A 57,671-nucleotide genomic window follows, 5' to 3' on the forward strand; every position below is an offset into this window, starting at 1 on the left:
AAGCTCGCAGCGGCTAAAAACCAAGAAATGAGCGGGTGATCGGGCGGGTTTTGATCGATTTGCCGCTTTCAAAATCGGCAAGGGCTGAAGTCGGTCAAAAAACAGGCGGCTTTTTCAGACCTTCCTTAGATAGTCTTGAGTCTTCTCTTATAGCCCAGGGTATATACATGCTTTGGGCTTTTAATTGTTCAATCTCCTTCTAATTAATTTAAAAAGTTTCAATTCTAACCAATTGAAGCATTGTTTTTCCCTTTTTCCCTTTTTCCCTTTTTCCCTTTTTCCCTTTTTCCCTTTTTCCCTTCTTCCCTTCCGCCTCGCAAATTTTTTTGTCTGCTTCCTGCATCCACTTACCCGGATCGCTCTTGGATCGGCCGAGTACGTTTAATCATCGTGGAAAGAGGATAGATAAAATTCCTACTATAAATGCCCGCTTCTGGCCGGTGCCGTAATTCAGTGACCGCTTGACGTATACCCTAACCTGACACCCCGAAACGCAGCGAAAATCTGTCTGGATAGGGTTGGTTATCCAATAATTTGGCATCTGTCTGACTGCCTTTAGGATCTCAGCTATACACAATTTGCTGGGAGGTAGCATGCACGGACAACGCATTGGTTACATACGGGTCAGTACGCTCGATCAGAACCCGGATCGTCAACTGGAAGGCGTTCAGGTAAGCAAGGTGTTCATCGACAAAGCTTCCGGCAAAGACACCCAGCGTCCGCAGCTTGAAGCGTTGCTCAGTTACGTTCGTGAGGGCGACACTTTGGTCGTGCATAGCATGGACCGGTTAGCCCGTAACCTCGATGACTTGCGGCGCATGGTGCATCACCTCACCGGGCGGGGAGTGCGCATTGAGTTCGTGAAGGAATCGATGGCGTTTACTGGGGAAGATTCGCCAATGGCTAACCTGCTGCTATCGGTCATGGGGGCTTTCGCGGAATTCGAGCGGGCACTGATTCGTGAGCGGCAGCTAGAGGGTATTTCCCTGGCGAAACTGCGCGGCGTCTATCGAGGGAGGAAAAAAGCGCTGAGCGACAGCAGGATCCAAGAGCTGAGGCACCGCGTTGAAGCCCGTGAGCCAAAAGCTGCTCTGGCACGCGAGTTCGGCATCAGCCGAGCCACCCTCTATGAGTATCTGCGGGCTCCGGCGTAGCGAATACAACCTTATCCCTGGTAGGGAAAAGCTTCCCATCCAGGGGAAGAGCTTCAAACCCCCTCCATCTCAATGCCATTCTCGTCCAGCCAGCTCTTAAGCTGGGCGTAAATGGGTGTGGCGCGTTTTAGGTACAGGCCAACGCATAGAACCGTATAGAAACGTATAGCGGTTTAAATCAATCATTTTCCTGCAGCGTTTAGAGGCATCACCGCAGCTTGCGCTTGCGTGCGCCAGACAGTTTCGCTGCATACCATGCCCTTTCGAGATGCGCCGCCGACAGACCTCAATTACGTTGAACACTCTATCTAGTTCAAGACGTGGCTGGCGGCAGGTAAGAACTCCGCTCCCTCATGAGTTCGGGAAATTTTCTGATGCCACAGACACTTTTAACAAATGTTCAGGTGGCGACTTGATCAGACATAGCAGTGATTCGAGCACAGAACGTATTAGCGACTCTTTGTTCTCTGGCTGTTGCAGGCACTCATATAAAAGACCGCTGATAGCGCTTTGAAATAGCGCCTCGACCATTTCAAGATTTATGTCTGGAGAAATTTCTCCATTTCTAGAAGCGGACTCGAGGATGACTGCAATTTGCCGCATGAACTGCTTGCGGAGCCGTGTTAAGCCGTTCCAAATGATTCCGCATTCGCCTGTAGGTCCTTGAAGGAACATGATGCTCGAGAGCTTTCGAGCCGTGTCGTCGCCAATCGTATTCAGCAGAACGCGCGCCAGCCACGTCCATGCGTTGTCAAGGCAGGCATTGCGAGGCACCGGCTGTCGAAGCGGAATCGACAACTCGTCGAACAGCGCGTTCAAGATGGCGTGCTTGTCCTTGAAATGCCAATAGACCGCACCGCGTGTGACGCCCGCCATCTTGGCCACCGTCGCCAACGCGGCGTTATCGACCCCCTCATCCCAGAACACTTCATTGGCAGCCATGAGAATCTTGCGTCGGGTCAGCTCCGCTTCAGCGGCGGTTCGTCTGGCCATGCTTTCGCCTCTCAGGATGTATGCGTGGCGCGCCGACCGATCGCCCGCTCGACGCTCTGCTGGCAGCGACGCAGCGCCTGCTGAAATGGCTCACGTCGAGTCACTAGTCGCGCTGTCGGTCCGACGATTGCGATCGAGTACCGACCCAAATAGGTTTCCAGCGTGATCGCAAACGAGCTGAGTCCTTCAATCAGCTCGCCATGCTCTTCGGCAACGGCGCCCTCAGCGATCTGGCCGAGCTGCTCAAGCAGCGTAATCCGGTCAGGCGTGCATGGAGTTACGATCGGCAACGGGTCGGGCAGCAGCTGTTGCAGCCACTCATCGGCCAGGACCGCCAGCAGCGCCTTGCCGCTCGCAGTCGCGTAGGCCGGCGCCTTGATACCAATGGGAAACACGACACGTAGCTCACGCTCGGCCACGACGCGGTCGACCACGTAGGCTTTCGCGCCGACCAGCGTGCTGACGCAAACCGACTCGCCCAACTGCTCAGAGAGCTCAAGCATGTAGGGCTTGAGCAACGTGATGATGTCCGTCTGGGTCTGGCTGATCAACTGCCCGAGTGCCGGCCCCAGGCGGAAGCCGCCACTGGGGCCAAGGGTCTCGACCAGGTACTCGGCCTCCAGCGCGGTGATGATGCGCTGCACCGTGGAGCGGGGCAGGTCGACGATCTGCGCGATGGCGGCCAGGCTCAGTCCCTGGGGGTTGTCGCCCAGGGCCCGCATGATCGCTCCTGCGCGGGCGATTACCTGAATACCGTTGTGCCGGCCGGCTTCAGCGGCCTGGTCTGTCTGTGTCATGGCGTCCTCTTAATGTAATGCGCCCACTTGGGTTGGGGGCATTTTCCAGCAGCCTCGCAAGAGTGAACAGGCATTCTTTAACGCTGCGGACCGGAGTTGCCAGTGCTTTGTTCAGGCCTGTTACATATTCCGAACTGTCTCTACTGAATCGCATAGTGATACACTGGACTGCTATATGGTACAGACTTTGTGCATTTGAGGGAGAGGCAACAGGTGAATCACCGAAAAGCTAAATCGCGCGTATGGCATTCCATTCCGCTGGCGGCACTGCTGCTGGCCGGCTGCGTGGAGTCGGACAAGGCGCAAACCGCAGCGCCGCCGCCGGAAGTGGGGGTCTATCGGGTCGAGGCACAGGCGTTGACGCTGACCACCGATCTGCCTGGGCGCACCAGCGCCTACCGCATCGCCGAGGTCAGGCCGCAGGTAACCGGTATCCTCCAGCAGCGCCTGTTCACCGAAGGCACGGAAGTCAAGAAGGGCCAGCAGCTGTACCAAATCGATCCGCGCACCTACGAGGCGCGACTGGCGCGCGCCGAGGCCAACCTGACCACTGCCGAGAACCTAGCCCAGCGCTATGAACGGTTGCTTAAGACCAGCGCGGTTAGCCGCCAGCAATACGATGACGCCATGGCTGCGTGGAAGCAGGCTCAGGCCGAGGTGCAGGTCGCGCGCATTGACGTGCAGTACACCAAGGTGCTGGCGCCGATCTCCGGGCGCATCGGCCGTTCGGCCGTCACCGAGGGCGCGCTGGTCACCAATGGCCAGGTGCAGGAGCTGGCGACCGTTACCCAGCTCGATCCGATCTACGTCGACGTCAACCAGCCAATCACCAACCTGCTCGGCCTGCGTCGCGCATTGGAATCAGGTCGCCTGCAAAGTTCTGGAGATAACCAGGCCGACGTCAGTCTGACGCTGGACGATGGTAGCGCCTACCGGCTGCCGGGCACCCTGAAGTTCTCCGAGGTCAGTGTCGACCCGACCACCGGCTCGGTGACCCTGCGCGCCGAGTTCCCCAACCCGGACCGCAAGTTGTTGCCGGGCATGTTCGTGCATGCGCTGCTCAAGGAAGGCACCCAGCAGGATGCGCTGCTGGTGCCGCAGCAGGCTGTGAGCCGCGATACACGCGGCGTTCCCAGCGTCTGGGTGGTCAAGCAGGACAACAGCGTCGAGAAGCGCGAAGTCGAGACCCTGCGCACCGTCGGTAATGCTTGGCTGATCGGCAAGGGCCTCGCCGACGGCGAACGTGTGATCACCGAAGGCACCCAGCACGCCCGCAGTGGCGTCACGGTAAAGCCGGTGGAGGCCAGCAACGTCCATCTGGTTTCCGAGTTTGGCGAGCCCACTGCCGCCACGGCCCACTGAGGAGCTAGACGTTCATGTCCCGTTTTTTCATCGACCGGCCGATCTTCGCCTGGGTGCTGGCCATTGTCGCCATGCTCGCCGGCGCGTTGTCGCTGGTGAAGATGCCCATCAGCCAGTATCCCAACATCGCCGCCCCGGCCGTCGCCATCGCTGTGTCCTATCCCGGCGCCTCGGCGCAGACCGTGCAGGACACCGTGGTGCAGGTGATCGAGCAGCAACTCAGCGGCCTCGACGGCTTCCGCTACATGTCCGCCGAAAGCGCCTCCGACGGCAGCATGACCATCATCGTGACCTTCGAGCAGGGCACCGACCCGGATATCGCCCAGGTCCAGGTGCAGAACAAACTGCAGCTGGCTACACCCAGGCTGCCTGAGGAAGTGCAGCGCCAAGGGCTGCGCGTGGTGAAGTACCAGCAGAACTTCTTCCTGATCATCGGGCTGGCGGACAGCACCGGCAAGATGAGCAACTTCGACCTCGGCAACGTGATCGCTTCGCAGTTGCAGGACCCGATTTCGCGCATCGACGGCGTGGGTGACTACATGTTGTTCGGCTCACCCAATGCCATGCGCATCTGGCTTGATCCGGCCAAGCTCAACAGTTACCAGCTGACTCCAGGCGATGTTGCCGACGCTATCCGCGAGCAGAACGTACAGGTCTCCTCCGGCCAGCTCGGCGGTTTGCCGACCCGCACCGGTGTGCAGCTCAACGCCACGGTGCTGGGTAAGACTCGCATGACCACTCCTGCCGAATTCGAGGAGATCCTGGTCAAGGTCAAAACCGACGGCTCGCAGATCCGCGTCAAGGACGTGGCTGAGGTCGCGCTGGGTGCCGACAACTTCTCTATCTCGAGTACCCATAACGGCAAGCCTTCGGCCGGCCTGGCCCTGCGTCTGGCCTCCGGCGGTAACCTGCTTGAAACCGTAGAAGCCGTGAAGGCCGAGATGGAGAAGCAGAAAGTCTATCTGCCCGAAGGCATCGAGGTGATCTATCCCTACGACACCACGCCAGTGGTGGAGGCCTCGATCAGTTCGGTGATCCACACCATCATCGAAGCGGTGGTGCTGGTCTTTTTGGTGATGTACCTGTTCCTGCAGAACTTCCGCGCCACGCTGATTCCGACCCTGGCGGTGCCGGTGGTGCTGCTCGGCGCCTTCGCGCTGCTGCCCTACTTCGGCATCAGTATCAACGTGCTGACCATGTACGCCATGGTATTGGCCATCGGCCTGCTGGTGGACGACGCCATCGTGGTGGTGGAAAACGTCGAGCGCCTGATGCATGAGGAAGGGCTGACACCACTGGAAGCCACGCGCAAATCCATGGGGCAGATCCAGGGTGCGCTGGTGGGTATCGGCTTGGTGCTCTCGGCAGTGTTCGTGCCCATGGCCTTCTTTGGCGGCTCGGCAGGCATCATCTACAAGCAGTTCGCCGTGACGATCGTGCTCTGCATGAGCCTCTCGGTACTGGTGGCACTGATCTTCACCCCGGCGCTGTGCGCCACCCTCCTGAAGAAGCCCAAGGGCGATGCCCATCACGAGAAAAAAGGCTTCTTCGGCTGGTTCAACCGCATCTTCGACCGCGGCACCAACCGCTTCGAGCGCGGCGTGGGCGGCATGCTCAAGCATCGCGGCCGCTACCTGCTGGCGTTCGTGCTGATCACCGCCGGCACTGGCTACCTGTTCACCCAGATTCCCAAGGCGTTCCTGCCCAACGAGGACCAGGGGTTGATGATGGTGGAGGTGCGGATGCCGGTGAACTCGTCCGCCGAGCGCACCGAAGCGGTCCTCACCCAGGTGCAGGACTACCTGAAGAGCGAGGAAGACGAGCTGATCGAGCACGTGCTGAACGTCAACGGCTTCAACTTCGCCGGCCGCGGGCAGAACTCGGGCCTCAGCCTGGTCATGCTCAAGGACTGGGACCAGCGCTCGGCCGAGGGCCAAGACGTGTTCAGCATCGCCGAGCGCGCCAACGCCCACTTCGCTCAGGTCAAGGACGCCACCGTCATGGCCTTCGTGCCGCCGGCGATCCTGGAAATGGGTAACGCCATGGGCTTCAACCTGTATCTGCAGGACAACGCCGGCCTCGGCCACGAAGCATTGATGGACGCACGCAACCAGTTCTTGCAGTTGACCAACGAGCATCCGCATCTGCGTGCGGTGCGCCCCAACGGCAAGGACGACGAGCCGCAGTTCCAGGTCAATATCAATGACGAGAAAGCCCGCGCCCTGCAGGTCAGCATCGCCTCGATCAACGAAACCATGAGCGCGGCCTGGGGTTCGATGTACGTCAACGACTTCATCGACCAGGGCCGGGTCAAGCGTGTCTACATCCAGGGCCAAGACGATTCGCGCATCTCGCCGGAAGACTTCGGCAAGTGGTACGTGCGCAATACCCTCGGTGAGATGGTGCCCTTCTCGGCCTTCGCCACCGGCGAGTGGGTGTTTGGCTCGCCGAAGCTGGAACGCTACGGCGGCATCTCTTCGCTGGCAATCCTCGGCGAGCCGGCACCCGGCTACAGCACCGGCGACGCCATGGTCGCCATCGCCGAGATTATGAAGGAACTGCCCCCCGGCATTGGCCTGAGCTACACCGGCCTGTCCTACGAGGAAATCCAGACCGGTGACCAGGCGCCCATGCTTTATGCGCTGACTGTGCTAATCGTGTTCCTCTGCCTGGCTGCACTTTATGAAAGCTGGTCGGTACCGGTGTCGGTGATGATGGTGGTTCCGCTGGGCATTCTCGGCGCGGTACTTGCCACGCTAATGCGTGAACTGAACGCCGACGTCTACTTCCAGATTGGCCTGATGACCACGGTCGGCCTGTCGGCGAAGAACGCCATCCTCATCGTCGAGTTCGCCAAGGATTTGTATGAGAAGGAAGGCATGCCGCTGGTCGATGCTGCCGTTCATGCGGCCAGGCTGCGGCTGCGACCGATCGTCATGACTTCCTTGGCCTTTACCTTCGGTGTATTGCCCATGGCTCTGGCCAGTGGCGCCGGTGCCGGCAGCCAGCACTCGGTCGCTACCGGCGTGGTCGGCGGGATGATCACCGCCACGGTGCTCGCGGTGTTCTTCGTGCCGCTGTTCTATGTGGTGGTGGTCAAGTTGTTCGAAGGCCGCAAGAAGGCTCAGGCCGATGGCGAAGGAGAATCCGCATGAGACTCAAGCATCTGACCGTCGCGATGACGCTGGCGCTGTCCGGCTGCAGCCTGATTCCGGACTACCAGCGCCCGGACATGCCGGTGCAGGCGCAGTGGCCGGAAGGCGCGGCCTATGATCAGGGCGTGTCGGCGAGCACCACTGCCACGGAGCTGGGTTGGCGGCAGTTCTTCGTCGATCCGACCCTGCAACGCCTGATCGGCCTCTCGCTGGAAAACAACCGCGACCTGCGTCAGGCGGCGCTCAACGTCGAAGCCTACCGCGCGCAATACCGCATCAGCCGCTCCGACCTGTTCCCCAGCATCGGCATCGACGGCAGCGGCCAGCGCCAGCGTCTGCCGGCCGACCTGGCGAACACCGGCGAGGCGGGTATCGCCAGCCAGTACGGTGTAACGCTTGGCGTCAGTGCCTACGAGCTGGACTTCTTCGGTCGCCTGCGCAGCCTGGAGGAAGGCGCGCTGGCGCGCTACCTGGCAACCGAGGAGGCGCAACGCAGCGTGCAGATCGGGCTGGTCAGCGAGGTCGCGATGGCCTACCTGACCTGGCGCACCGATCAGGGCCTGCTGGAGCTGACCCACGACACGCTCTACAGCTATGGCAAAAGCCTGAGCCTGGTGCAGGCCGCCCACGACGTTGGCACGGCATCGGCATTGGATGTGCGTCAGGCCCGCAGCCTGGTGGAGCAGGCGCGCGTGCAGTTCGCCCGCTATTCGCGCCTGGTCGCGCAGGATGCCAACCTGCTGCGCCTGTTGCTCGGCACCGAGCTGCCGGCCGATATCACGGATGAACCCGGCAGTGATCGCATGTTCGCAGAATTGCCGGTGGGCATGCCGGCCGACCTGCTGCTACGCCGCCCGGATATCATCGCAGCCGAGTTTCGCCTGCATGCGGCCAACGCCAACATTGGCGCAGCACGCGCGGCGTTCTTCCCGAGCATCCGCCTGACAGCCGCCGCCGGCACCCTGAGCGGTGAGCTAGACGGCCTGTTCGAGGGCGGTTCGGGCACCTGGAGTTTCATGCCACAGATCAACATCCCGATCTTCACCGCCGGCCGGCTCAAGGCCAACCTCGATTACGCCGAGGTGCAGAAGGACATCAACATCGCCGAGTACGAACAGACCATCCAGACCGCATTCCGCGAAGTCGCCGATGGCCTGGCCGCACGCGGCACCTTCGAAGAACAGCTGCAGGCCCAGGCCGACCTGACCACTACCACCCAGGAATACCTGGAACTGGCGCAGCAGCGCTATGACGAGGGTGTCGACAACTACTTGGCCGTGCTCGATGCGCAACGCGAACTGTTCTCTGCCCAGCAACAGCTGCTCAGCGACCGACTGCTGCAGCTCAACAGCGAGGTGCAGCTGTTCCGAGCGCTCGGCGGCGGATGGACGGAGAACATCGCGCACCGCGACGAGTCCGCGCAATAAAAAGGCGGTCGGCGTTACGCCGGCCGCTATGACAACGTTTGATTGTTTTGGAAAGCCAGAGGAGAGAAAGCATGAAAATCCGCTTCGCACTGTCGTTGGCAATCGCACTTCTTACCGGCACAGCCACCGCTGGCGCCGCCGAGTTTTCCGGCGCGCTGGGCATGACCGGTCAAGGTGACATGAGCTACCGCGCCGGCCTGGCGTTCGACTGGGACAAGACCTGGCTGAACAGCGGTACCGGCCAGCTAACCGGCTATTGGGACGCCGCCTATACCTACTGGGAGGGCGGTGACGACTACAGCGGTGCGCACTCGCTGTCCTTCGCCCCGGTGTTCGTCTATGAGTTCAGCGGCTTCAAATACACGCCCTTCTTCGAAGCCGGGATTGGCGTGGCATTCTTCTCCAAGACCGATGTCGGCGAGCAGCAATTGGGGTCCTCGTTCAACTTCGAAGACCGCATCGGCGCCGGCCTGAAGCTGCCGCACGAGCAAAAGGTCGGCATACGCGCCATCCATTATTCCAATGCCGGCATCAAACAGCCGAACGACGGAATCGAATCCTACTCATTGTTCTACAACAAAGCCTTCTGATATCTGGGGCTTCTGCGCCGGACGGAGTCGCAACGTGGTAATCACCTTGCCGCAATTGTCCCTTATACCTAGTACGTTGTGTCGCAGCGATTTCGTCTGCGCGCTGCCCTCTGTGTTGTTCCCCCGCAATTACTGATCATTCGTGACCTGTCGCACCGCAGCAAACTGCTGGTGAGCTCGTCTACAACTTAGAGGCGGTAACCTGATGGACTACGGAATATCGTCCAGTCGCAATTGGCAGCACATCAATGAGATCCGAACTCAGAAAAATGCCTGCCGCATGGTGCCGGCGGTGGAAGGGCGCTATCCGGCCAAGAGCGGGCGTTAAGGTTAGGAAAGTAAATCTGGCCCCTTTTGCCTTTTCCCACAGCCCCACGCTTTCTCGGATATGTAACGACAACTACTAATGCAGGCGAGCTTCCGCTGCTGGCAGAATGCTATGGTGTGTGTGCAAAGGAACCACAAACAGATGCTCTGAAAAGGAGTTCAGCATGAGTCCCAAGCTCTATCTCGTTCTGGTGCTGCTGGCGCTGGGTGCTTACCTTTTCTGGCTGACCCGTGAGCAACTGGCTGCGATGCAGACCAAGAAAAAGGCGATCGCCTACGGCAAGGCGGTGATGGCCGCCGTTGAAACGCATTACGTTGAGCTGAAAGACAAGTCGGTTTTGCTGGTCGAAGATAAGGGATATCAGGTCGTCGACGACTCGAAGTGGAAAGCTGAGCTCGACAAGTTCATCACTATGGTCGTCCGCCCGAAGGTCGAGGGTTTCATCAGAACCCGGGCCGATCAGGCTGTCTTCCACCAATTCGCCACGACCATGCTTCTCCAACTGTTGGACGGCGATGTGTTCCCCCGTCAGTTCCCAGTCGAAGAGTATGCAGCCGGCGCGATCCAGCCGGCCGGCGAGGCTGAAAAGTTGTTGATCCCGGCCCGCTGGCTTTTCTCGATAGTGTTCGTCGCCGTCGCGGTCTACACCGCCATCCACCAAGGCTGGCTGGGGGGCTTGCTGATGCTGGTTGCCGGCTTGGTGTTCAACCCGCTGACACACCAGAAAATGGTACAGAAAGCACCGTGGTACGACCGATACAATCTCGGAATTTGGGCGATTCTGGGCATCGTGTTACTGGCCAACATCTCCTACTTCCAGCATGCCCAGGCGGTCTACGACGAGAGCCAGGCCCTCCTTGCCGAACAGCAAAAGCAGCGGGCGATTGAGCAGCAGAGAGTTGCCGAGCAGCGTCGCGTGGATACCGAACAGAAAAGGCTGGCGGTAGAGGCTCAAGCCGCCAATGAGTTCGCGGCGAAGCGCTTAGAGGTCCTCGAAAACCTAAGTCGGGCTATCCAAGAAGAGCGATTTTCGGACGCGAAAGCGATCCTGGACAAGTACAGCGCGGTTTCTGATTCTGATCTGGTCGCGCTCAAGGGTGAATACGAACTGAAAAAGGAATTCTTCGAAACCAAGGAGGCCGCTGCCAAGGCCGAGCGGAAGCGCCAGGAGAACTACACCGCTCGCATCCGAGACTACGCGATCGACGAGTACACTTCGGCACAGTATCCGAAGCTCACGGCCAAATATCGAAGCCGGCTAACGGAGATTAAAAACTTCCGCCGCACAGCGGCTGAGCGCGTGATTGACAGCGGCAAATGCGACTACGTCGAGAATGTCCAGCTCAGCGACGAAAGCACGCTGCGATCACTCAAGTTCTTCATTGACTGCGCCAACGAGAACCGGATCTACCTGACCGAGGCTGACCTTAAGAGCGGTGCCGAGGTGCGTACACAGGCAGAAAACTCTTGGGACGAAGGTGAGGCCATTGTTGCGTGTAGGGACATGACGAAACGGAGCGCGACCATTCCGAGCTCGGTCAACTTCCACAGTTTCACTGGTACCAGTGCAACGACCGCCAAGACCACCGGGAACGTCCAGGTGCTTTTAAACTTTGATGCCAAGAACGTTTTTGGTACGGAGATCGGCTACACGGCGAGGTGCATCTTTGAGCCGCGTAAGCAGGGCAGCATCGAGATTTTCTTACGCGAATAACGCTGAGCGGCGAGTGTGCGGGCATTGCAAATGCATTCGGGGGTGACGACGCGCCGCCGTTATGAGCGCTGCTGCCCGGCCGCTTCTGGCCGACAATCGGCATCAGTAGGACCCCCTGTATGAGTACCTGCTGGCTTCGGCGTAGGGGGTACAGTCTGTCCCTGGTAGGGAAAAGCTTCCCAGCCAGAGGAGGAGTTCAGGTCCGGCACCGTGCCAGGGCACGCCTGGCTAGCGTAGGAAGAGTTTCCAGCTCCTGAAAGGCTGGCTGGCCAGGTCGAGGATCAATGGCTTGTTCAATTTCTACGGCGTTCATGTGGGCGGTTCCGGTCATTGCTGCCAAGGCTGCATCTGGGGCCACCATCCATGCAAAGAGGCGGCGGTGGTCGGAATCGATTGGAAGGCAGGCTCATGTGTAGACTTTAAGATGCGGCTGTCTGCAAGGAGACGGGCTTAGGTATATGTGCTTTATGAGCAGGGAGCACAGTGAGCACAGGGACAGCGCAGGAGTGGTGGGGCTTGTAGCGGTTCCCTATGCCGGCTTCCAGTAGGGAGCCGAGGGAGTAATTCCTTCTCTTATGTTCCCGGCGTTCCCTGTGCCGACCCGCTGGAGGAAGCAAGCGCAGACCCCATGAATACGGGCTGATCCCGCTGTTCCCTGCGTTCCCCCACCAAAATAGAACACTGCAACTAGCCAACATGCTCCAAGCGTGCCGGATCAATCCAATAGAGCCCTGGATTGCTGCCGTCCGGGAGCCGCTTCCTGTGCTGCAGCTTGCCTGGCTCCTTCTTGATGATCGCCCCCACAGAGTCCAGTGTGCGCAGCACACGAGTCAGCTCGAAGTCTTGGGTGGCATCCTGAAGGCCGCCGCGAGTGAATAGGTAGATGCGTCCGCTGGCGGTGCGCTCCCAATAGCCCGCGCGGTCACGAACAGCTTCTGCACCTACGGCTGTGGACTGAAAGCGGCTGCCGCCGTGGCGGTCGATGAAATCGGCGATGGCGCGCAGGATCTGCCGATCCTCGCTGGGACCTTCCCCACGCCCGGCCTGCCAGCTTTCAAAGAGCTCCACCATGCTGTTGGTCCCTTCGCCCTCGGTTAGCGGTAGCAAACCGTAGGTTGTGGCGAGCTCCAGCGCCAGAGCGAGGATCGCAAAATTCCTTGCTACGCGAGCAGCCTGGCTGGAGGTCGGGTGAAAGCGCTTCTGGATCGTATCCAGCAGGTCTGGCAGCTTTTCCGTATCGCCATGCTCGATCAGTCGCCGTACGAATGCTGGACCGGCGTGGCCATAGTGAACCCCGCTGGCCTTCTGGCGTGCATCGGACAGAGCCTGTCCACTGAGGTGATTGTGGAGGTTGTCCCAAGCACCGTAAGTTCGCCCTGCCGAAACCGTTACCAGACGAACTTCCTGACCGGCGCGGACAGGCTTTCCCGCCTCGCGCATCTTGGTTTCGAGCGTTATCTCACCACTCGACAGCAATATCGCTAGCCACCGGCGGATCTTGCGTGCAGCGCCGGTGGGCTCAGCACGCTGTTTCCCGACTCCATCCACGATGGCATATACCACCTCGCCCACGATGGCCGGATTGGCCTGTCCCAGCTCGTCGAGCGGCACAAGGCAATCGTTTCGCAGAGCAGATAGACCCTCCAAGCCGCTGCCTGAAGCAGCCCACTTCCGCATGAATTTGTTTCCGTGCCCCCAGACCGAAGCGGCACACATCACGATGGTGGTTTTTCCGTTGGAACTGTCCCAGAGCAGGTGAAAGCCGCACCCTGAGTAAACTCGTAGAGGCGCTAGCAGCGTGCCCGCAAGTGACGCGCCAATGCCCAACTGAAAAAGTGGATTGCCCGGCAGGATTGCGCTGATGGACTGCTGCCAGCCTTCTAGTGTGCCGGCTTTGCCGTACTCACCATTCGACGAGCTTTCGGACTGAAAAATCGCATCACCCGTGCCGACGCTTTCGAGCGGGGTGACGAAAAGCTTATCGCCGAGCCAACCCGTTGTTGCGGTGGAGATGACCCGGCTCTGCGGGTGCTGGCTGGCGATGTAACTCACGATTTCTCGTTGTTGAGAGTGGTCGATTTTGAGCCCCCGATTGAACAGGGTAGAAACGATCCGCTCCGGCCGGCCAGCAAGAAGCTCGGAGGGCAAGGCCCACGAAAGCTCTTTGCCATCCAAATTAGTAAAACGGAGCAACCGGCCGTAACCTTCGCTGCACGTTGAGTTGCGGGTAATCGCGTCCACATGCAACGGGCCGCACAGCCATTCGTGGCGGGCGGTTTCTTCACCCTCTTCTGTCCTGGTGCTGTAGTGCATCCAGACACCTGGATAGAACCGCTGTCCGTTATAGGTGATCTCAGTGTCGTGCACGCTGTAGCCGTTTTTTGGAATAGCGATTTTTGTAGCTGCCGGGGCCAGCGGGGTGACGTTAATAGTCGCGCAGGATCGTGTCTTGGGCTGTTTCTCTGAGGCGTTCATACCGTATTCCTCATTTTTCGCGCGCAAGGGAGCCCGCAAAGCCATAAATGACTGGCTTCGATAGAAAAAAGATTGGGACGGCCCTCTAGACCGCAGTGGCTCGATTAGAGGGCGAGGCGGGCGTCAGGCTTCGAGCGTGAGGAAGTGTTCCACGTCCCTGCGCAACCACAAAAGGCGCCGCCCAAAGTGGCGTGGTTGCGGAAAACCGGGGTTCTGTCGCATACGCCAGAGGGTCGTGCTGCTGCAGCGCAGCAGCTGACAGAGCTCGGCGCTAGTCAGGAAGATTTCGTGTGGCATGGCAGGTGCTCCTCGTGATGTGTAGAAACACTGTGCCGTTCTGTGAAAGCTTTTTGGGCTGGAATTCGACCACATTGTTGTAGGTTTAGGATTTCGCCACGATAGCTCAGAGAAGCGCCTCAATTTGTCGAACGAGGGATAGCGTCGGGGGATGTGTTGAGCAAAGTGTTGAGCAGAAACGAAAAAGGCCCACCTTGCGGTGAGCCTAAGTCGTTGATTTCTATGGTGCCGGCACCAGGAGTCGAACCCGGGACCTACTGATTACAAGTCAGTTGCTCTACCAGCTGAGCTATACCGGCATTTGAGGGTCGCCATTATATCCATTGCGCGCGGCGAGTAAACCGTTTGGTTACGGTGACTTGCAGTGGCTTATTCAGGCCGCTTCACATTCTGCGCGGGCGCGTCGAGTTCGGCGAGCAAGAGCAGGTTGCGCGGCGTCAGTTGGCTGGGGCAGAAGGTGCCCAGGCGAACGCGGTAGCCCTGTTCTTCCAGCAGTAATGCTCGGTCGAGCAACAGCCAGAGTTCGAGCGGGCGGCGGAACAGGCCGCGCACCAGTTCCAGGTTGCGAACTTCGGCTAGGCGCTGCCAGCCTGTGCGCTCCAGTGCCGGCCAGTCCTCGTCACCGGGCGCGGGTAGTTGCTTGAGCGTGGCGAGGTCGTGGCAGTAGTCGGCGAAGTCTTTCTTCAGCCAGGCGCCGGGCAGCGACGGGGTCGGCAGATATTCGTCCAGCTGGCGCAGGCGGCGCTGCAGGGTATCGAAGCCCAAGCGCCAGGCCATGGACTGGTCGCGGTTGCGCCGTTCGCGTGCGCCCGCGGTGACGGTTTCGCTCAAGGGCAAACCGAGGTCATCGCGCGTGAGCTGCAAGGACGAAGCTCTGGCTGCCTGTGACAGTGGGATGTACTGCTCATCGGTGATGCGGTTGTAGCAGCAGGGTGCCACCGCAAGCTGACGGCATTGTTTGGCGACGGCCAGTTGCAGCAGGCGAACATGCAGGTCGCCGCAGGCATGCAGGGCGACTGGCGTATGCGTGGCGTGCAGCTGGTCCCCTGCATCGGACGCCAGCACATCCTGGCAGCGGTGCGTCGCCTCGACGCCGAGTCGTTCGCTCAGCTGGTCGCCGGCGTTGACCAGCGCTTCGTCCCACTCAAGGCAGGTCAGTGCCGCGCCGTATCTGGCCAGATGCCGGCCGAGATGACCTTTACCGGAGCACCAGTCGAGCCAGTGCCGCGGCGTTTCGCGAAAGTGCAGGCGCGCGCCGAACGCCTGGATCTGCAGCGATTTGCGTCCCGGTATGTCGAGGTTCTGGCGATGAGTCACAGCCGGCGGCTCGCTTGCGGGCAGTTCGTCGATCTGGCTCAGCTCGCAGGCAATCGCAGCCAGCTGCGGGAAAGGTGCCGGTGCGGCGAGTTCGCCTGGCTGGTTGTGCGCGGCTTCGGCGTCGGCCAGGGAGCGTGCTCGCAGCCAGGCGGCGAGTTCCGGATAGTTGTTTTCCCACGGCAGGCTTCGGCTAACGAATGGGCGTGGGCGCCAGAGAGCCTGGTGCTCGCTCAGGAAACGGTCGAGTGCCTGGAAGCGTTCGAGCAGAGAAGGGGAGGCTGTCATCGGCGGGCAGGCGTTCGGGCGGGAGCCGATTGTAGCGGGATGCCGCGGTAGGAAGCACAACGCCCGTCGAGGGACGGGCGTTGCAGTTGCAGTTACTGGCCGTAGACCTGTTCCGGAAGCCAGGTAACGATTCCGGGCCACATGTAGGCCACCACCAGCATGCCGATCTGGATCAGGATGAACGGCAGCACGCCCTTGTACATCACACTGGTCGGTACGCTGCGGGGTGTGACGCCGCGCAGGTAGAACAGCGAGAAGCCGAAGGGAGGGGTGAGGAACGAGGTCTGCAGGTTGATGGCGAACATCACGCCGAGCCAGACCGGGTCCAGGCCCATGGCCAGCAGGATCGGGCCGACGATGGGCACCACCACGAAGATGATCTCGATGAAATCGAGAATGAAGCCCAGCAGGAAGATGACCAGCATCACCACCAGGAAGGCGCCGAGCACACCGCCAGGCAGCGAATGCAGGGCATCTTCGATCAGCGCTTCACCGCCAAAGCCGCGGAATACCAGGGAGAACAGCGACGCACCGATGAGGATGAGGAACACCATGGAGGTGATTTCGGTGGTGCCGAAGGCTACCTGCTTGAGCTGGGCGAAATTCAGCTGGCCCTTGGCGATCGACAGCAAGGTCGCGCCCAGGGCACCGATCGCCGCAGCCTCGGTCGGTGTGGCGTAACCAGCGAGAATCGAGCCGAGCACTGCGGTGATCAGCGCCAGTGGTGGCAGCAGCGCACCGATCAGCTTGCCCCATTCGATCGGCCCCAGTTCTTCCTGCGGCAAGGCGGGCAGCTTCTTCGGCTGGAAGATCGCTACCGCGATGAGGTAGAGGATGTACATGCCGACCAGCACCAGGCCCGGGATCAGCGCGCCGACGAACAGGTCGCCGACCGACACGGTCTTCGGCGAGAAGATGCCCATCTTCAGCTGTGCCTGCTGGAAAGCGCTGGACATCACATCGCCGAGCAGGACCAGGATGATCGAGGGTGGAATGATCTGACCGAGGGTGCCGGTGGCGGCGAGGGTGCCGGTAGCGATCGCCGGGTCGTAGCCGCGACGCAGCATCGTCGGCAGTGCCAGCAGGCCCATGGTGACCACGGTGGCGCCGACGATACCGGTACTGGCCGCAAGCAGCGCGCCGACCACGCAGACCGAAATCGCCAGGCCGCCACGCATGGTGCCGAACAGCCGCGACATCGATTCCAGCAGGTCTTCGGCGACGCGCGATTTCTCCAGCATCACCCCCATGAAGACGAACAGCGGTACCGCCAGCATCGTCTGGTTGTTCATGATGCCGAAGATGCGGTTCGGCAACGCGTGCAGATAACCCACGTCGAACGAGCCGGTGACCACGCCGATGCCGGCGAACAGGAGTGCCATGCCGCCAAGGGTGAAGGCGACCGGGTACCCGGACATCAGGGCGAAGCAGATGCTGATGAACAGCAGGATGGCCATGATCTCACCCATGCTTCACCTCCTGCTCTGCTTCAGGCAAACGACCGGCCAAGCGGTAGCCGGCCTTGATCAGGTCGGAAAGGCCCTGCAGGGCTAGGCTGCCGACCAGCAGCAGGATGATGCTCTTCTGCAGGTAGACGAACTTCAGCCCGCCCGACTCGTTGGAACCTTCGTGAGTTGCCCAGGAACTGGTGACGTAGTCCCAGCTGTTCCAGCCGAGGAACAGGCAGACCGGTAGCAGAAAAAGCAGGTGGCCAAGACCATCGACGACGGTCTGCCTGCGACTGCTGAACTTCTGATAGAAGATGTCGACGCGAACGTGGCCGTTGCGCTGCAGGGTCCAGGCGGCGGCGCCCATGAACACCAGTGCATGGCCGTACATCACTGCTTCCTGCAGGGCGATGGCGCCGATGCCGAAACCGTAGCGCAGGACCACCACGACGGCGGTACCGATGACGAGAAACAGGGTGATCCAGGCACAGAGCTGGCCGAGGCGCATGTTGAACGCATCGATGAGACCAGCCACGCGCAGCAGGGGCGGGGGGCTCTGGGACATTTGTAGTCCTTCTTAGGAGACGCAAGGTTGGCGGGAGAGGGCGATTCTTGCAGTACTGGCGTCTTGCAGCAATCGGCCTACGACTTTTAGCTTATGCGCTAGGCTTGAGGCGCCGGAGGCTCTAATGTTAGTCGAGCCCGGAGTGGCGGATGCATTTCCGGCGCAGGTTTCGCCGTACGAGTCAGCGGTCAGCCTGACTCAGGGACTCGAAACGGAACGAAAGGCGCAAGGCGGTCCGGCAAAAAGCGTAGCCTTGCCGTTGCGCAATAAGAACAAATAACAAGGAGTAACCTCATGAAACGTCGTGACATTCTCACCGCCGCTGGCGTAGGCCTGGCGGCAACCGCTCTGGCTGGCTGCAATGACAAGAGCGAGAAGCCGGCAGCGGGCGAAAGCAAGCAGGCCAGCGAACAGCAGACATTCAACTGGAAGATGGTCACCTCCTGGCCGAAGAACTTCCCTGGCGTAGGCGTCGGTGCCGAGCGCTTCGCCAATCTGGTCAACGAAATGAGCGGTGGCCGGCTGAAGGTCAAGGTCTATGCCGCCGGCGAGCTGGTCCCGGCGCTGGAAGTGTTCGACGCGGTATCGCGCGGCACCGCCGAAATGGGTCATGGCGCACCTTACTACTGGAAAGGCAAGGTCCCGGCCGCGCAGTTCTTCTGCGCCCTGCCGTTCGGCCCGAACGCGCAGGAAATGAATGCCTGGCTGCATCGTGGCGGCGGCATGCAGCTGTGGGAAGAGGTCTACAAGCCCTACGGCGTACTGCCGATGGCCTGTGGTGCCACCGGCGTGCAGACCGCCGGCTGGTTCAACAAGGAAATCAATTCGGTCGACGACTTCAAGGGTCTGAAGATGCGTACCCCGGGCCTGGGCGGCGAAGTGCTGACCAAGATGGGCGGTACCGTGGTGAACATGCCGGCTGGCGAGATCTTCACCGCCCTGCAGACCGGCGCGATCGACGCCACCGAGTGGATCGGCCCGTACAACGATCTGGCCCTGGGCCTGCACAAGGCTTCCAAGTACTACTACACCCCGGGCTGGCAGGAGCCGAACGTCACCTTCGAGCTGGACGTCAATCTCAAGGCCTGGGAAACCCTGCCGGATGATCTGAAGGCCATCGTTCGTGCCGCGGCGCGTGACGTCAACGGCGACATGCTCGATGACTACAACGCCAAGAACATGGAAGCGCTGGAGCAACTGCGCGAGCAGGGCGTCGAAGTACGCCGCCTGCCGGACGAAGTGCTGTCCCGCCTGAAGGAAGTGGCGGCTGAAGTGGTCGACGCCTCCGCCAACGCCGATCCGGTGGCGGCCAAGGTGTGGGAGCAGCAGAGTGCCTATCTCAAGCGGTTGTATGAATACGCCGAGCTGAACGAGAAGGACATCTACAACATCCGCGGCTGATAGCTACCCCGGATGCGAAAACGCCACACCGGCAACGGTGTGGCGTTTTTTTTGCGCCCGAGCTTCGCGCGATGGAGGCGCTGTCAGCCTTCCAGCGTCGCGTTCAGGCTGATGCGAGCGTTGAGTACCTTGGATACCGGGCAGCCTTCCTTCGCCTGATTGGCGATCTGCTGGAACTGCGCGTCATCCGCGCCTTGAATCCGCGCCTTTAGGGTGAGATCGATAGCCGTGATGCTGAAGCCTTCGCCATCCTTGTCGAGTGTGACCTCGGCGCGGGTTTCGATGCGTTCGGCGGTCAGCCCGGCCTGGCCCAGCATCATCGACAGCGCCATCGAGAAGCAGCCGGCATGGGCCGCGCCGATCAGCTCTTCCGGATTGGTCCCCGGCGTGTCTTCGAAGCGAGTGTTGAAGCCGTAGGGGTTGTCCTTCAGTGCACCGCTCTGAGTGCTGATGGTGCCCTTGCCGTCTTTCAGGCCGCCTTGCCAGACGGCGGAAGCGCTCTTCTTCATGAACTGACCTCGAATGAATGCGTGAATGGGTTCAGCGTGCCGCTATTGAAGCTGTTCGGCCGCGAGGATCGCGCTGGCCAGCTCCATGTCGGTGGCTTCCAGCTGCGGCTGCTCGCTGCGCAGTTGCTGCAGCATGGCTTCCAGATACGGGCCGCGGATCTCGCCGTTGCTGGCCACGAAGCTGCCTGCATCCTCGCGCGCAGGTATCACCAGCTTGTCGTCCTTGAAGGTCATGTAGGTGGATGCTGTGGTCGCACCCGAGGAGAGAATGTCGCGGACCAGGCCATCGGCCACGGCGCTGCCAACCGGCACCAACGCCAGGGTGAACGCTGCGAAAAGTGTCTTGCGCATGAGCGGAAACCTCCTTGCTATCGTTCTTCTGAGAGTGCGATGGGCGAAGGAGAGTTCCGGTTGCCGCTAGTCGCGCCCGTCGATCAGGCGCCGGATGCGGGCGGCGAGGATGTCGATGCTGAACGGTTTGGCGAGGATATCCATGCCGGGTGCGAGGAAGTCGTTACGCATCTCGTCGTCCGGTACGTAGCCGGTGATGAACAGCACCTTCAGTTCGGGGCGGTGCTGTCGCGCGCTTTCCACCAGCTGCCGTCCGTTCAGGCCGGGCAGGCCGAAATCGGTGACCAGCAGATCGAGGCGCTGATCGCCGTGCAGGTAGGGCAGCGCGCCATTCGCATCGACCGCTTCCAGCACCTGGTAGCCCAGCTCCTGCAGCACCTCCACGACGAGCATGCGCACGGCGGCCTCGTCCTCCACCACCAGCACGATCTCCCCGTTCGTCGCGCTGGGCACCTCCGTCGATTGCGACGCTGCAGGCGGTAGCTCGTCCTGGGCCTCGTTGCGCGGCAGGTAGAGGATGACCTGAGTGCCTTCGCCCAGCGTGCTGTCGATGCGCACGTGACCACCGGTCTGCTTGGCGAAGCCGTAGACCATCGACAGGCCTAGGCCGGTGCCCTGGCCGATCGGTTTGGTGGTGAAGAATGGATCGAATGCCTTGGCGATGGTCTGAGCCGACATGCCGGAGCCGTTGTCGGTGACGCTCAGCACCACGTAGTCGCCCGGTTCGGGGGCGTCCGGCTGGCGCTGTTGGATCCGTACATTGCGCGTGTTCACCCCGAGGCGTCCGCCATCGGGCATGGCATCCCGGGCATTGATCACCAGGTTGAGCAGGGCGTTTTCCAGTTGGTGGCCGTCGGTGTAAGCGAGCCAGGCATCTGCCTGCAGCTCGACTTCCAGACGGATGTGCTCGCCCATGGTGCGACGCAGCATGTCCTCCATCGACACCACCAGCAGGTTCACGTCAACCGGTTTGGGGTCCAGCGACTGGCGACGGGCGAAGGCCAGCAGGCGATGGGTCAGCGCCGCGGCACGGTTGGCCGAGGTGGTTGCGGCGTCGATGTAGCGGTCGAGATCGCCGGTAGTGCCGCCGGCGACACGCCGCTGGATCAGGTCGAGCGCGCCGAGCACGCCGGTCAGCATGTTGTTGAAGTCGTGCGCCAGGCCGCCGGTGAGTTGCCCGATGGCTTCCATCTTCTGCGCGTGGCGCAGCGCTTCTTCGGCGCGCTCGCGCTCGGCCATCTCGATGTGCAGGCGGCTGTTGATCGCCGCCAGCTCGCGGGTACGTTCGGCAACCCGGCGCTCGAGGCTGTCGTTGAGCTCGCGCAGCGCCTCTTCGGCGGCAACCTGGGCAGTGACGTCAGTATTGGTGCCGAACCAGTGGGTAACCTGGCCGAAGTCGTCGCGAATCGGCAATGCGCGGGAGAGGAACCAGCGGTACTTGCCGTCCTTGCCGCGCAACGGAAAGGTTTCTTCCCAGATCGAGCCGATGGCAAAGGCGCGCTTCATCGAGGCGCTGACCCGCTCATGATGGTCCGGGTGGTTCACCGTGCGCCAGCCAAGGGCGCGCATGGCTTCGTCGGTGGTGCCGGTGTAGTCGTACCAGCGCTTGTTGTACCAGTAGATGTGGCCGCTCGGGTCGGCCATCCAGGCGAACTGGCTCATGTTGTCGGCGAGGGTGCGGAACTGCTCTTCGCTCTCCCGCAATGCGCGTTCGGCGCGCATGCGCTCATCGGCGGTCCAGGCGCGGTCGGCGACTTCGCGGATGAACGAGATGTCGTCGTCGAGCCAGGCGCGCGGCTGCTCTTCGAGCAGCATCATCACGGCGGAAATGCGGCCCTGCTCGAACAGCGGGACGCAGACGATGCTGCGGATCTGGCTTTCGGCGAAGTTCTCCGCATGGCTGGCAGTGCGGGCGTCGTGCAGCACGTCTTCGATCACGACCAGTTCGTTTTCCTGCAGATCGTAGAAGAAGTCCCCGTAATCGGCGAAATGCACCACTTCGCTGCTGCTGTCCGAACTGCCGTCGCTCCAGTAGCGCTCGATGGTGGCGCTCTGGCTCGGTGCATCGACGCTGGCGAACAGCACGCGGGAAACACCTATGGTGCGGCCGATCACGCTCACCGCGGCATGCGCAATGGTCTGGCTGTCGTGCTGCTCGCGCAGCAGGTCGCCCAGTTCGATCAGCGCGGTCTGACGCTGTTCGGCCTGCTGGCGATCCTTGATCTGCTCTTCGAGCATCTCGTTCATGCGCAGCATGCGTTCGGCAGCGTTGCGTTCGGCGGTGATGTTGCGCGCGGTACCGAGGATGCGCACCTTGCCGCTGGAATCGACGAGCCGGCGGCCACGATTGGCGAGCCAGACGAACTCGCCGATGCGGGTATCGAAGATGCGGTAGTCGAGCTGGAACTCGCCGTCGCCACGTCCCGCCAGGGTCTCGCCCAGCGCCTTGAGCAGCACGCTGCGGTCGTCCGGATGGATCCGCGCAAGAATCTCGTGCACACCCAGCCCCGGCTCATCCGGCGCCAGCCCGGCCATGGCCTTGAGTTGTGCGTCCCAGTGCAGCGAATGATGGCTGTCGCGGTATTCCCAGACGCCGATCGAGGCGATCTCGTTGGCGAGGCTGATGCGCTGCTCGGCTTCGCGCAGGGCCTTGCTGGCCCGCATGCGCTCGGCCGCGGCACGGATGCGCTCCAGCACCTCGCGCGCCAGGCCTATGTCATCCAGGCTCCAGGGCAGCGGCTGGCTGCGGACGAACATGAGCAGCGCGGGCTGGGTGCCGGACTCGACACCTGGCAGCTCGGTGAACAGGACCGAGCGGGCGGCCAGATGTTGCAGCAGCGAGTCACTGCCTGACGTGTCTTCCTCGAGCACGACCAGGTTTTCGTCAGGCAGGCGGTCGATGAAACCGGCGGCGTCCGCTTCCAGGCTATGACGCCCCATCCGGCTCGGAGCATCCGCAGCCAGCCATTCCTGTTTCACGGCCAGCGTGCCGTCCTTCACGGTCCCCCAGGCGATGCAGTCACAGTGCGTAAGCCGGGCCAGGCGCTCGTCAAGTACGCAGCAGACATCGACCTGCTCGCTGCAAGCCTGCAGGCAATCGCTCAGTTCGAGAAGAAAGGCCTGCAATGCCTGGTGCTGGGTGCGCTCACTGATGTCGCTGAAGGTGCAGATGGCGCCCTGCAGCTCGCCGTCGCGGTAGATCGGCGCGACCCGGTATTCCACCGGCAGGCTGCTGCCGTTGACGCGGAAGAACAGTTCGTGCTCGACGTGGCGTGGTTCGCCGGTCGTGGCGGTGTGCTGGATCGGGCAGTCCTGCACCGGGTAGGGGCTGCCGTCCGGATGGCTGTGATGGATCACATGGTGCAGCTGGCGGCCTAGCACTTCCTCGCGGCTGGCGAAGCCCAGCAGGTTGAGGAAGGCATCGTTGCACAGGGTGACCATGCCGCCGCGGTCGATGGAGTAGAAACCTTCGTTGGCCGAATCCAGCAACAGGCGGGTGAAGGCTTCGCTCTCCAGCCGCTGCATCTCCGAGCGCCGGCGGCTGTCGACGTCCTGGGCCACGCAGACCCAGTGCAGCAATTGTCCGTCGGCATCGTAGATCGGTGCAGCGCTGACCTGGAACCAGCGCGACTGGCCATCGATGTCGCGCAGGCGCAGTTCGAGCTTGAACGGTAGTTGGCGTTGCAGCGCGGCCTGCCATTGTTCGGCCGTACGCTGGCGATCGTTCGCGGAGACCGCGACAAGCCAGCCGTCGCCACGTGATTGCTGCTCGTCCAGGCCGGTGAATTCGCACCAGTAGCTGTTGCAATAGCTCAGGCTGCCATCGGCATCGCATTGCCAGACCACCTGTGGACTGAGGTCGACCAGCGTGCGGTAGCGCTCCTCCATTTCCCGGGCGAAGCTCTGCTGCAGCCGCGCTTCGGTCAAATCGCGGAGGATTTTGACGAAGCCCTGCGGCTTGCCGTCGTGCAAAAGCGGGGTAAGCACTCCACTGGCCCAGAAGCGGGAGCCGTCCTTGCGCTGGTGCCAGCGTTCATCGATGGCGCTGCCTTTCTCACGTGCCGTGCGCATTTCCTGCTCAGGGGCGTGTTGTGCGCAATCCTCTTCGGTGAAGATGCGGGCGAGCGGCTGGCCAGTCATCTCTTTGGCAGTCCAGCCGAGCATGCGTTGCGCACCGCTGTTCCAGCTGGTGATGAACCCGCGCGGGTCGGTGGCGAGAATGGCGTAGTCCTGGGCACTGTCGATGATCTGGCGGCTGCGCGCGTCTTCGCCGCGCAAGCGCCGCAGTTCCAGCAGCGCCATGACCTGGCGTGCCACTGCCTGCAGTTGCGCACCCTGACGTGGCGAGAGCTCGCGTGGCTGGCGGTCGCAGACGCACAGCGTACCCAGCGGCAGGCCGTCGTCGTCGCGCAGGATCGCCGCGGCATAGAAGCGAGCGGGCTCGCCTGCGGCGAGACATGGCATTTCCACGGGCGCGCTGAACTCGCCGCTTTGCCTGGTGATCAGCGGCTCGGATTGCAGGATCGCGCGGGCACAAAGCGAGCGCGCGAGCGGAACGGGTTCGCGCTGGAGCGCGAATGCGCCCTTGCAGTACTGGTACTGGTCATCGATGAAATGGATCGCCGCCGCCGGACAGGCACAGAGGTCCGCAGCCATGGCGGCAAGCTCATCCAGCTCCGCGTCGCACGAGGCGTCGAGCGCGGCATAACGAGCCAATGCGATCAGCCGTTCAGCTTCATTCCAGGTCGCTGTGATGGCGCTGTGTTCGGCGTTCAAGGTGTCCTGCTCGGCTATCCATGGCACTGAGTAATTCAGACGGGTCTGTCAGTCGACCACCCTTCAGCGGCGGGTGTGTCGAGCGGTCAGCAAAAGACTACGCCGAGCCTGCTTGGTTCAGGCAGCAGGCGACGAAACTCCCGACGAACGGAACGCCGCGCGGGTGCCCGCACCGGGTCGTCAGCGTTGCGCTAACGCGCCGCGTCCAGCGCCCTGAGGAGCGCGGCATCGCGCTGGTAGATGTCCGGGCGATAGCGCAGCTGGCCGGTGTCGTCGACGGCCGCGGTCCAGTAGGCCATCAGGATCGGCGTGCGGCGCGCCAGGCGGTACTCGTGGGTCTTGCCGGTCTGCAGCAGTCTGGCGACAGTCTCGCGCTCGTCTTCGTCTAGTAGCAGATCGACCAGCTGCAGCGCCCCTTCGACGCGCACGCAGCCGGAGCTGAGGGCACGCTCGCTGAGATCGAACAGCGGCTTGCTCGGCGTATCGTGCAGGTACACCGAGAACGGGTTGGCGAAGCGGATCGCCACCTGTCCGAGCGGATTGGCCGGGCCTGCCTCCTGGCGCAGCATGATGTTGCGCGGTGCATGCCAGTCGATGCTGGCCGGGTCCAGGTCGTTGCCCTGGGCATCGAGCACGCGCATCCCGTGACGCGCGAGGTAGCCGGCGTCCTCGCGGATCAACGGCAGCTTGTCCTGCTGCAGGATGGTCGGAGGTACGGTCCAGGTGGGGTTGAGCGTGAGTCGGGTGATCTGCGATTTCAGCGGCGGCGTCTGCCGCGCCTGGCGGCCGACCTGGGTGCGTGTCTGCCAGAACGGGCAGCTGTCGCGGTAGTAGATCAGCCGTGCGCCGGCGATATCCACCAGCAGCGATTGCGGCTCGAGGTCACGGCTGATCCAGCGCAGGCGCTCCAGATTGATACGCACCTGATCGAGACGGCTGGCCGGGCTGACGTTCAATGCAGCCAGAGTGCCGGCGCCGATCACGCCGTCGGCTTCCAGACCATGTCGCGTCTGAAAGCGGCGCACCGCCTCGACCAGCTCGTCGTCGTAGCGCGGCTCCAGCGCCGCCGTACTGGCGGCGCCGGCGAGCAGCATTTCGCGCAGCAGCGGCACACGTTCATCGCTCATTCCGGGTCGCAGCGTCGTGCCGTCCGGCAATGGCCGCCAGGCGGGCAGCGGTGCCAGGCGCAACCGCGCATAGGCGGCGCGCAAGTCGCGGTACAGCGCAAGGGCCGGGCGGGCGCGCTCGAAGGCCTGCGGCAGATCGGTAAGGCCCTGCACGGCGATCTGCAGCAATTGCCGGCTATCGTCGCGCTCCGCGGCGTCGGGGCTGCGCCAGATCGGCTCGACATCGGCCTGGCGCAGGCGACCACGGGCCAGATGGTGCAGCGCTTCCAGATAGGCGTGGCTGGTGAGGATGTCAGCGCATTCGCGATGCAGCGGCGCGGTCGACGACTGATAGAGCTGCTCGCGTATGCGCGCCGGCTGATATTGCGCCGGGTCCAGACCGTCATCGGCCAGTTGCGCGAGGTGCTGCAGCAGGCCGTCGAGCGTCGCATAGGAATTCCACACCGGCTGGTGATGCACGGCTGCATAGAATGCCGACAGGCGCTGCAGCGCCTCTGGTTCCAGCCTGTCCGGCATCGCCGTGCAGCGCTCTGGCAGGTTCGTCAGCGCGGTTTCGAGCGGCGTCGGCGTTGCGACGAGCGGCTCTGCCGAGGCCGCGAGCGGGGCGAGGCAAAGCCAGACGGCAAGACGAAATGCACATTTTTTGAACAATTTATCGCTCCAGGCCATTCCCGTGGCTGCTAGACTGCGCGCCTGTAGGGCCGCCGTTCCGGTGTCTGCCGGCATTCTTTCGGGCCCATAAAAACATATCCTGCCGGGCATTGGGCGCACGTTCGTCCCGTCCGGCTTCGTTGCGCTGCTGCTGTGTTCGGCAGCGAGTATGCGGCGCCGGCCAGACAGGAAGTCGTCAGGCCGGGCCCGACGAGGTTGCTTGCTCGATGATGTCCATGCTTCGACGTGCCTGCCTGGCGGCGGGACTTTTCGTTCTCGCTTCGCCTGTCTGGGCGGCCGGTGCAACCTATCAGCCGATGGTCGACAGCCTGGCCCGATTGGCGCCCACGCTCGATCGCGAGGTTCTAACCCACGCCGTCGCGGCCATGCAATGCGCCGTCAACAACGGTGCAAGTGCTGCCCAGCGTCTGGCGGTGATTGATTTCTCGCTGCCCTCCAGCAAGCGACGGCTGTGGATCTTCGATCTGGAAAAGGAGGAGCTGTTGCTCGAGGACCTGGTCGCCCATGGCCAGAAGTCCGGCGACAACCACGCCACGCAGTTCTCCAATACGGTTGGCAGTCACCAGTCCAGCATCGGCCTTTTCCGCACCGCCGAAAGCTACAGCGGCAAGCATGGCTACTCGCTGCGCATGGACGGGCTGGAGCCGGGAATCAATGACCGCGCCCGCGAGCGCGCCATCGTCATCCACCCGGCGGCTTACTTGAATCCTTCCTGGATCGCCACCCAGGGCCGCATCGGCCGCAGCCAGGGCTGCCCGGCGGTACGGCCTGAGGTGGCGCGGATGGTGGTCGATAGCCTCAAGGGCGGCCAGTTCATGTTCTCCTGGTACCCCGACCAGCAATGGCTGCAATCCTCGGCGTATCTCAATTGCAAGCCCAACCAGGTGGCGACCATTCTCGCTGCACGTTCGGGCGGCTGATGCAGCATTCGAATCGTCGCAAGGGTCGGCGTCATCGGCGCGACTGCGGGCACTGACGCAGGTGCGGTCCGAGCTGGCGTAGGGTGGATCACGCTTCACCGATCCACCGGACGGAGTTGTGGTGGATGTAAAAAGCGACATCCACCCTGCAAACGCCTCGAGCCTCCGGCTATTTCTGCTCGCTCTGCGGCGTCACCCGCAGCACTTCTTCCACGGTGGTGAGGCCGGCGGCGATCTTCTGGGCGCCTGAGAGGCGCAGGCTGCGCATGCCATCCTTGAAGGCCTGGCGGCGCAGGGCGACGATGTCGGTGTCGGCGGTGATCAGCGGCTTGATCGCGTCGTTCAGCAGCATGATCTCGTAGACCCCGGCGCGACCGCGGAAACCGGTGTCGCGGCATTCCAGGCAGCCTACCGCCCGTTGCGCGGTGGTCGGCAGCGGGGCGTTCCAGGGTTTGGTCAATGCGCTCCAGTCGTCTGCATCCAGCTGCATCGGCGCCTTGCAGTGCGGGCACAGCGTGCGCACCAGACGCTGGGCCATGACGCCGAGCAGTGTGGCTTTGAGCAGGTAGTGCGGCACGCCCAGTTCCAGCAGGCGGGTGATCGCGCTGGGCGCGTCGTTGGTGTGCAGGGTGGAGAGCACCAGGTGGCCGGTCAGTGCGGCCTGGATGGCCATCTCGGCGGTTTCCAGGTCGCGGATCTCGCCGACCATGATGATGTCCGGGTCCTGACGCATCAGCGCGCGCACGCCGCTGGCGAAGGTCAGGTCGATGTTGTGCTGCACCTGCATCTGGTTGAAGGCTCCCTCGATCATCTCGATCGGGTCCTCGATGGTGCAGACGTTCACCTCGGGCGTCGCCAGCTGCTTGAGCGTGGTGTAGAGCGTGGTGGTCTTGCCCGAGCCGGTCGGCCCGGTGACGAGGATGATGCCGTTGGGCTGGCCGGTCATACTCTGCCAGCGGCGCAGGTCGTCAGCGGAAAAGCCCAGCTGGTCAAAGCCCTTGAGCAGCACTTCGGGGTCGAAGATACGCATCACCATCTTCTCGCCGAACGCAGTGGGCAGCGTCGACAGGCGCAGCTCGACTTCGCCGCCTTCCGGCGTCTTGGTCTTGACCCTGCCATCCTGCGGTTTGCGCTTCTCGGCGACGTTCATCCGGCCGAGGGACTTTAGTCGGCTGACCACCGCCATCGTCACCTGCGGTGGAAACTGGTAGACGTTGTGCAGCACGCCATCGATGCGAAAGCGCACGGTGCCCTGCTCGCGGCGAGGTTCGATGTGGATATCGCTGGCGCGTTGCTGGAAGGCGTACTGGAACAGCCAGTCGACGATGTTGACGATGTGCGAGTCGTTGGCGTCCGGTTCCTGATCGCTGGCGCCGAGGTTGAGCAGCTGCTCGAAATTGCCGACGCCGCTGATTTTCTGATCGGTGCCACTGGCGCCGCTGACCGACTTGGCCAGGCGGTAGAACTCGACGGTGAAGCGCTGAATGTCGCTCGGGTTGGCCACCACGCGCTTGATCGGGCGCTTGAGCACGTGGGTCAGGTTGGCTTCCCAGCCGTGCACGAAGGGCTGGCTGCTGGCGATGGTGACGGCGCTGCTGTCCACCGCCACTGCGAGGATGCTGTGGCGCTGGGCGAAGGCGTAGGACATCAGTGGGGTGACGGCGGCGACGTCGATCTTCAGCGGGTCGATGCGCAGATACGGCTGACCGGCGCGTTCCGCCAGCCAGACGGTCAGCGTTTCCAGATCGAGCTTCTTGCCCGGCCGCTGCAGATCATCAAGCTGCTGCGCGGCGAGGAATTCCAGCGGATGTTGCTGGTTGGCCACCGCGCTGCGGCGGACCGTCAGGCATTGTTCGGCGCTGTCCTGCGCGACCCGCCCCTGGGCGACCAGCTCGCGCAACAGATCGGCGAGATCGAGAGGGCGGTCCTGGGAGGGCGAGTTCAGCACGGACATGGGATTCCTTCGACGCAGCGGCGGGAGAAGCCAAGCTTGCCGCTAAAGCCCCGGCGTTGTCTGCCGCCGGGGTTCAACTTTGAGCAGCTTGCGCCGTCTTGGGGCGTTATTTCTCCAGCTGCTTCCAGGCCTTGAGCGTCCAGACCAGGTGCGCCTGCTCGACGCGCATTTCCAGCGCTTGCTCGTCGATGGGCTGGCGGGCCAGTTCATGCAGCTTGGCCAGCTCGCCGTACAGTCGATCGACTTCCGGCAACTCCAGCACGCTGCGGGCCAGATGCAGCCAGACCAGCAGGCGCTCCATGCGCGGGCTCTGTTCGGCGAGGTCTTCGGGTTGTTGCTGGTAGCGCGGCAGTTGCAGGGACTTGGCTTCTTCCGCCAGCAGATGCAGCAGCCACTTGCCCAGCTCGGCAGCGCCCTGGCGATCGCCGCGCGCATTGCGGCCTTCGGTCCAGCTGCGCTGCAGCAGCCAGAGCGAGGCTTTCAGCGACAGCAGGCCCCAGCGGGTCTGGCCCAGTTCCTCGGCGAACTGCATTGGTGCGGCCTTGCGCACGCCTTCATCGTCCTGGCCGGCTTCGACCCGTGGGCGCCAGTCCTGGATCAGTGCGTCGAGCAGCTCACGCAGCTCACGGCTGCTGGCGCGCGGGGCGGCCTGGCCGAGGCTGCCGAGCAGGGCGCGCAGCTCGATCAGTTGCTGCAGCCAGTCACTCAGCAGTTTCCAGCGGCCATTGAAGCGGTACTGCTCGGCCAGGCGCTGACTGTTGCCGAGCAACTGCCAGCCGAGCGCTACCACCGCGTTATCCAGCGGCATCGTGGGGTCGAGCTCCGGCGCCGGCAGCTGCAGGTTGTAGCCATCGGCGTCATGCAGGCGATAGCCGCGCTCGGCCTTGCTGATGTCGCAGGGCATCAGCGGCAGGTTGGCGGCCAGCTCGGCCGCCAATTCCAGCAGCGCTTCCGGATCGCCCTGGCGCAGCTCGAGCTCCAGCTCGCAGATTTCCTCGGACTGTTTGCCGGCCTTGACCTGGCCCAGGTCCAGCGCGGCCTCGATGATCACCTTGGTCTTGCCACGGCCCCAGGCGATCTCGGCCTTCTCGCGAACGAAATCGGTGGTGAAGATCGGTTTCAGGGTCTTCTTGTCCAGTTCGGCAAGGCTGGCCGGCCAGCAGTCGTCGCCGAGCTTCTTGATATCGAGCTTGGCCTTGTCCAGATACCAGTCCCATTCGTTGCGCTCGGAAAGGCCTGCGACACTTTGACCGCGGCTCTTCAGGGTCTGGATGAACTGCTCGCCATCGCGACGCAAGCGCAACGCGACGCGGGCCTGGGCGAGGTCGCGCTCGGCGGTGTCGTAATACTGGTTGAACAGCTCATGGCGCGACCAGCCACTCTTGTTGCGCTTCTTCAGCAACGGGTGTTCGCGCAGGGCGAGCAGGGTTTCGCGGCTGGCGCGTAGCTTGATTTCGGTTTCTTTCTGCATGATGCCGACTGGGTGCCTATGATGTGTTGGTGTTGCCGCCTGATGACACACGGTAGCAGGCGTGATGGCCTGTCCGTATACTTGCCGCCTCTTTCAAGCCGGGGCTTTACCCTATGCCAGTCAATCCTTTCGTCAGCTTGTTCGGACGTTCGCCAATCGGCCCGATGCAGCAGCATATGGCCAAGTCGCATGAGTGTGCGGCGAACCTGGTACCGCTGTTCCAGGCGGTCATGGCCGAAGACTGGGAGAAGGTCGAGCAGATTCAGCAGCAGATGGCGCAGCTGGAAAACGAGGCCGACAAGCTGAAGAAGAGCGTTCGCCAGCACCTGCCCAAGAGCCTGTTCTTGCCGGTGCCGCGTTCCGATCTGCTTGATCTGCTGAGTGTACAGGACAAGATCGCCAACCGCGCCAAGGACATCGCCGGCCTGATGCTGGGTCGCTGCATGACCATCCCGCAGGCACTGCAGCCGCAGATGTTGGCTTACGTGCAACGCACCGTCGATGCCAGCGCCCAGGCGCTGAAAGCGCTGAAGGAACTGGATTCGCTGCTGGAAACCGGCTTCAGCGGCCGCGAAGCCACTCTCGTCGAGAAGATGGTCGAAGAGCTCGAGGAAATCGAGCGGGAAACCGACCGCATGCAGATCACGGTTCGCCGTGCGCTGTTCCACCTGGAAAAGGATTTGCCAGCAGTCGACGTGATCTTTCTCTACAAGATCATCGAATGGATCGGTGATGTAGCCGACCGCGCCGAGCGCGTCGGTAACCGTCTGGAACAACTGCTGGCGCGCTGAGGCGCCAGCATCCTTTCTGGGTTCAACAGGTAATTCCTTATGTCTCTTATTGCGGATTACGGCTTCGTACTCCTGATCCTTGCCTGCGCATTCGGTTTCTTCATGGCCTGGGGCGTGGGCGCCAACGACGTGGCCAATGCCATGGGTACTTCGGTCGGTTCTCGGGCACTGACCATCAAGCAGGCCATCGTCGTGGCCATGATCTTCGAGTTTTGCGGCGCCTATCTGGCCGGCGGCGAAGTCACCGAGACGATCAAGAACGGCATCGTCGACGCGGAGGTTATTTCTCCTGACCTGATGGTGCTGGGGATGATGTCGGCGCTATTGGCCGCCGGCACCTGGCTGCTGATCGCCACCATGAAAGGCTGGCCGGTTTCCACCACGCATTCGATTATCGGCGCGGTGATTGGCTTCGCCGCGGTGGGTGTGTCTACCGATGCGGTGCACTGGGACGCCATCGGCCCGATCGTCGCCAGCTGGGTGGTCACGCCGATGCTGTCCGGCATCGTCGCCTTCGGCCTGTTCATGAGCGTGCAGAAGCTGATCATCAATACCGATCATCCGTTCGAGAACGCCAAGCGCTTCGTGCCGCTGTACATGTTCCTGACCGGTTTCATGGTCGCGCTGATGACGGTCACCAAGGGCCTCAAGCATGTCGGTCTGACCCTCAGCAGCGGCCAGGGCATCCTGCTGGCCTTCGGCATCGGCCTGCTGGTGATGCTCGCGGGTATCGCGCTGCTTTCGCGGATCAAGGTCGACGTCGAAGCCGACAAGACCTTCCACTTCGCCAGCGTGGAGAAGGTGTTCGCCGTGCTGATGATCTTCACCGCCTGCTCGATGGCCTTCGCCCATGGCGCCAACGATGTCGCCAACGCGGTTGGTCCGCTGGCCGCCATCGTCGGTGTGATCGAGTCCGGCGGTGCCGCCGACATCGCGGCCAAGTCCGCCGTGCCGGGCTGGGTGTTGCTGCTCGGTGCGATAGGTATCGTCATCGGTCTGGCCACCTACGGCTACAAGGTGATCGCCACCATCGGCAAGGAAATCACCGAGCTGACGCCAAGCCGCGGTTTTGCCGCCGAACTGGCTACCGCGACAACCGTGGTCGGCGCATCGGCCATCGGCCTGCCGGTCTCCACGACTCACACGCTGGTCGGAGCGGTTCTCGGGATCGGTATCGCGCGCGGTATCGGTGCGCTGAACCTGGGTGTCGTGGGCTCGATCTTCATGTCCTGGTTGATCACCCTGCCGGCCGGTGCATTCCTGGCGATCGTCTTCTTCACCGTGCTCAAATTCATCTTCACGTAACTCCGGCCGATGCCGTCTGCGCCCCGCTTCGGCGGGGCGTTTTCGTTTGTGGGTCCCGCCGTGGCGCGTTTCATGCTTCACTGCAGGCTCGTTCCGATTGCATCACGGAGGTAGCCGGTGCCCATTCCATCATTCAAGGAGCAGTTCGCTGCGCTCCTCGCGGCACCCTCGGTCAGTTGTACGCAGCCGGGCTGGGATCAGAGCAATCGTCCTGTGATCGAGTTGCTCGCGGCCTGGCTCGGTGAGCTGGGCTTCACCTGCGAAACGCCGGAAGTCGCGCCGGGGAAATTCAACCTGCTCGCCAGCTATGGCAGTGGTCCCGGCGGGCTGGTGCTGGCCGGGCACAGCGATACCGTGCCGTTCGATGCCGCGCTGTGGCAGTCCGATCCACTGAAGCTGCGCGAGGCCGATGACCGCTGGTACGGCCTCGGCAGCTGCGACATGAAAGGCTTCTTCGCGCTGATCATCGAGGCGGTTCGGCCGCTGCTGGAGCAGCCGTTCCGCCGCCCATTGCTGATTCTCGCCACCTGCGATGAAGAGAGTTCGATGTCTGGCGCCCGTGCCCTGGCCGAAGCCGGCCGGCCGCTCGGGCGCGCGGCGCTGATCGGCGAGCCCACCGGCCTGCGCCCGGTACGCCTGCACAAGGGCATCATGATGGAGCGCATCGATATCCTCGGACAGAGCGGGCATTCGTCGAACCCGACCTATGGTCACAGCGCGCTGGAAGCCATGCACGGCGTGATCGGCGAGATGATGACGCTGCGCCGCCAGTGGCAGGGCGAATACGACAACCCGCTGTTCGACGTGCCCAAGCCGACGCTCAACTTCGGCTGCATCCATGGTGGCGACAACCCCAACCGCATCTGCGGGCAATGTTCGCTGGAGTTCGATCTGCGCCCGCTGCCGGGCATGGACCCGCAGCAGCTGCGGACGATCATCCGCCAGCGCCTGCAGCCGCTGGCCGAACAACATCAGGTCAAGATCGACCTGGCGCCGCTGTTCCCCGCGGTGCCAGCCTTCGAGCAGACGGCGGAAAGCGAGCTGGTCCGCCTGGCCGAGCGCCTCACCGGGCACCAGGCCGAGGCGGTGGCGTTTGCCACCGAAGCGCCTTATCTTCAGCAGCTCGGCTGCGAAACGCTGGTGCTGGGGCCCGGCGACATCGCCTGCGCGCACCAGCCCGACGAATACCTGCAGCTCGATCGTATCGAACCGACCGTGCAGCTGCTGCGTCGGATGATCGAGCACTACTGCCTGCAGCCGCAGACCGCCGCGAACTGACTCCAATACAGACGAACAGAACCGCCACGAAGGCTTTTACATGCACGACTACGTCACCTGGCTTCGCGACTCCTCGCCCTACATCAATTCGCACCGTGACCGCACCTTCGTCGTCATGCTGCCGGGCGACGGCCTGGAGCACGCCAACTTCGCCAATATCGTCCACGACCTGGTGCTGCTGCACAGCCTTGGTGTACGCCTGGTGCTGGTATTCGGCTCGCGTCCGCAGATCGAGGCGCGCCTGGCCGCCCGTGGCATCGAACCGCGCTTCCATCGCGACCTGCGCGTCACCGACGCGCCGACCATGGAGTGCGTGATCGACGCGGTTGGCCAGTTGCGCATCGCCCTCGAGGCACGCCTGTCAATGGATATGGCGGCGTCGCCGATGCAGGGCGCGCGACTGCGTGTGGCCGGTGGCAACTTCGTCACCGCGCGGCCGATCGGCGTGCTCGATGGCGTCGATCTGCATCACACCGGCGAAGTACGCCGTATCGACCGCAAGGGCATCGGCCGGCTGCTGGACGAGCGCACCATCGTGTTGCTGTCGCCGCTGGGTTATTCGCCGACAGGCGAGATCTTCAACCTGGCCTGCGAGGATGTCGCCACGCGCGCGGCCATCGATCTGCAGGCCGACAAGCTGGTGCTCTACGGCGCCGAGCCGGGCTTGCTCGACGAAAGCGGCAAGCTGGTGCGCGAGCTGCGTCCGCAGCAGATTCCGGCCTATGTCGAACGCCTCGGCAGCCAGTACCAGGCCGAGCTGCTCGACGCCGCCGCGCAGGCCTGCCGCGGCGGCGTGCGGCGCAGTCATGTGGTCAGCTACGCCGACGACGGTGCCCTGCTCAACGAGCTGTTCACCCGCGATGGCGGCGGCACGCTGGTAACCCAGGAGCAGTTCGAGCAGTTGCGCGAGGCGACCATCGAGGATGTGGGCGGGTTGATCGATCTGATCACGCCGCTGGAGGAGCAGGGCATCCTGGTGCGGCGCTCGCGCGAAGTGCTGGAGCGGGAGGTCGAGCAGTTCAGCATCGTCGAGCGCGACGGCCTGATCATCGCCTGCGCCGCGCTTTATCCGATTGCCGATTCGGATGCCGGCGAGCTTGCCTGCCTGGCGGTCAATCCGGAATACCGCCACGGCGGTCGCGGCGATGAGCTGCTCGAACGCATCGAGGAACGTGCCCGGGCGCTGGGGCTGAAGAAGTTGATCGTGCTCACCACACGCACCGCGCACTGGTTCCAGGAGCGCGGCTTCGAGCCGATCAGCGTCGACCGTCTGCCGGCCGCGCGGGCTTCGTTGTACAACTTTCAGCGTAATTCGAAGATCTTCGAGAAACCGCTCTGAAGTGTGCCGGCGGGCGTTGCGCCCGCCGTTTGTTTAGAGACTAAGACCGCGCTGGTACTCGACGACGAAGCTGTCGAAATCCAGCTCGTCCGTCGCTTCCATCTCCGCCTGCCGCTCCAGCGACTGATGCGCGGCGGATTCGAACTGGTCCAGCTCGCTTGCACTCGGTGCCTGGCTGCGGAAGTAGTCGGCGTGGGCCAGGGTCTGGCGCATGGCGAACTGGCTGAAGCTCTCACCGCTGCGGCGCAGCTCGTCAAGTACGCGGGCGGACGGCGTCAGGCTGCTGTCGGCGACTTTGGCGCGCTGCTCGGCGAGCGCCTCGGCGTGCCGGGAGTCAGCATGGCTGCGGTCGAGGAGGGCGGCAACCTGGCCGATCTCGTCGAGCAACTGGTTGGCCCAGTCACTGAGCATGACGTTCTCGCCACAACGCTGCAGCTCGAGTCCCGGACGCCGGCCTTCCTTGACCACCCTGAGGAAGTTGTCGGTGGCCGCGCTGCATTCGCCGTCGGCCAGGCAGGGGCTGTCGTCCAGCGCACAGAACAGCAGGAAGGCGTCGAGGAAGCGCGCTTCGTTGAGGTCGATCCCCAGCGGCAGGAAGGGGTTGATATCCAGGCAGCGCACTTCGATGTACTGGATGCCGCGCGCGCGCAGCGCCTGCAACGGTCGTTCGCCGGTGGCGGTGACGCGTTTCGGGCGAATGTTCGAGTAGTACTCGTTTTCGATCTGCAGCACGTTGGTGTTGAGCTGCTGCCAGTTACCGGCGGCATCCTTGATGCCCATCGCCTCGTAGGGGGCATACGGCGTGGAGACGGCGCGGAACAGGCTCTCGGTGTAGCTCGCCAGGTCGTCGTAGCAGGGCGTCAACCCGGCCTGGGCATTGTTCTGGTAGCCCAGATCGCTCATGCGCAGGCTGGTGGCGTACGGCAGGTACAGGGTGTCAGCGTCGAGCGTCTCGAGCTGATGCTGACGTCCGCGCAGGAAGCCGGCGTCCAGCGCCGGTGAGGCGCCGAACAGGTACATCAGCAGCCAGCTGTAGCGACGGAAGTTGCGGATCACGCCGATGTAGCGCGTCGAGCGGTAGTCCTGGGCCGAGCGGGTATCGCCATCATCGGCCTGCAGTACCGGCCACAGCGCCTCGGGCAGCGAGAAGTTGTAGTGGATGCCGGCGATGCACTGCATGGTCTTGCCGTAGCGCAGGGCCAGGCCCTGGCGATAGACGTGCTTGAGCCGGCCGATGTTGGAGCTGCCGTATTCGGCGATCGGGATGTCCGCCTCGCTCGGTAGCGGGCAGGGCATCGACGGGCTCCAGAGGAATTCTTCGCCGAGCTTGGCATAGGTGAAGCGGTGGATCGCTTCGAGCTCGGCGAGAGTGTTCTGCGGGTCGCTGTCGGTGCCGGTGATGAACTCCAGCAGCGCCTCGGAATAATCCGTGGTGATCTGCGGGTGAGTCAACGCCGAACCCAATGCAACGGGGTGCGGGGTCATCGCCAGCTGGCCGCGAGCGTCGACGCGCAGGCATTCGCGTTCGATCCCGTGCAGGCATTGACTGAGCAGCGGCAGGTGGGACGGCTCGGCCAACAATGCCAGGCGGTGGGTGAGAAGAGCGCTCAACTTGTGGATTCCTTCACGCGACAGTCGGCCCAATATGGGGATGGAAACGCCGCTTCACAAGAGGCAGCGTTGCTTCGATCGCTGTCGACGCATGCCGACTCCGCGGACGGCTGGTGGCCTGTGCGGTGAGTTGGTTGAGGCAAGTTCGGATGAACATGGCTCCGAGACAAGGCGCTGCGACGAGTCATAGCGGGGTTATGGCAAGGAGCAGCAACGCAGTATCCGGGCCATGGGCGCCGAAATTGACCAACCGAACTTACCAAACAGGCCACTAGAGGCAGGCGAAGGTCGCTTGGGCCTTGGCGATCAGCTTGTCGCCCTGATGCACCTCGGCTTCCAGCACCTGGGTCCGCCTGCCGCCGTGCACCACCCAGGCGCGGCAGCGCAGCTCGCCCTCGCTCACCGGGCGGATGTAGTTGACCTTGCATTCGAGCGTGACGCTGTTCGGCGAGCCATCACCGAGGCTGTGGCTGGCCTGACCCATGGCGGTGTCGATCAGCGAGAACAGCGCGCCGCCGTGCAGCTTGCCGTGCAGGTTGCGCAGGCCGTCGTGCATGCTCAGGCCGAGCACCGCCTCGCCGTTGCCGACCTGGTGAATCTCCAGGCCGAGCAGGCGGCCGAAGGCGCTGGAGCTGCCCACCGCCTCGACTTGAATGCTCATGCCTACTTCCTCAGCTGCTTGGCGTTGGCGAACAGCGCGGCCATGGCGGCATTGGCCGGTGCCGGCTTTTCTTCCTTGGCATGGCGCTCGCTGCGCGGCGCGTTGCCGCGTGGCTTGCCGGCGCCGCCACGCGGGCCGTCGGTCTTGGCGCCGGGCGTATCGCTCATGCGCATGGACAGGCCGACGCGCTGGCGCGGGATGTCCACTTCCATGACCTTGACCTTGACGATGTCACCGGCCTTGACCACTTCGTACGGGTCCTTGACGAACTTCTCCGACAGCGCGCTGATGTGCACCAGGCCGTCCTGATGCACGCCGATGTCGACGAAGGCGCCGAAGTTGGTCACGTTGGTCACCACGCCCTCGAGCACCATGCCCGGCTCCAGGTCGCTGAGCTTCTCGACGCCTTCCTGGAACTCGGCGGTCTTGAACTCCGGGCGCGGATCGCGGCCGGGCTTGTCCAGTTCGCTGAGGATGTCGGTGACAGTCGGCAAGCCGAAGGTCTCGTCGGTGAACTGCTTGGGGTCCAGGCGCTTGAGAAACGCCGAGTCGCCGATCAGCGAGCGGATGTCGCGGTTGGTATCGGCGGCGATGCGTTTGACCAGCGGATAGGTTTCCGGGTGCACGGCGGAGGCGTCCAGCGGGTTGTCGCCGTTCATCACGCGGAGGAAGCCGGCGGCCTGTTCGAAGGTCTTGTCGCCCAGGCGCGGCACCTTCTTCAGCTCGCTGCGGGACTTGAACGCACCATTGGCATCGCGGAACTGCACGATGTTCTGTGCCAGCGTCGAGTTGAGGCCGGAGATGCGCGCCAGCAGGGCGGCAGAGGCGGTATTCACGTCGACGCCGACGGCGTTCACGCAGTCCTCGACCACCGCGTCCAGCGAACGCGCCAGCTTGAGCTGGGACACGTCGTGCTGGTACTGACCGACGCCGATGGACTTCGGGTCGATCTTCACCAGCTCGGCCAGCGGGTCCTGCAGGCGGCGGGCGATGGACACGGCGCCGCGCAGGGAGACGTCCAGGTCCGGGAATTCCTTGGCCGCCAGTTCCGAGGCCGAATACACCGAGGCGCCGGCTTCGCTGACCATGATCTTGGTGAGCTTGAGGCCGGGCACTTTCTTGATCAGCTCGCCGGCCAGCTTGTCCGATTCGCGGCTGGCGGTGCCGTTGCCGATGGCGATCAGGTCGACGGCGTGCTTGGCGCACAGCTTGGCGAGAATCGCCAGGGTGCCGTCCCAGTCGTTGCGCGGTGCGTGCGGGTAGACGGTGGCGGTTTCCAGCAGCTTGCCGGTGGCGTCGACCACCGCGACCTTGCAACCGGTGCGCAGGCCCGGGTCCAGCGCCAGGGTCGCGCGCGGGCCAGCCGGGGCGGAGAGCAGCAGGTCGTGCAGGTTGCGCGCGAACACCGAGATGGCTTCGTCCTCGGCCTTGTCGCGCAGCTCACCGAGCAAGTCGGTTTCCAGGTGGGTGTAGAGCTTGACCTTCCAGGTCCAGCGCACCACCTCGCCGAGCCACTTGTCGGCGGCGCGGCCGCGGTTGGCGATGCCGAAGCGCTCGCCGATCATGCCTTCGCCGGGGTGCATGCTGCCGGGCGTTTCGTCACCGACCTTAAGGCTGACGCTGAGGATGCCTTCGTTGCGGCCGCGGAAGATCGCCAGCGCGCGGTGCGAAGGGGTGTTCTTCAGCACTTCGTCATGCTCGAAGTAGTCGCTGAACTTGGCGCCTTCGCTTTCCTTGCCCGGCACTACACGGGCGCTGAGGGTGGCGTTGTGCTTGAGGAACTCGCGCAGCTTGGCCAGCAGGTCGGCGTCTTCGGCGAAGCGCTCCATGAGGATGTACTTGGCGCCTTCAAGGACGGCTTTCACATCGGCGAAGCCCTTCTCGGCGTCGATGAAGCGCTCGGCTTGCTGCTCTGGCGTAAGGTCCGGGTTGCCGAACAGCGCATCGGCCAGCTCGCCGAGACCGGCTTCGAGGGCGATCTGACCCTTGGTGCGGCGCTTCTGCTTGTAGGGCATGTAGAGGTCTTCGAGGCGGGTCTTGGTGTCGGCGAGGTCGATCTCGCGCTTGAGTTCGGGGGTCAGCTTGCCCTGTTCCTCGATGCTGGCGAGGATCGAGACGCGGCGCTCGTCCAGCTCGCGCAGGTAACGCAGGCGCTCTTCCAGGTTGCGCAGCTGGGTATCGTCGAGGCTGCCGGTGACTTCCTTGCGGTAGCGGGCGATGAAGGGAACGGTGGAGCCTTCGTCGAGCAGCGCCACGGCGGCGGCGACCTGTTGCGGGCGCACGCCCAGCTCGTTGGCGATACGGGAATTGATGCTGTCCATGAACCTACCTGGGTCAGTCAAACCATGCAGGCCGGGCCTGCGCGAAAGCCGGCGATTATAGGGGAACTGCGACGGCCGGCCTCAACCGATTGCCGGTGAGCGGTCGCCGGTCTGGGTCGAATGCCGCGGGAATCGGCCGTTCGACGAAAAATCTGCTAACAATGGCTGTCAGTAGGGCCGATCCACACTGCGCAATAATGCGCCGTCGACCATCTGGGAGTTTCCATGAGCAGCACTGCGCCAGCCAGCGAAGGCGAAAAAATCCTCATCGTCGATGACGATGCCCGTCTGCGACGTCTGCTCGAGCGTTTTCTCGACGAGCAGGGCTACCGCGTCCGTACCGTGGAAAACACCGAGCAGATGGATCGTTTGCTCAGCCGCGAGCTGTTCCAGTTGGTGGTGCTCGACCTGATGATGCCGGGTGAAGATGGTCTGTCTGCGTGCCGCCGGCTGCGCGAGGGCAACAATCAGATCCCGATCATCATGCTCACCGCCAAGGGCGACGAGGCCAGTCGCATCCAGGGCCTGGAGCAGGGCGCCGATGATTACCTGGCCAAGCCCTTCAACCCCCGTGAGCTGCTCGCGCGCATTCGTGCGGTGCTGCGTCGGCAGGCGCCGCAGGTTCCGGGCGCGCCGGCCAGTGAGGACGAGACCGTCACCTTCGGCGAGTACGAGCTGTCGCTGGCGACCCGTGAGCTGAAGAAGGGCAACGAGGTGCACATGCTCACCACCGGTGAGTTCGCCGTACTCAAGGCGCTGGTCCAGCACGCACGCGAGCCGCTGACCCGCGACAAGCTGATGAACCTCGCCCGCGGGCGCGAGTGGGATGCACTGGAGCGCTCCATCGACGTGCAGATATCCCGTCTGCGCCGGCTGATCGAGCCGGACCCGTCCAAGCCGCGCTATATCCAGACCGTCTGGGGTGTGGGTTACGTATTCGTGCCGGACGGCAACAAGTGAGTTGGCTGCGGCCTGCTGCAGGCTTCGAGCGCGTTACGCTCGCGGCCTGCCGTCCTGGGCCTGCCGCCGGGACTTCATGAAAACTCCGCTCTGGTTCCCGCAAAGCTTCTTCGCCCGCACCCTGTGGATGGTGCTGATCGTGGTGCTGTTCTCCAAGGTCCTGACGCTGGTCTATCTGATGACCAACGAGGACGTGCTGGTTGACCGCCAGTACAGCCACGGCGCGGCACTGACGCTGCGTGCATACTGGGCCGCCGATCTCGAAGACCGCGATCGTATCGGTCGCGCCGCCGGCCTGCAGCTGGTGGCCGAGCAGAACGTGCCGCGCAGCGAATACCACTGGCCCTACACCGAGATCTTCCAGCGGCAGATGCGCGACGAGCTGGGCGACGATACCGAGGTGCGCGTGCGTATCCAGCCGTCCACGGCGATCTGGGTGCGCGCGCCCGCGTTGGGGCCGGACTGGGTGCAGGTGCCGCTGTACGCCTATCCGCTGCGTGGCCAGCGCATCTGGAGCGTGCTCGGCTGGTTCCTCGGTATCGGCCTGCTGTCCACCGGTGCGGCGTGGATCTTCGTCAGCCAGCTCAATCTGCCGCTCAAGCGGCTGGTCTTCGCCGCACGGCAGATCGGCAAGGGCCGGCGCGTGCGCCTGCCGATCAGCGATACGCCGAGCGAGATGACCGAAGTGTATCGCGCCTTCAACCAGATGGCCGAGGACGTCGAGCAGGCTGGCCGGGAGCGCGAACTGATGCTGGCCGGGGTTTCCCACGATCTGCGCACGCCATTGACGCGCCTGCGCCTGTCGCTGGAGCTGATGAGCAGCGATGACGAGCTGACCGACGACATGATTCGTGATGTCGAGGACATGAATGCGATCCTCGATCAATTCCTCGCCTTCGTCCGCGACGGCAGCGATGAACCGGTGGAAACCACCGATCTCGGGGAACTGATCCGCGAAGTGGTGGCACCCTACAACCAGCAGCAGGAGACCGTGCGGCTGTGCGTCGAGCCGATGCCGCCGTTCGCCCTGCGTCGGGTATCGGTCAAGCGGCTGCTGGTCAACCTCATCGAGAACGCCTTGCGCTACGGCGGCGGCGGGGTGGAGGTGGCGGCTTATGTGTCGGGCGACCAGCACGCGCCCTACGTGGTGCTGAGCGTGCTCGACCGCGGCCCGGGGATCGATCCCGCCGAGCTGGAAGGCATCTTCAATCCGTTCATCCGCGGTGATCGCGCTCGTGGCGGGCAGGGCGCCGGGCTGGGTCTGGCGATCGTCAAGCGCATCGCTTCACAGCACGGCGGCATCGTCGAGTTGCGCAACCGTGAGGGCGGTGGTTTGGAGGCGCGCGTCAGCCTGCCGCTGGGATTGCTGCTGCCGCGCGATGCGGTGCAGGGTAAACCGGCCGAGTAGCCGGTTCGCCACGAGGCGGAATCAGCCCTTGCCTTTGGTGCGGGTCAGGTGCGGCCCGCCGTTCTTCTCCAGGTACTGGATGATCAGCCCGGCGACGTCCTTGCCGGTTGTCTCTTCGATGCCGGCCAGGCCCGGCGAGGAGTTGACCTCCATCACCAGCGGGCCATGGTTTGAGCGCAGGATGTCGACGCCGGCGACGTTCAGGCCCATCACCTTCGCCGCACGGATGGCGGTCATGCGTTCTTCCGGGGTGATCTTGATCAGGCTGGCGGAGCCGCCACGGTGCAGGTTGGAGCGGAACTCGCCGGGCTTGGCCTGGCGCTTCATCGCCGCGATGACCTTGTCGCCGACCACGAAGCAGCGGATGTCGGCGCCGCCGGCTTCCTTGATGTACTCCTGCACCATGATGTCCTGCTTGAGACCCATGAAGGCCTCGATCACCGATTCGGCCGCCTTCTCGGTTTCGCAGAGCACCACGCCGATGCCCTGGGTGCCTTCCAGTACCTTGATCACCAGGGGGGCGCCGTTGACCATCTGGATCAGGTCGGGAATGTCGTCCGGCGAGTGGGCGAAGCCGGTCACGGGGAGGCCGACGCCGCGGCGCGACAGCAGTTGCAGCGCACGCAGCTTGTCCCGCGAGCGGGCGATGGCGACCGATTCGTTGAGTGGGAACACGCCCTGCATCTCGAACTGGCGCAGCACCGCACAGCCATAGAAGGTCACCGAGGCGCCGATGCGCGGGATCACCGCATCGAAGCCGTCCAGCGGCTTGCCGCGGTAATGGATCTGCGGCTTGTGGCTGGCAATGTTCATGTACGCGCGTAGCGTATCGATCACCACCACCTCATGGCCCCGCTGCTGGCCGGCTTCGACCAGGCGTCGGGTGGAATACAGGCGCGGATTGCGCGACAGCACGGCGATTTTCATGGAGCACCGGAGGAAGTGAGGATCTGGGGTTTGTCTTGGATATAGGTTCGCGACGGATCGATCAGCCATTGCCCTTCGACCAGTGCCTTTGAACCGAGCAGCAGGCGATAACGCATGGTCTTGCGGCAGGTCAGGGTGAACTCCACCGGCCAGACATGACTGCCGAGTGCAAGCAATGTTCGCACCACGTAGCGCGTCTGCACCTGCCCGTTGGAACTCTTGATCAGCTTGCGCGTGACCAGCGGTGCCTCGCAGCGGTGGCGGCGCTGTACCAGCGTGCCCAGGTGGGCGGTGAATCGGACCCAGCGCTGACCGTCGCGTTCGAACTCGCTGATCTCGGTAGCATGCAGCGCCGATGTGCTGGCCCCGGTATCGACCTTCGCGCGCAGGCCCACCACGCCGAGATCCGGCAGGGCGATCCATTCACGCAGACCGATCACGGTATGGGGGTCGAGTCTCTTCAATGGGAGCGTCCGAAGAATTTGCCGGCATTCTAGTCGGGGTGCATGACAACTGCATCCGTCTGTAACACCCTAGAACGACGTGTAGAGGATAGAGCTGGACGATGGCCGAAAAAGACGACGACAAGGTGCGCCTGGACAAGTGGCTGTGGGCTGCGCGCTTCTTCAAGACCCGTGCGCTGGCCAAGGCGGCCATCGAGGGTGGCAAGGTGCACTGTCGTGGCGAGCGTTGCAAGCCGAGCAAGGAACCGAAGGTGGGCGACGAGCTGCTGATCCGCATCGGTTTCGACGAGCGCACGGTGGTCGTCCGCGCTTTGTCGGCGGTGCGCCGCGGAGCGCCCGAGGCGCAAACACTCTATGAGGAAACGCCGCAAAGCCTGGCCGCGCGCGAGGAAGCGGCGGCGCAGCGCAAGGCCGGCGCGCTGGGGCTGCAGACCGATGGGCGGCCGAGCAAGAAGCAGCGCCGGCAGATCCAGTACCTGCGCGACTACAAACCGGACTGATCTTCGCAACGCTGGCGAGCTGCATCACCCACGAGGCCGTCCGGCAGCCGCCCTTGGTCCGGGCGGGCTTTGCGCCTAAAATCGCCGGCTTCCTCCGCCGTTCCTGCGAGCCCCGGCATGTCCGATCAAACTCAGCGCTTTATCTTCGACGATTCCGACGTTCGCGGCGAAATCGCCACGCTGGACGAGAGCTTCCAGCACGTGCTGGCCAAGCACACCTACCCCGAGCCCGTCGCCCAGCTGCTTGGCGAGCTGCTCGCCGCTGCCGCGCTGCTGGTCGGCACGCTCAAGTTCGACGGGCTGCTGATTCTCCAGGCGCGTTCCAGCGGAGCCGTCCCGCTGCTGATGGTCGAGTGCTCCAGTGCCCGGGAGGTGCGCGGCATCGCGCGCTACCACGCCGAGCAGATCGAGACGGGCGCAACGCTGGCCGAGTTGATGCCCGAGGGCATGCTGGCGATCACCGTCGACCCGGCGAACGGCCAGCGCTACCAGGGCATCGTCGGCCTGGACGGGGTCAACCTGGCGGAATGCCTGACCAACTACTTCGCTGCGTCCGAGCAGCTGCCGACGCGCTTCTGGCTCAATGCCGACAGCCGCCGGGCCTGCGGCCTGCTGTTGCAGCAGCTGCCGGCCGATCGAATCAAGGATGCCGATGAGCGTGACGCCAGCTGGGAGCACCTGCGCACCCTGGCCGACACCCTGACGGCCGAGGAACTGCTCGGGCTGGATGCCGAGACGCTGCTGCACCGGCTCTACCATCAGGAGCAGCTGCGCCTGTTCGACGCGCTGCCGATCCGCTTTCGCTGCAGCTGCTCGCGGGAGCGCTCGGCCCGTGCGCTGATCAGCCTGGGCGAGGAAGACGCCCAGCAACTCGTGGTCGAGCAGGGCGGTGCGGTGAGCATCGATTGCCAGTTCTGCAACGAGAAGTACACCTATGATGCCGCGGACGTGGCCCAGCTTTTCGCCGGTGGCGGCAGCGACGCACCCTCGGGCACCCGTCATTGAGCGGCGCCTGGCGCTCGGCGGCCATCCGCTTAGTGCCAGTACGCTAAGGAATGAGACAGGGATGGACCTGCAGCCAGCCAGTGAACTATTTGGCCATCACGGCCTCATACCCAGCGCGGCGCATTATCTGGCATAATCGCGCGCACTTTTTTCGATGTAGTTCGTCGCTCGGCGGGCTACAACAGCATGGAGGAATCGGCCCAAGGCCGACGGGAACACTCATGACGCAAGCCACCAACGCCGTGTACACCGACATCAGCACCGCTCAACTGATTGAAGAAGCCGTCAAGCGCGGAGAGGGCGAACTGTCCGCCAATGGCTCTCTGGTGGTGAAGACCGGGCACCGCACGGGTCGTTCTCCGGCTGACCGCTTCATCGTCGAAGAGCCGAGCACCCAGCACAAGATCGCCTGGGGCCCGATCAACCGTCCGTTCCCGGCCGGCAACTTCGAAGCACTGTGGAACCGCGTCGAAGCCTACCTCGCCGAGCGCGATAGCTTCGTCTCCTACGTCCATGTCGGTGCCGATCCCGAGCACTACCTGCCGGTCAAGATGACCACCGAGACCGCCTGGCACAACCTGTTCGGCCGTTGCCTGTTCATCACCCCGGAACAGTTCAACCAGGCCAGCCTGAGCGAGTGGCGCATCCTCAACGCACCGTTCTTCCAGTGCGTACCCGAGCGTGACGGCACCAATTCCGATGGTTGCGTGATCATCAACTTCGCCGAGAAGAAGGTGCTGATCGCCGGCATGCAGTACGCCGGTGAAATGAAGAAAGCCATGTTCTCCGTGCAGAACTTCCTGCTGCCGGACGTCGACGTGCTGCCGATGCACTGTGCCGCCAACATCGGCGAAGACGGCGACACCACCCTGTTCTTCGGTCTGTCCGGCACCGGCAAGACCACCCTGTCGGCCGACGAGAGCCGCTACCTGATCGGCGATGACGAGCACGGCTGGGGCGTTGGCCGCGTGTTCAACATCGAGGGTGGCTGCTACGCCAAGTGCATCGACCTGTCCGAGAAGAACGAGCCGGTGATCTGGAAAGCTATCAAGTTCGGCGCCGTGCTGGAGAACGTGGTGCTCGACGAGCGCACCCGTCTGCCCGACTACGCCGACGCCAGCCTGACCCAGAACAGCCGCGCCGCGTACCCGCTGCAACATGTCGAGAAGCGCTCCGAGAAGAACCTCGGCGGTGAGCCGAACGCGGTGATCTTCCTGACCTGCGACCTGACCGGCGTACTGCCGCCCGTGTCGATCCTGAACAACGAGCAGGCTGCCTACCACTTCTTGTCCGGCTACACCGCGCTGGTCGGTTCCACCGAAATGGGTTCGGGCAGCGGCATCAAGTCGACCTTCTCCACCTGCTTCGGCGCGCCGTTCTTCCCTCGTCCGGCTGGCGAGTACGCCGAGTTGCTGATCAAGCGTATCAACGGCTTTGGCTCCAAGGTCTACCTGGTCAACACCGGCTGGACCGGTGGTGGCTACGGCGTCGGCAAGCGCTTCAACATCCCGACCACCCGTGCGGTGATCGCGGCGATTCAGAGCGGCGCGCTGATCGGTGCCGAGACCGAGCACCTGCCGATCATCAATCTGGACGTGCCGAAGGCCGTCGCCGGCGTCGATACCCAGCTGCTGAACCCGCGCAACACCTGGGCCGACAAGAGCGCCTACGACCAGGCCGCAAAGGAACTGGCAGCCAAGTTCGTCGAGAACTTCAAGAAGTTCGATGTCTCCGACGCCATCCGCAACGCCGGCCCGCAGCTCTAAGCTGCCTGCTGCGTAATTCGAAAAGCCGCCTCCGGGCGGCTTTTTCGTTTGTGCCGGGTGGTGATTCGGATCAAAGGCGTCGATGATTCTTATCGGTCAAGGCGCATGGATTCGATTGGTCGGCGCCCTTAGCATGGCGCCACTGTTGATCACGAGGAAGCGTCATGAATACCGTAGAAGCCATCCGCACCCGTCGCGCCGTCAAAGTCTACGACCCGAGCTTCCAGCTCAGCCGGGAGGAGAAGGACGAGCTGCTGCAACTGGCACTGCTGGCACCCTCTGCCTTCAACCTGCAGCACGTGCGCTTCGTCGAGGTGAGCGACCCTGCGCTGCGGGCGCAGATCCGCGAGGTGGGCTGGAACCAGGCGCAGATGACTGATGCCTCGATGCTGGTGGTGATCTGCGCGCAGGTCGACAGCTGGGAAAAGAATGTCCGCCGGGTCTGGGATGGTGCGCCAGGCGAGGTGCAGAACTTTATGGCCGGCGCCATCGATGCCTACTACCGCGACAAGCCGCAGGTCCAGCGTGACGAAGCCATGCGCAGTTGCGGCCTGATGGCGCAGACGCTGATGCTCGCGGCACGGGCCAAAGGCCTGGATTCCTGCCCGATGGATGGCTTCGATTTCGACGCGGTCGGCAAGCTGATCAACCTGCCGGACAACCATGTCATCGCGCTGATGGTTGCGGTGGGCAAGCGCGCTGCCGAGCCGAAGCCGCGGATCGGCAAGTTGCCGTTCGATGAGGTGGTGATTCGCGACCGCTTCTGAGTCTTCTGGCGAAGGGCGCGTAATGCGCCCTTCCGCCTGGGCCAGCTGGCCGCCAACTTTGCCCACCTCAAAGTCCCATCCGGCCCGCCCAGGGCCATCGCTGGGCTGATGGCCACGCGCTCCGACGACCGGCCGCACATATCAGCCGCTTTGCAGTACCGTCTCCCTCCTTTTGCTACCCTCCGGCCTCCAGTCAAAGGAGTGACTCAGCATGATCGAACAGACCCTCAAGCAGACTTTCGGCTACGACGGCTTTCGTCCCGGCCAGGATCAGGCCATTCGCGCCGTGGTGGCCGGGCGCTCGGCGGCCGCTATCTTTCCCACTGGGTCTGGCAAGTCCTTGTGTTATCAGGTGCCGGCGCTGCTATTGCCGCATCTCACCTTGGTCGTTTCGCCGCTGTTGGCGCTGATGCAGGACCAGCTAGCTTTCCTGCATCGGCACGGCATCGCCGCAGCCAGCATCGACTCGGCGCAGAGCCGCGAGCAGGCCAGCGAAACCATGGCCCGCGCCAAGTCCGGTGAACTGAAGATTCTGATGATTTCGGTGGAGCGGCTGAAGAACGAACGCTTCCGTAACTTCATCAGCCAAGTGCCGATCTCGTTGCTGGTCGTCGATGAGGCGCATTGCATTTCCGAGTGGGGGCACAACTTCCGCCCGGATTATCTCAAGCTTCCCGACTACCAGCGCCAATTCAATATCCCGCAGGTGCTGCTGCTGACCGCCACGGCGACACCGCCGGTGATTGCCGACATGCAGGCCAAATTCTCGATTGCGCCGGACGACGTCGTGACTACCGGCTTCTACCGGCCCAATCTCAATCTGCTGGTGGAGCCGGTCAGCGGCTTTAACAAGCAGCGCCGGCTGGTGGAATGGTTGGCCGACAAGAGTGGTCAGCCGACCATCGTCTACGTCACCCAACAGAAGACGGCCGAGCAGGTTGCCGAGCATCTGGCGCAGCGCGGCTTCCCGGCCAGCGCCTACCACGCCGGCATGGCCCACGAGTTGCGTGAGTCGATCCAGCGCCGCTTCATGGCCGGCGAGCTGAACTGCATTGTCGCCACCATCGCCTTCGGCATGGGCATCGACAAATCGGACATCCGCAACGTGGTGCACTACGACCTGCCCAAGTCGGTGGAGAACTACAGTCAGGAGATCGGCCGCGCGGGCCGCGATGGCAAGCCATCGGATTGCCTGGTGCTGGCCAACCGGGACAGCCTCAGCGTGCTGCAGAATTTTGTCTATGGCGACACACCGGAGCGCGAGGGCATCCGCTGCGTGCTCGACGAGCTGCTGCAGGCGGCTGTTCCTGATCAAAAGGGCAGCGGACAGTGGGAGCTGATGCTCAACCAGCTATCGGACCAGAGCAACATCCGCCAGTTGCCGCTGAAAACCCTGCTGGTGCAGCTGGAGCTGCGCGGCATCATCGCGCCACGCTTCGCCTATTTCGCCGAGTACCGCTTCAAGTATCTGCTCGAACCCGAGGTGCTGGTGGCGAAATTCGAAGGCGAGCGGCGGCAGTTCGTCGAGGCCATCGTGCACAGCTCGGCACGGGCGCGGACCTGGTGCACGCTGGATTTCGAAGCGCTCTACCAGCAGCACGGCGCTGACCGTGGGCGGGTGGTCAAGGCCCTGGAGTACTTCCAGGAGAAAGGCTGGATCGAGCTGGAGAGCAAGCAGATGACCGACGTCTATGCGCTGCTCGATCCAGACTTCGACGCAGAGGGCTTGAGCATCGAACTGCATGAATACTTCAAGCAGCACGAAGCGAGCGAGATCACCCGCATCGACAACATGCTGGCGCTGTTCGAATCCAGTGAATGCCTGAGCCAGCGGTTGGCGGCCTATTTCGGCGACCAGCAGGCGCCGCAAAGGTGTGGCCATTGCTCGGTCTGTCGCGGGCAGGTTGCGCAACTTCCTGAGCCACCGGCGCTGGCACCGCTCAACGACGTCGCCCTCGACGCGCGCTGCGCCGAATTCAGTCAGCGTTATACGCAGCTGAAGGGCGGTGCGCCCAGCGCCGAGTGCCTGACGCGCTTTCTCTGCGGCATCATCGTGCCGGTGTTCACCAAGCTCAAGGCGCGCCAGATCCCCGGTTTCGCCTCGCTGGAGGCTTATCCCTACGCCGAGGTTCGCGCGCGCCTAGCTGGTTAGCGCGCGGTCAGGCCGATCAGCCGATCGGCTACGCCCTTGGTCTGGCGTGAGGTGCCAGCGGTGAGGTTGCTCGAGTTCTCCAGTGCATCGAGCAGCCCGGTCAGCGAGCCGACACCGGCCGATTGCGTCTCGATGTGTTGCGCCACCGCGCGAATCTCGCTGGCCAGGCGGTCGATGTCGGTGCCGATTTCCTCCGCGTTCTTGCCGGTGATCTCGGCCAGCTTGCGCACCTCATCCGCCACCACCGCAAAGCCACGGCCCATGTCGCCGGCGCGCGCCGCCTCGATCGCCGCATTGAGCGCCAGTAGGTTGGTCTGCCCGGCGATCTGCTGGATGGTCTGCACCACCGACTGGATGCGCTGACTGGACTGCGCCAGGTCGCGGGCGCTGCTGACCACCTCGTCGGCCTGGTGGACCATCTGCTTGACCGAGCTGCCGGCCTGTTCGATGACGGTGCCCTGTTGGTTGATGTTCAGCGTCAGGTCGTCCATCGAGCCGTGCAGTTCGTTGGCGCACTGGCTCAGCTGTTCGGACATGGACTGCCGCTCATGGTCGGCCTGGGACAGGACCTGGCCAAGGTCGGCCAGGCCGCGGAACACCGGGCGGATGTGTTCGTCGAGGCCATTGATGTCCACCGCGCTGCTGTAGTCCTGGCGCTTGAACTGCTCGATCTGCTTGACCACCACCTGGCTCAGACCGGTCAGCTTCTTGATCTGCCGGCGCAGGAAGAACGCCTTGAATTCGCCGTGGTAGGCGATGAAGTTGTCGGTGTACTCGTCGTGGAACTCGTCCTTGCCGTTGGTGCGGAAGAAGAACACCGCGGTGAGGGTCTGGTTGAGGTTGAGGCCGAGGATCTCGCCGAAGGTCGAGTAACCGGCCACTGGCACGTCATCGAACACCGGGTCCATGCCGCCCAGTGCCTGCTCGTTGTTCAGTCGGCGCAGGATGCAGTCGTTGAGGATGCCCACCAGCGGCTTGCCGGGCTTGTTGCGCATGAACTGCTGGTAGTCGCGGCGGGTGGTCTCGGCCAGCGGGGTGCGCTTGACCATGATCAGCTCTTCGCCGGGGGCGACGTCGCAGAACAGGTGCACGCGCTCGTTGGCGAAGTCGATCTGCGAGATCGAGCGAACGAACACTTCCTCGCCGACGCGAATTGCGAAGGAGTAGTCCGAGAGCCGCTGCTCCAGCTCCTGCGGCGCGCATTTGAGCGCCTCGCACAGGGCCTGCACCATCGTCCGGATATTGCCGCGTGAATCAACCACCTGGCTGATGTAGCGGTCTTCCAGGGAGGCGCTGAGCACGCTCAGGCTGAGCGGCGTCGGCTCGAAGTTCTGGCTCTTGAACACCCCGAAACGCACGTCCCGCGCGCACTTGAGGAAAACGATCAGTGCATGGTTCTGGTAGCTGCACTTGCCGTCATGCAGCTGGGTCTTCTGGAAATCCAGCTTGCCACCGGCCGAGCCGCCGACGAACAGGCAGGGAAAGCGCCCCGACTCGTACAGCGCCTCCATGAAGAAGGATTCAGACGCGGAGAGGCCGTCGAAGAAGATGTTCGCCAGGGTGTCGCGGTAATCGATCTTCATCGACACCTGCACCCGCTTGATCGACGCCGTGAGGCGCGCGATGCGCTCGCCCATCGACAGCCGCTGACCCCCGCCGCGGATGTCCTCGCACTCCAGCGGCACACGGACGATCTCGGCGGCGGCGATGACGCTGGCGTCGAACAGCTGCAACACCACCCGATCCCACTGCGCGCCGGTGGCACAGTAAAGCCGCTGGCCCTCGCTGGACAGCTCGCCCGCGGTGGTACACAGGCTGATCGTCGCCTGCGGAAAGCGCTGTGCTACCTGCCTGGCGACCTCATCCAGATCCACGTGCGGCGAAACGAAGCCGGCAATGTAGGTCGGGTTGAAGCGCAGGGCAGCGAGCTGCTGGGCAAGCTGGTGAGCCGAGCAGAGCAGGCTCGCTGTGCCGCTGGATTGCGTGTGGCCTGGCTTGAATCGGGAGAGCGAAATCATGGGCGTTACTCGCTTGAGGAAGGGAAGCGGGAAACTCGGCCGCTCCCGCACTGATCAGCCGTCGATCAGAGGCTACATTTTTTGTTATCGGCACCCCGGCCGCGAGCTGCATGCCCGTTCGGCGCCGTCACCGTCAGCCACGTTATCGGCCGCCGGATCGAAGATCGCCATGCAACCATGGTCTTCATCCGGAAGTACTGGGTGAGGCGGCGATTCCTCTTGATGTGGCGCAACGGAAGTCGCGCGCGGCTGTGCAATTGTCGACCGGTGACCTGTTGCCGCAGTTGTTGTAGCCGATAGCCAAGGAAAGCCTCTCGAGGAGCGACGCCATGCCCCGCCTGTTCACCGATCTTGGATTTCGCTGGAAGATCACCTTGCCCATTGCGGCGCTGGCGCTGTTGCTGGTGCTGATGGGCGTTTTCGGGATGCGTGGCATCGAACGCGTGACCGACTCCAGCGAGGTCTTGGCCACGCGCCATCTGCCGGCCATCGGCTTGCTGCTCAATGCCGATCGCGACCTGTATCAGGCCTTTGTCGCCGAGCGTAGCCTGCTCGACAGCGATGCTGGCGACCATGTGCAGGCACTCAAGGCCAGCCATGCGGAAAACCTCAAGCAGGCCTACGACCGCGTGCAGAAGTACGCAGCCATGCAGCCGGGCGCCGAGGCGCTGGCGCTGGTCGAGCGGTTCAATAGCGGCTTTCAGCAGTGGTCCGCGGTATCGCAGCGGGTCATCGAGCAGGTCGATCTCGATCCTCAGGCCGCCAGCGCGCTGAGCTTTGGTGACAGCGAGGCGCGCTTCGATGCCATGCGCGATGCCATCGACAAGCTCGGCGAACTCGAAGGCGCAGCCGCCGAGGCCGAAGGCGCGGCGGCGATTGCCGACGGCGCTGCCACATCCAGGCAGCAGACCGCGGTGCTGATCATCGGCCTGCTGGGCTGCGTGCTGTTGATACTGGGTTTGCCGATGGTGGTGTTGCATCCGATGCGCCGACTGCTCGATCGCCTGAAGCAGATCGCCGATGGCGATGGCGACCTGCGCGCCCGCCTGGAGGTGCATTCGGCCGACGAACTGGGCCAGCTCGGCAACGCCTTCAACCGTTTTCTCGACAAATTGCAGCCGCTGATTGCCGAGGTCGGACGGGTTACCGCTGAGGTCGAGACCGCCGCGCGCGGCATGGCGGCAATGGCTGAAACCAACGATCAGCTGATCAGCAGCGAACACGCCGCGGTCGATCAGGTGACCACTGCGGCGACCGAGATGAGCGCGGCGGTGCATGAAGTCGCGCTCAATGCGCAGAACGCGTCGGACGCCGCGCGTGCGGCGGAAACCCAGTCACGCCAGGGTGCGTCGGTCGTCAGCAGTACCATCCAGTCGATCCGCCAGCTGGCCGGGGAGGTCGAAGGCGCATCGCAGGCCATCGGTGCGCTTGCCGAGGAAACCGCCAGCATCGGCGCGGTGCTGGAAGTGATTCGCGGCATCGCTGAGCAGACCAATCTGCTCGCGCTCAACGCCGCCATCGAGGCCGCGCGCGCCGGTGAGCAGGGCCGCGGTTTCGCCGTGGTGGCCGACGAGGTAAGGGCACTGGCCGCGCGCACGCAGGATTCGACCGAGGATATCCAGGCTCGCATCGAGCGCTTGCAGAGCGGCGTCGACAAGGCCGTGCAGGCCATGCAGAACGGCAGCGACAAGGCGCGAGACAGCGTCGAGCGGGCATCCGGCGTCGATCAGGTGCTGGCGGAAACGTCCGTGTCGGTGCAGCGGATCAATGACATGGCCGCCCAGATCGCCACGGCGTGCGAGGAGCAGAGCAGCGTCACCGAGGAAATCGCGCGCAACATCACCGATATCCGTGACCTGTCCAACGAGGCGGCTACCTGCTCCTCGCAAAGCATGCTCGCCAGCCAGCAGCTGTCTGGGCTATCGAAAACCCTGGCGGAGCTGGTCGGCCGTTTTCGTACCTGAGACCTGATATCTGGGCGCTGTCTTACAGCGCGCCCCACAGCAGCCGGCCCAGGCCGCTGTCGTTCGGCAGCAGAAGCAGGCTGAGAATGAACACCAACAGCAGTCCTGCGGCATAGCAGAGACTGCTCAGCCTGGAGCGTGCACGGGGCGGGCGCGACGCGGCAGGTGCTTTGCCGCCGGGGCTCGGCTGGCGCGACTGGGGTAGGTTGCAGGACATGCTCGGCTCGACAGTTATCTACCCGCCGTCAACGCAGCAGGCATCGGAAGCGGCGCAGTAAAGCGCAAATAAAGGCATATTGCCACCACCGTGGCGTCGCTTCCTTACGCCTTGCGTCGCTCTGAAACATCAGGAAAAGCTCCGTACGTCGCCGGGCCGGTATCGCGGGATGGCTCGACCATACTCAGAGGTCGATACCGCAAACGACCGGAGACCCCACCCATGCCGACGCGCCGCCAGATCATTCAACGTACAGCCGTGGCCGCAGCGATGCTGGCGCTCGGTCCGCTGTTGCCGTCGCTGGTGCGGGCAGCCGAGGCGCTGCGTCGACGCGAGATTCCTTCCACCGGCGAGATGCTACCCGTCATCGGCCTCGGCACGTCACGCACCCATGACGTGGCCCTGGACGATCCCGAGATGACGCGGCTGCTCGAGGTGCTGCGCGTGCTGGTCGATGGCGGCGCATCGCTGATCGATACCGCACCGAGCTACGGCAATGCCGAGCGCGTCGTCGGTGAGCTGGTCGAGCGCCACGGCCAGCGCGACAAGGTCTTCCTCGCCAGCAAGGTATCCTCCAGCGGTCGCGAACGCGGCATGGCGCAGATTGAAGCGAGCTTCAAGGCGCTGCAGACCGACACCATCGACCTGATCCAGGTGCACAACCTGCAGGACACCCGCACCCAGCTCGGCCTGCTGCGCGAACTCAAGCAGGAGGGGCGGGTGCGCTACATCGGCGTGACCCACTATCTGGAGTCGGCCCACGACCGCCTGCTGGAGACGCTGAAGCGGGAGAAGGTCGACTTCGTGCAGTTCAACTATTCGGTGGGCGAGCGCAACGCCGAGAAGCAGCTGCTGCCGTACTGCGCCGACCACGGCATCGCCACGCTGATCAACCGGCCGTTTACCCGTGGCAACCTGCTGTCCAGGGTTAAGGGCAAGCCGCTGCCGGCCTGGGCGGTGGAGATCGATGCCAGCTCCTGGGCGCAGCTGCTACTCAAGTTCATCCTTGCCGAGCCGGCTGTAACTGCGGTCATACCGGCGACTTCCAACCCGCGCTACATGGCCGACAACTTGCTCGCCGGACAGGGGCGGCTGCCGGATGCGCGGCAGCGGCAGATGATCGTCGACGCCTTCCGCTGAGCGCCGAATGCCGACTTCGCTAGCCGCTCGCGGGGCCGCGCTGATCAATGCCCGCCCGGGCGAACTGCGTGCTGCGCTAGCCGGATTCAGCCTGTTCTTCTGCCTGTTCTCTGGGTACTTCATGCTGCGGCCGATTCGCGAGTCGATGGGCATTCAGGGCGGCGTCGAGAACCTGCAGTGGCTGTTTACCGCGACCTTCATCGCCATGCTGGTGGCGGTGCCACTGTTCGCTTGGCTCAACTCGCGGGTCGCGCGCATCCATTACATCGACTGGGTGTACGGCTTTTTCTGCGTCAACCTGCTCGTGTTCGCGGGGCTGTTCTTCCTGCTCGGAGACAGCGTCTGGCTGGCGCGGGTGTTCTACGTGTGGATCTCGGTCTACAACCTGTTCGTGGTCTCGGTCGCCTGGAGCCTGATGGCCGATGTGTTCGACGCGCCACAGGCGCGCCGGCTGTTCGCCTTCATCGCTGCTGGTGCCAGCGTGGGCGGGCTGGTCGGACCGGCGACGAGCGCGCTGTTGGTCGGCGTGCTCGGTCAGTTCGGGCTGATGCTGCTGGCGGCGCTTTTGCTGGTCGCGGCGGTCGCGCTCAAGCACTACCTGATGGTCTGGCGCGAGGAACGGGGTGCCGGCCGTCCCGGCGCCGAACATGCCGAAAGTCCACGGCGACCGGTAGCGGGCAATCCATTCAGTGGCCTGACGCGGGTGCTGGGCTCGGGCTATCTGCTCGGCATCGCGGCGTTCGTGCTGCTGCTGACGACCGCCAGCACCTTTCTCTACTTCGAACAGGCAAGGCTGGTCGCCGAGCTGTTTCCGGATCGTGCCGAGCAGGTGCGGGTGTTCGGTGCGATCGATTTTGTGGTGCAGGCGGGGGCGCTGTTATCTCAGCTGTTCATCACCGGTCGGATCGCGCAGCGGCTCGGCGTGCGGATTCTGCTCGCCGCGGTGCCGGCACTGGTTTGCGTGGGCTTCATCGGCCTGGCCCTGGCGCCGACCTTTGCCGTGCTGGCCGCCGTGATGATCGTGCGTCGCGTCGGCGAATACGCCTTCGTCCGCCCGGGCCGCGAGATGCTCTTCGCGCCGCTGGATGCCGAGAGCAAGTACAAGGCGAAGAACTTCATCGACACCGTGGTCTATCGCGGCGGCGATGCCCTGAGCGGCTGGGCCAAGAGCCTGCTCGACAGTCTCGGTCAGGGCGTCTGGCTGATTGCCCTGATCGGCGCCGTGTGCGCGGCGGTCTGGGGCTTGGTGGGCTGGTTTATCGGCGGACGGGCCGACCGCGCTGGCGCCAAGCCGGATGAGCCGCCGCGGTCGGCAACCGGACGAAGCAGCTGAACCTCGCCGACGCACACGCCTCGAACCCTAGTAGGTACGTCATCTATCAGGAGTAGTCGTATGCAAGTGCAGGTCAATAGCAACCACATCCCTGGCAGCGTCGAGCTGCACGAGTGGGTCGGTACGACCGTTGAGGATCGGCTCGAGCGTTTCGACGACTTCCTCACCCGAGTGGAAGTCCATGTCAGCGATGAAAACGCGCAGAAGGCCGGCGCCGATGACAAGCGTTGCCAGATCGAGGCGCGGCCCAAGGGGCATCAGGCGGTGTCGGTGACGCACAAGGCCGAGTCGCTGCAGCTGGCGGTCGATGGCGCGGCGGACAAGATGCAGCACGCGCTGGAGCATCTGATGGGCAAGCTGGACACCCGCGTACTGTCCAGCGGCGAGTTGAATGATCCGCTGCTCGACGAGCAGCCTCAGGCCGTCAAGGATGCGATGCTCGAAGAGGAATTCCTGGAAAAGCAGGACGAGCTCGACAAGTGACCCCGTCGCCCCGGCCGCGTGCCGGGGCGTTTCCACCAGCTTCATTCTCTTTCTATCCCCCTGCTGCCAGGCATGCGCCTTGGCGGCCGGGCCCGTGTATCCGGTAGCCAGATGCAGATCATCCTCGTGCGGCACGGTAGACCCGACCACGGCGCAGCGCGCTGGAGCACGCC

At 63.4% G+C, this 57,671-nt stretch carries 45 protein-coding genes and 1 tRNA gene (1 of these 46 running past the window's edge); 24 read left to right on the plus strand and 22 right to left on the minus strand.

Features of this window, described 5'->3' with window-relative positions:
* Positions 1-208 precede the first annotated feature (208 nt).
* Positions 209-343, minus strand: coding sequence for a hypothetical protein (locus CW305_RS23900; RefSeq protein WP_281257290.1), 135 nt, complete (start codon positions 341-343; stop codon positions 209-211).
* A 250-nt stretch (positions 344-593) separates the two neighbouring features.
* Here CW305_RS23900 and CW305_RS14340 point away from each other — a divergent pair, with 250 nt between their 5' ends.
* Positions 594-1,154, plus strand: a complete 561-nt coding sequence (locus CW305_RS14340) for a recombinase family protein (protein ID WP_023447019.1) — start codon at positions 594-596, stop codon at positions 1,152-1,154.
* A gap of 351 nt (positions 1,155-1,505) precedes the next feature.
* Here CW305_RS14340 and CW305_RS14345 read toward each other — a convergent pair whose 3' ends face one another.
* Both CW305_RS14345 and tbtR read right to left on the minus strand, forming a co-directional pair.
* Positions 1,506-2,147 (minus strand): TetR family transcriptional regulator, encoded by a 642-nt coding sequence (locus CW305_RS14345; protein ID WP_104098211.1) that lies wholly within the window; start codon positions 2,145-2,147, stop codon positions 1,506-1,508.
* Positions 2,148-2,158: 11 nt separating this feature from the next.
* The gene (gene tbtR, locus CW305_RS14350) at positions 2,159-2,944 is read right to left on the minus strand and encodes a tribuytltin resistance regulator TbtR (RefSeq protein ID WP_023447021.1); all 786 of its coding nucleotides are present in this window, start codon (positions 2,942-2,944) and stop codon (positions 2,159-2,161) included.
* A gap of 213 nt (positions 2,945-3,157) precedes the next feature.
* On the opposite strand from tbtR, the gene CW305_RS14355 reads away from it, so the two are divergent.
* The 5 genes from CW305_RS14355 to CW305_RS14375 all read left to right on the plus strand — a co-directional run bounded on the left by CW305_RS14355 (position 3,158) and on the right by CW305_RS14375 (position 11,520).
* On the plus strand, positions 3,158-4,306 hold the full coding sequence (locus CW305_RS14355; RefSeq protein ID WP_044314269.1) for an efflux RND transporter periplasmic adaptor subunit: 1,149 nt from the start codon (positions 3,158-3,160) through the stop codon (positions 4,304-4,306).
* Positions 4,307-4,320: 14 nt separating this feature from the next.
* The gene (tbtB, locus tag CW305_RS14360; protein WP_104098212.1) at positions 4,321-7,461 is read left to right on the plus strand and encodes a multidrug efflux RND transporter permease subunit TbtB; all 3,141 of its coding nucleotides are present in this window, start codon (positions 4,321-4,323) and stop codon (positions 7,459-7,461) included.
* On the plus strand, positions 7,458-8,888 hold the full coding sequence (tbtM, locus tag CW305_RS14365; protein ID WP_003296469.1) for a multidrug efflux RND transporter outer membrane channel subunit TbtM: 1,431 nt from the start codon (positions 7,458-7,460) through the stop codon (positions 8,886-8,888). The genes tbtB and tbtM overlap by 4 nt, the downstream gene beginning before the upstream one ends.
* A 71-nt stretch (positions 8,889-8,959) precedes the next feature.
* Positions 8,960-9,478, plus strand: a complete 519-nt coding sequence (locus tag CW305_RS14370; RefSeq protein WP_104098213.1) for an acyloxyacyl hydrolase — start codon at positions 8,960-8,962, stop codon at positions 9,476-9,478.
* Between the two features lie 491 nt (positions 9,479-9,969).
* Positions 9,970-11,520 (plus strand): cell envelope integrity TolA family protein, encoded by a 1,551-nt coding sequence (locus tag CW305_RS14375; RefSeq protein WP_023447027.1) that lies wholly within the window; start codon positions 9,970-9,972, stop codon positions 11,518-11,520.
* Positions 11,521-12,207: 687 nt separating this feature from the next.
* On the opposite strand, the gene CW305_RS14380 is transcribed toward CW305_RS14375, so the two are convergent.
* The 6 genes from CW305_RS14380 to CW305_RS14405 form a co-directional block, all read right to left on the minus strand.
* Positions 12,208-13,995, minus strand: coding sequence for a DUF927 domain-containing protein (locus tag CW305_RS14380; protein WP_023447028.1), 1,788 nt, complete (start codon positions 13,993-13,995; stop codon positions 12,208-12,210).
* Positions 13,996-14,118: 123 nt separating this feature from the next.
* On the minus strand, positions 14,119-14,292 hold the full coding sequence (locus CW305_RS14385; protein WP_003152828.1) for a helix-turn-helix transcriptional regulator: 174 nt from the start codon (positions 14,290-14,292) through the stop codon (positions 14,119-14,121).
* Positions 14,293-14,515: 223 nt separating this feature from the next.
* Positions 14,516-14,591 (minus strand) — tRNA-Thr (locus CW305_RS14390).
* A gap of 70 nt (positions 14,592-14,661) precedes the next feature.
* On the minus strand, positions 14,662-15,894 hold the full coding sequence (locus CW305_RS14395) for a methyltransferase (RefSeq protein ID WP_104098214.1): 1,233 nt from the start codon (positions 15,892-15,894) through the stop codon (positions 14,662-14,664).
* 92 nt (positions 15,895-15,986) lie between these two features.
* A complete protein-coding gene (locus CW305_RS14400) occupies positions 15,987-17,363 on the minus strand; it encodes a TRAP transporter large permease (protein ID WP_044314272.1) in 1,377 nt (458 codons plus the stop codon).
* On the minus strand, positions 17,356-17,907 hold the full coding sequence (locus CW305_RS14405; RefSeq protein ID WP_023447031.1) for a TRAP transporter small permease subunit: 552 nt from the start codon (positions 17,905-17,907) through the stop codon (positions 17,356-17,358). The genes CW305_RS14400 and CW305_RS14405 overlap by 8 nt, the downstream gene beginning before the upstream one ends.
* A gap of 294 nt (positions 17,908-18,201) precedes the next feature.
* Between CW305_RS14405 and CW305_RS14410 the strand changes: the two genes are divergently transcribed.
* The gene (locus CW305_RS14410; RefSeq protein WP_014821990.1) at positions 18,202-19,308 is read left to right on the plus strand and encodes a TRAP transporter substrate-binding protein; all 1,107 of its coding nucleotides are present in this window, start codon (positions 18,202-18,204) and stop codon (positions 19,306-19,308) included.
* Positions 19,309-19,391: 83 nt separating this feature from the next.
* Here CW305_RS14410 and CW305_RS14415 read toward each other — a convergent pair whose 3' ends face one another.
* The 4 genes from CW305_RS14415 to CW305_RS14430 all read right to left on the minus strand — a co-directional run bounded on the left by CW305_RS14415 (position 19,392) and on the right by CW305_RS14430 (position 26,722).
* On the minus strand, positions 19,392-19,817 hold the full coding sequence (locus CW305_RS14415; RefSeq protein WP_104098215.1) for an OsmC family protein: 426 nt from the start codon (positions 19,815-19,817) through the stop codon (positions 19,392-19,394).
* Between the two features lie 42 nt (positions 19,818-19,859).
* Positions 19,860-20,168: a DUF2388 domain-containing protein gene (locus CW305_RS14420; RefSeq protein ID WP_014821988.1), complete on the minus strand. Its 309-nt coding sequence runs from the start codon at positions 20,166-20,168 to the stop codon at positions 19,860-19,862.
* Between the two features lie 66 nt (positions 20,169-20,234).
* Positions 20,235-24,944, minus strand: a complete 4,710-nt coding sequence (locus CW305_RS14425; protein WP_104098216.1) for a PAS domain S-box protein — start codon at positions 24,942-24,944, stop codon at positions 20,235-20,237.
* Positions 24,945-25,135: 191 nt separating this feature from the next.
* Positions 25,136-26,722: a L,D-transpeptidase family protein gene (locus CW305_RS14430; RefSeq protein WP_483883558.1), complete on the minus strand. Its 1,587-nt coding sequence runs from the start codon at positions 26,720-26,722 to the stop codon at positions 25,136-25,138.
* Positions 26,723-26,949: 227 nt separating this feature from the next.
* Here CW305_RS14430 and CW305_RS14435 point away from each other — a divergent pair, with 227 nt between their 5' ends.
* On the plus strand, positions 26,950-27,663 hold the full coding sequence (locus CW305_RS14435; protein WP_104098218.1) for a murein L,D-transpeptidase catalytic domain family protein: 714 nt from the start codon (positions 26,950-26,952) through the stop codon (positions 27,661-27,663).
* Positions 27,664-27,832: 169 nt separating this feature from the next.
* Here CW305_RS14435 and tfpB read toward each other — a convergent pair whose 3' ends face one another.
* Positions 27,833-29,617: a type IV pilus assembly ATPase TfpB gene (gene tfpB / locus CW305_RS14440; RefSeq protein ID WP_023447037.1), complete on the minus strand. Its 1,785-nt coding sequence runs from the start codon at positions 29,615-29,617 to the stop codon at positions 27,833-27,835.
* A 106-nt stretch (positions 29,618-29,723) separates the two neighbouring features.
* On the minus strand, positions 29,724-31,088 hold the full coding sequence (locus CW305_RS14445) for a CYTH domain-containing protein (protein WP_104098219.1): 1,365 nt from the start codon (positions 31,086-31,088) through the stop codon (positions 29,724-29,726).
* A gap of 113 nt (positions 31,089-31,201) precedes the next feature.
* Here CW305_RS14445 and CW305_RS14450 point away from each other — a divergent pair, with 113 nt between their 5' ends.
* From CW305_RS14450 to argA, 4 genes are all read left to right on the plus strand, one after another.
* Positions 31,202-31,879 carry a TIGR00153 family protein gene (locus tag CW305_RS14450; protein WP_014821982.1) on the plus strand — a complete coding sequence of 226 codons (678 nt, stop codon included), beginning with the start codon at positions 31,202-31,204 and terminating at the stop codon, positions 31,877-31,879.
* A gap of 39 nt (positions 31,880-31,918) precedes the next feature.
* Positions 31,919-33,184, plus strand: coding sequence for an inorganic phosphate transporter (locus CW305_RS14455; RefSeq protein ID WP_104098220.1), 1,266 nt, complete (start codon positions 31,919-31,921; stop codon positions 33,182-33,184).
* 117 nt (positions 33,185-33,301) lie between these two features.
* Positions 33,302-34,462, plus strand: coding sequence for an acetylornithine deacetylase (gene argE, locus CW305_RS14460; protein ID WP_104098221.1), 1,161 nt, complete (start codon positions 33,302-33,304; stop codon positions 34,460-34,462).
* A gap of 40 nt (positions 34,463-34,502) precedes the next feature.
* A complete protein-coding gene (gene argA / locus CW305_RS14465) occupies positions 34,503-35,801 on the plus strand; it encodes an amino-acid N-acetyltransferase (RefSeq protein WP_023447042.1) in 1,299 nt (432 codons plus the stop codon).
* Between the two features lie 33 nt (positions 35,802-35,834).
* Here the strand turns inward: argA and gshA are convergent, their stop codons facing one another.
* From gshA to CW305_RS14480, 3 genes are all read right to left on the minus strand, one after another.
* Positions 35,835-37,412, minus strand: a complete 1,578-nt coding sequence (gshA, locus tag CW305_RS14470; RefSeq protein WP_104098222.1) for a glutamate--cysteine ligase — start codon at positions 37,410-37,412, stop codon at positions 35,835-35,837.
* A 271-nt stretch (positions 37,413-37,683) separates the two neighbouring features.
* A complete protein-coding gene (locus tag CW305_RS14475; protein WP_104098223.1) occupies positions 37,684-38,073 on the minus strand; it encodes a PaaI family thioesterase in 390 nt (129 codons plus the stop codon).
* Between the two features lie 2 nt (positions 38,074-38,075).
* Entirely contained in the window at positions 38,076-40,394 is a 2,319-nt protein-coding gene (locus CW305_RS14480; protein ID WP_104098224.1) for a Tex family protein, read from the minus strand.
* A 225-nt stretch (positions 40,395-40,619) separates the two neighbouring features.
* Here CW305_RS14480 and ompR point away from each other — a divergent pair, with 225 nt between their 5' ends.
* Both ompR and CW305_RS14490 read left to right on the plus strand, forming a co-directional pair.
* The gene (ompR, locus tag CW305_RS14485) at positions 40,620-41,354 is read left to right on the plus strand and encodes an osmolarity response regulator transcription factor OmpR (protein WP_014821967.1); all 735 of its coding nucleotides are present in this window, start codon (positions 40,620-40,622) and stop codon (positions 41,352-41,354) included.
* A 76-nt stretch (positions 41,355-41,430) separates the two neighbouring features.
* A complete protein-coding gene (locus CW305_RS14490) occupies positions 41,431-42,762 on the plus strand; it encodes an ATP-binding protein (protein WP_104098225.1) in 1,332 nt (443 codons plus the stop codon).
* Between the two features lie 21 nt (positions 42,763-42,783).
* Here CW305_RS14490 and rimK read toward each other — a convergent pair whose 3' ends face one another.
* Both rimK and rimB read right to left on the minus strand, forming a co-directional pair.
* Positions 42,784-43,689, minus strand: a complete 906-nt coding sequence (rimK, locus tag CW305_RS14495; protein WP_023447046.1) for a 30S ribosomal protein S6--L-glutamate ligase — start codon at positions 43,687-43,689, stop codon at positions 42,784-42,786.
* Positions 43,686-44,153 (minus strand): retropepsin-like aspartic endopeptidase RimB, encoded by a 468-nt coding sequence (rimB, locus tag CW305_RS14500; protein WP_031298444.1) that lies wholly within the window; start codon positions 44,151-44,153, stop codon positions 43,686-43,688. The genes rimK and rimB overlap by 4 nt, the downstream gene beginning before the upstream one ends.
* A gap of 101 nt (positions 44,154-44,254) precedes the next feature.
* Between rimB and CW305_RS14505 the strand changes: the two genes are divergently transcribed.
* The 5 genes from CW305_RS14505 (at position 44,255) to CW305_RS14525 (ending at position 50,343) form a co-directional block, all read left to right on the plus strand.
* On the plus strand, positions 44,255-44,653 hold the full coding sequence (locus CW305_RS14505) for an RNA-binding S4 domain-containing protein (RefSeq protein WP_014821963.1): 399 nt from the start codon (positions 44,255-44,257) through the stop codon (positions 44,651-44,653).
* A gap of 117 nt (positions 44,654-44,770) precedes the next feature.
* Entirely contained in the window at positions 44,771-45,658 is an 888-nt protein-coding gene (gene hslO / locus CW305_RS14510; protein ID WP_041015313.1) for an Hsp33 family molecular chaperone HslO, read from the plus strand.
* Positions 45,659-45,879: 221 nt separating this feature from the next.
* Complete coding sequence (locus tag CW305_RS14515; RefSeq protein WP_023447049.1) at positions 45,880-47,424, plus strand: phosphoenolpyruvate carboxykinase; 1,545 nt, start codon at positions 45,880-45,882, stop codon at positions 47,422-47,424.
* Between the two features lie 164 nt (positions 47,425-47,588).
* The gene (locus tag CW305_RS14520; RefSeq protein ID WP_041015312.1) at positions 47,589-48,191 is read left to right on the plus strand and encodes a nitroreductase family protein; all 603 of its coding nucleotides are present in this window, start codon (positions 47,589-47,591) and stop codon (positions 48,189-48,191) included.
* A 211-nt stretch (positions 48,192-48,402) separates the two neighbouring features.
* On the plus strand, positions 48,403-50,343 hold the full coding sequence (locus CW305_RS14525; protein ID WP_104098226.1) for a RecQ family ATP-dependent DNA helicase: 1,941 nt from the start codon (positions 48,403-48,405) through the stop codon (positions 50,341-50,343).
* Here CW305_RS14525 and CW305_RS14530 read toward each other — a convergent pair.
* The gene (locus CW305_RS14530; RefSeq protein WP_104098227.1) at positions 50,340-52,361 is read right to left on the minus strand and encodes an FIST N-terminal domain-containing protein; all 2,022 of its coding nucleotides are present in this window, start codon (positions 52,359-52,361) and stop codon (positions 50,340-50,342) included. The genes CW305_RS14525 and CW305_RS14530 overlap by 4 nt on opposite strands.
* A gap of 329 nt (positions 52,362-52,690) precedes the next feature.
* Here CW305_RS14530 and CW305_RS14535 point away from each other — a divergent pair, with 329 nt between their 5' ends.
* On the plus strand, positions 52,691-54,325 hold the full coding sequence (locus CW305_RS14535) for a methyl-accepting chemotaxis protein (RefSeq protein ID WP_104098228.1): 1,635 nt from the start codon (positions 52,691-52,693) through the stop codon (positions 54,323-54,325).
* 22 nt (positions 54,326-54,347) lie between these two features.
* Here CW305_RS14535 and CW305_RS14540 read toward each other — a convergent pair whose 3' ends face one another.
* The gene (locus CW305_RS14540; RefSeq protein WP_017244744.1) at positions 54,348-54,542 is read right to left on the minus strand and encodes a hypothetical protein; all 195 of its coding nucleotides are present in this window, start codon (positions 54,540-54,542) and stop codon (positions 54,348-54,350) included.
* 222 nt (positions 54,543-54,764) lie between these two features.
* Here CW305_RS14540 and CW305_RS14545 point away from each other — a divergent pair, with 222 nt between their 5' ends.
* The 4 genes from CW305_RS14545 to CW305_RS14560 form a co-directional block, all read left to right on the plus strand.
* Positions 54,765-55,682, plus strand: coding sequence for an aldo/keto reductase (locus CW305_RS14545; RefSeq protein WP_104098229.1), 918 nt, complete (start codon positions 54,765-54,767; stop codon positions 55,680-55,682).
* Between the two features lie 7 nt (positions 55,683-55,689).
* Positions 55,690-57,015 carry an NTP/NDP exchange transporter gene (locus CW305_RS14550; RefSeq protein WP_104098230.1) on the plus strand — a complete coding sequence of 442 codons (1,326 nt, stop codon included), beginning with the start codon at positions 55,690-55,692 and terminating at the stop codon, positions 57,013-57,015.
* A gap of 60 nt (positions 57,016-57,075) precedes the next feature.
* Positions 57,076-57,498: an HPF/RaiA family ribosome-associated protein gene (locus CW305_RS14555; RefSeq protein ID WP_014821952.1), complete on the plus strand. Its 423-nt coding sequence runs from the start codon at positions 57,076-57,078 to the stop codon at positions 57,496-57,498.
* Positions 57,499-57,609: 111 nt separating this feature from the next.
* On the plus strand, positions 57,610-57,671 hold the start of the coding sequence (locus CW305_RS14560; protein WP_104098231.1) for a histidine phosphatase family protein. It continues 499 nt past the right edge of the window; 62 of the gene's 561 nt are visible here — the first part of the coding sequence; its start codon is at positions 57,610-57,612; its stop codon lies beyond the right edge, outside the window.

The organism is Stutzerimonas kunmingensis (assembly GCF_002929225.1).
Taxonomy (GTDB): domain Bacteria; phylum Pseudomonadota; class Gammaproteobacteria; order Pseudomonadales; family Pseudomonadaceae; genus Stutzerimonas.

What these genes read in the sequence shown, in the direction of transcription:
- CW305_RS14375 (WP_023447027.1), top strand. Translation starts at nt 9,970, where the DNA reads ATGAGTCCCAAGCTCTATCTCGTTCTGGTGCTGCTGGCGCTGGGTGCT.
- CW305_RS14540 (WP_017244744.1), bottom strand. Translation starts at nt 54,542, where the DNA reads ATGTCCTGCAACCTACCCCAGTCGCGCCAGCCGAGCCCCGGCGGCAAA.
- CW305_RS14445 (WP_104098219.1), bottom strand. Translation starts at nt 31,088, where the DNA reads ATGCAGAAAGAAACCGAAATCAAGCTACGCGCCAGCCGCGAAACCCTG.
- ompR (WP_014821967.1), top strand. Translation starts at nt 40,620, where the DNA reads ATGAGCAGCACTGCGCCAGCCAGCGAAGGCGAAAAAATCCTCATCGTC.
- CW305_RS14490 (WP_104098225.1), top strand. Translation starts at nt 41,431, where the DNA reads ATGAAAACTCCGCTCTGGTTCCCGCAAAGCTTCTTCGCCCGCACCCTG.
- CW305_RS14515 (WP_023447049.1), top strand. Translation starts at nt 45,880, where the DNA reads ATGACGCAAGCCACCAACGCCGTGTACACCGACATCAGCACCGCTCAA.
- CW305_RS14380 (WP_023447028.1), bottom strand. Translation starts at nt 13,995, where the DNA reads ATGAACGCCTCAGAGAAACAGCCCAAGACACGATCCTGCGCGACTATT.
- CW305_RS14505 (WP_014821963.1), top strand. Translation starts at nt 44,255, where the DNA reads ATGGCCGAAAAAGACGACGACAAGGTGCGCCTGGACAAGTGGCTGTGG.
- CW305_RS14395 (WP_104098214.1), bottom strand. Translation starts at nt 15,894, where the DNA reads ATGACAGCCTCCCCTTCTCTGCTCGAACGCTTCCAGGCACTCGACCGT.
- CW305_RS14385 (WP_003152828.1), bottom strand. Translation starts at nt 14,292, where the DNA reads ATGCCACACGAAATCTTCCTGACTAGCGCCGAGCTCTGTCAGCTGCTG.
- rimK (WP_023447046.1), bottom strand. Translation starts at nt 43,689, where the DNA reads ATGAAAATCGCCGTGCTGTCGCGCAATCCGCGCCTGTATTCCACCCGA.
- CW305_RS14340 (WP_023447019.1), top strand. Translation starts at nt 594, where the DNA reads ATGCACGGACAACGCATTGGTTACATACGGGTCAGTACGCTCGATCAG.
- CW305_RS14405 (WP_023447031.1), bottom strand. Translation starts at nt 17,907, where the DNA reads ATGTCCCAGAGCCCCCCGCCCCTGCTGCGCGTGGCTGGTCTCATCGAT.
- CW305_RS14435 (WP_104098218.1), top strand. Translation starts at nt 26,950, where the DNA reads ATGATGTCCATGCTTCGACGTGCCTGCCTGGCGGCGGGACTTTTCGTT.
- tbtM (WP_003296469.1), top strand. Translation starts at nt 7,458, where the DNA reads ATGAGACTCAAGCATCTGACCGTCGCGATGACGCTGGCGCTGTCCGGC.
- CW305_RS14420 (WP_014821988.1), bottom strand. Translation starts at nt 20,168, where the DNA reads ATGCGCAAGACACTTTTCGCAGCGTTCACCCTGGCGTTGGTGCCGGTT.
- CW305_RS14345 (WP_104098211.1), bottom strand. Translation starts at nt 2,147, where the DNA reads ATGGCCAGACGAACCGCCGCTGAAGCGGAGCTGACCCGACGCAAGATT.
- CW305_RS14480 (WP_104098224.1), bottom strand. Translation starts at nt 40,394, where the DNA reads ATGGACAGCATCAATTCCCGTATCGCCAACGAGCTGGGCGTGCGCCCG.
- CW305_RS14370 (WP_104098213.1), top strand. Translation starts at nt 8,960, where the DNA reads ATGAAAATCCGCTTCGCACTGTCGTTGGCAATCGCACTTCTTACCGGC.
- hslO (WP_041015313.1), top strand. Translation starts at nt 44,771, where the DNA reads ATGTCCGATCAAACTCAGCGCTTTATCTTCGACGATTCCGACGTTCGC.
- CW305_RS14415 (WP_104098215.1), bottom strand. Translation starts at nt 19,817, where the DNA reads ATGAAGAAGAGCGCTTCCGCCGTCTGGCAAGGCGGCCTGAAAGACGGC.
- CW305_RS14475 (WP_104098223.1), bottom strand. Translation starts at nt 38,073, where the DNA reads ATGAGCATTCAAGTCGAGGCGGTGGGCAGCTCCAGCGCCTTCGGCCGC.
- CW305_RS14530 (WP_104098227.1), bottom strand. Translation starts at nt 52,361, where the DNA reads ATGATTTCGCTCTCCCGATTCAAGCCAGGCCACACGCAATCCAGCGGC.
- CW305_RS14450 (WP_014821982.1), top strand. Translation starts at nt 31,202, where the DNA reads ATGCCAGTCAATCCTTTCGTCAGCTTGTTCGGACGTTCGCCAATCGGC.
- CW305_RS14525 (WP_104098226.1), top strand. Translation starts at nt 48,403, where the DNA reads ATGATCGAACAGACCCTCAAGCAGACTTTCGGCTACGACGGCTTTCGT.
- CW305_RS14400 (WP_044314272.1), bottom strand. Translation starts at nt 17,363, where the DNA reads ATGGGTGAGATCATGGCCATCCTGCTGTTCATCAGCATCTGCTTCGCC.
- argA (WP_023447042.1), top strand. Translation starts at nt 34,503, where the DNA reads ATGCACGACTACGTCACCTGGCTTCGCGACTCCTCGCCCTACATCAAT.
- CW305_RS14535 (WP_104098228.1), top strand. Translation starts at nt 52,691, where the DNA reads ATGCCCCGCCTGTTCACCGATCTTGGATTTCGCTGGAAGATCACCTTG.
- CW305_RS14545 (WP_104098229.1), top strand. Translation starts at nt 54,765, where the DNA reads ATGCCGACGCGCCGCCAGATCATTCAACGTACAGCCGTGGCCGCAGCG.
- tfpB (WP_023447037.1), bottom strand. Translation starts at nt 29,617, where the DNA reads ATGTCCGTGCTGAACTCGCCCTCCCAGGACCGCCCTCTCGATCTCGCC.
- CW305_RS14555 (WP_014821952.1), top strand. Translation starts at nt 57,076, where the DNA reads ATGCAAGTGCAGGTCAATAGCAACCACATCCCTGGCAGCGTCGAGCTG.
- CW305_RS14410 (WP_014821990.1), top strand. Translation starts at nt 18,202, where the DNA reads ATGAAACGTCGTGACATTCTCACCGCCGCTGGCGTAGGCCTGGCGGCA.
- CW305_RS23900 (WP_281257290.1), bottom strand. Translation starts at nt 343, where the DNA reads ATGCAGGAAGCAGACAAAAAAATTTGCGAGGCGGAAGGGAAGAAGGGA.
- tbtR (WP_023447021.1), bottom strand. Translation starts at nt 2,944, where the DNA reads ATGACACAGACAGACCAGGCCGCTGAAGCCGGCCGGCACAACGGTATT.
- CW305_RS14455 (WP_104098220.1), top strand. Translation starts at nt 31,919, where the DNA reads ATGTCTCTTATTGCGGATTACGGCTTCGTACTCCTGATCCTTGCCTGC.
- tbtB (WP_104098212.1), top strand. Translation starts at nt 4,321, where the DNA reads ATGTCCCGTTTTTTCATCGACCGGCCGATCTTCGCCTGGGTGCTGGCC.
- CW305_RS14520 (WP_041015312.1), top strand. Translation starts at nt 47,589, where the DNA reads ATGAATACCGTAGAAGCCATCCGCACCCGTCGCGCCGTCAAAGTCTAC.
- CW305_RS14550 (WP_104098230.1), top strand. Translation starts at nt 55,690, where the DNA reads ATGCCGACTTCGCTAGCCGCTCGCGGGGCCGCGCTGATCAATGCCCGC.